Source organism: Variovorax sp. 01N429 (assembly GCF_056399425.1).
In genome coordinates this window covers 170,828-226,825 of the sequence record NZ_JBFTRG010000002.1, presented here as the reverse complement: position 1 = coordinate 226,825, position 55,998 = coordinate 170,828, and the positions used below count along the sequence as shown (strand labels likewise).

Annotated in this window: 57 protein-coding genes and 1 tRNA gene (2 of these 58 only partly in view); 27 read left to right on the top strand and 31 right to left on the bottom strand. The window is 65.1% G+C overall.

Annotated elements, in window-relative coordinates; translation table 11 throughout:
* The 3 genes in view from AC1DSF_RS04310 to AC1DSF_RS04300 are tightly spaced (at most 6 nt apart) and all read right to left on the bottom strand, a layout consistent with a single transcriptional unit that may run on beyond the window.
* Positions 1–216: the beginning of an AbiU2 domain-containing protein gene (locus tag AC1DSF_RS04310; protein ID WP_478182372.1), read on the bottom strand. The gene continues 420 nt to the left of window position 1, outside the view; the window shows 216 of its 636 coding nt (coding positions 1–216); its start codon is at positions 214–216; its stop codon lies beyond the left edge, outside the window.
* A complete protein-coding gene (locus AC1DSF_RS04305; RefSeq protein ID WP_478182371.1) occupies positions 213–797 on the bottom strand; it encodes a hypothetical protein in 585 nt (194 codons plus the stop codon). The genes AC1DSF_RS04310 and AC1DSF_RS04305 overlap by 4 nt, the downstream gene beginning before the upstream one ends.
* Before the next feature lie 6 nt (positions 798–803).
* Positions 804–1,049, bottom strand: a complete 246-nt coding sequence (locus AC1DSF_RS04300; RefSeq protein WP_478182370.1) for a hypothetical protein — start codon at positions 1,047–1,049, stop codon at positions 804–806.
* 90 nt (positions 1,050–1,139) lie between these two features.
* On the opposite strand from AC1DSF_RS04300, the gene AC1DSF_RS04295 reads away from it, so the two are divergent.
* Entirely contained in the window at positions 1,140–1,430 is a 291-nt protein-coding gene (locus AC1DSF_RS04295; RefSeq protein WP_478182369.1) for a hypothetical protein, read from the top strand.
* Here the strand turns inward: AC1DSF_RS04295 and AC1DSF_RS04290 are convergent.
* From AC1DSF_RS04290 to AC1DSF_RS04210, 17 genes are all read right to left on the bottom strand, one after another.
* Positions 1,427–1,660, bottom strand: coding sequence for a sigma factor-like helix-turn-helix DNA-binding protein (locus AC1DSF_RS04290; RefSeq protein WP_478182368.1), 234 nt, complete (start codon positions 1,658–1,660; stop codon positions 1,427–1,429). The genes AC1DSF_RS04295 and AC1DSF_RS04290 overlap by 4 nt on opposite strands.
* Positions 1,661–1,907: 247 nt before the next feature.
* Positions 1,908–2,285: a hypothetical protein gene (locus AC1DSF_RS04285; protein ID WP_478182367.1), complete on the bottom strand. Its 378-nt coding sequence runs from the start codon at positions 2,283–2,285 to the stop codon at positions 1,908–1,910.
* 2 nt (positions 2,286–2,287) lie between these two features.
* Positions 2,288–3,463 carry a hypothetical protein gene (locus AC1DSF_RS04280; RefSeq protein WP_478182366.1) on the bottom strand — a complete coding sequence of 392 codons (1,176 nt, stop codon included), beginning with the start codon at positions 3,461–3,463 and terminating at the stop codon, positions 2,288–2,290.
* Positions 3,460–3,705, bottom strand: a complete 246-nt coding sequence (locus AC1DSF_RS04275; RefSeq protein WP_478182365.1) for a hypothetical protein — start codon at positions 3,703–3,705, stop codon at positions 3,460–3,462. The genes AC1DSF_RS04280 and AC1DSF_RS04275 overlap by 4 nt, the downstream gene beginning before the upstream one ends.
* Positions 3,706–4,423: 718 nt before the next feature.
* The gene (locus AC1DSF_RS04270) at positions 4,424–4,717 is read right to left on the bottom strand and encodes a hypothetical protein (RefSeq protein ID WP_478182364.1); all 294 of its coding nucleotides are present in this window, start codon (positions 4,715–4,717) and stop codon (positions 4,424–4,426) included.
* Between the two features lie 32 nt (positions 4,718–4,749).
* Positions 4,750–5,760, bottom strand: coding sequence for a hypothetical protein (locus tag AC1DSF_RS04265; protein ID WP_478182363.1), 1,011 nt, complete (start codon positions 5,758–5,760; stop codon positions 4,750–4,752).
* A gap of 42 nt (positions 5,761–5,802) precedes the next feature.
* Positions 5,803–6,063 carry a hypothetical protein gene (locus tag AC1DSF_RS04260; protein ID WP_478182362.1) on the bottom strand — a complete coding sequence of 87 codons (261 nt, stop codon included), beginning with the start codon at positions 6,061–6,063 and terminating at the stop codon, positions 5,803–5,805.
* A gap of 362 nt (positions 6,064–6,425) precedes the next feature.
* Positions 6,426–6,752 (bottom strand): helix-turn-helix transcriptional regulator, encoded by a 327-nt coding sequence (locus AC1DSF_RS04255; RefSeq protein WP_478182361.1) that lies wholly within the window; start codon positions 6,750–6,752, stop codon positions 6,426–6,428.
* Positions 6,753–6,836: 84 nt separating this feature from the next.
* Positions 6,837–7,304 carry a hypothetical protein gene (locus AC1DSF_RS04250; protein ID WP_478182360.1) on the bottom strand — a complete coding sequence of 156 codons (468 nt, stop codon included), beginning with the start codon at positions 7,302–7,304 and terminating at the stop codon, positions 6,837–6,839.
* Positions 7,301–8,716: a tyrosine-type recombinase/integrase gene (locus AC1DSF_RS04245; RefSeq protein ID WP_478182359.1), complete on the bottom strand. Its 1,416-nt coding sequence runs from the start codon at positions 8,714–8,716 to the stop codon at positions 7,301–7,303. Before AC1DSF_RS04245 ends, AC1DSF_RS04250 begins: the two co-directional genes overlap by 4 nt.
* A gap of 76 nt (positions 8,717–8,792) precedes the next feature.
* A tRNA-Gly gene (locus AC1DSF_RS04240) sits at positions 8,793–8,866 on the bottom strand.
* 64 nt (positions 8,867–8,930) lie between these two features.
* The gene (locus AC1DSF_RS04235; protein WP_478123631.1) at positions 8,931–9,443 is read right to left on the bottom strand and encodes a 2'-5' RNA ligase family protein; all 513 of its coding nucleotides are present in this window, start codon (positions 9,441–9,443) and stop codon (positions 8,931–8,933) included.
* Positions 9,440–10,375 carry an SMP-30/gluconolactonase/LRE family protein gene (locus AC1DSF_RS04230; RefSeq protein WP_478123630.1) on the bottom strand — a complete coding sequence of 312 codons (936 nt, stop codon included), beginning with the start codon at positions 10,373–10,375 and terminating at the stop codon, positions 9,440–9,442. Before AC1DSF_RS04230 ends, AC1DSF_RS04235 begins: the two co-directional genes overlap by 4 nt.
* A 31-nt stretch (positions 10,376–10,406) precedes the next feature.
* Positions 10,407–11,375, bottom strand: coding sequence for an ABC transporter permease (locus AC1DSF_RS04225; protein ID WP_478123629.1), 969 nt, complete (start codon positions 11,373–11,375; stop codon positions 10,407–10,409).
* Positions 11,376–11,484: 109 nt separating this feature from the next.
* A complete protein-coding gene (locus tag AC1DSF_RS04220; RefSeq protein WP_478123628.1) occupies positions 11,485–12,471 on the bottom strand; it encodes an ABC transporter permease in 987 nt (328 codons plus the stop codon).
* Positions 12,468–13,988 (bottom strand): sugar ABC transporter ATP-binding protein, encoded by a 1,521-nt coding sequence (locus tag AC1DSF_RS04215; RefSeq protein WP_478123627.1) that lies wholly within the window; start codon positions 13,986–13,988, stop codon positions 12,468–12,470. Before AC1DSF_RS04215 ends, AC1DSF_RS04220 begins: the two co-directional genes overlap by 4 nt.
* A gap of 7 nt (positions 13,989–13,995) precedes the next feature.
* Positions 13,996–15,117 (bottom strand): sugar ABC transporter substrate-binding protein, encoded by a 1,122-nt coding sequence (locus AC1DSF_RS04210; protein ID WP_478123626.1) that lies wholly within the window; start codon positions 15,115–15,117, stop codon positions 13,996–13,998.
* Between the two features lie 200 nt (positions 15,118–15,317).
* On the opposite strand from AC1DSF_RS04210, the gene AC1DSF_RS04205 reads away from it, so the two are divergent.
* The 4 genes from AC1DSF_RS04205 to AC1DSF_RS04190 are packed head-to-tail and all read left to right on the top strand — an operon-like array spanning position 15,318 to position 24,182.
* On the top strand, positions 15,318–16,289 hold the full coding sequence (locus AC1DSF_RS04205; protein WP_478182358.1) for a diguanylate cyclase domain-containing protein: 972 nt from the start codon (positions 15,318–15,320) through the stop codon (positions 16,287–16,289).
* An 8-nt stretch (positions 16,290–16,297) separates the two neighbouring features.
* The gene (locus AC1DSF_RS04200) at positions 16,298–20,470 is read left to right on the top strand and encodes a CHASE domain-containing hybrid sensor histidine kinase/response regulator (protein WP_478182357.1); all 4,173 of its coding nucleotides are present in this window, start codon (positions 16,298–16,300) and stop codon (positions 20,468–20,470) included.
* A gap of 59 nt (positions 20,471–20,529) precedes the next feature.
* Entirely contained in the window at positions 20,530–23,166 is a 2,637-nt protein-coding gene (gene alaS / locus AC1DSF_RS04195; protein WP_478123623.1) for an alanine--tRNA ligase, read from the top strand.
* Positions 23,163–24,182 (top strand): 2-dehydropantoate 2-reductase, encoded by a 1,020-nt coding sequence (locus AC1DSF_RS04190; protein WP_478123622.1) that lies wholly within the window; start codon positions 23,163–23,165, stop codon positions 24,180–24,182. The genes alaS and AC1DSF_RS04190 overlap by 4 nt, the downstream gene beginning before the upstream one ends.
* Positions 24,183–24,199: 17 nt before the next feature.
* Here the strand turns inward: AC1DSF_RS04190 and AC1DSF_RS04185 are convergent, their stop codons facing one another.
* Entirely contained in the window at positions 24,200–24,949 is a 750-nt protein-coding gene (locus AC1DSF_RS04185) for a transporter substrate-binding domain-containing protein (protein ID WP_478123621.1), read from the bottom strand.
* A 116-nt stretch (positions 24,950–25,065) separates the two neighbouring features.
* Here AC1DSF_RS04185 and AC1DSF_RS04180 point away from each other — a divergent pair, with 116 nt between their 5' ends.
* The 3 genes from AC1DSF_RS04180 (at position 25,066) to AC1DSF_RS04170 (ending at position 27,116) form a co-directional block, all read left to right on the top strand.
* Positions 25,066–25,260 carry a hypothetical protein gene (locus AC1DSF_RS04180; protein ID WP_478123620.1) on the top strand — a complete coding sequence of 65 codons (195 nt, stop codon included), beginning with the start codon at positions 25,066–25,068 and terminating at the stop codon, positions 25,258–25,260.
* 88 nt (positions 25,261–25,348) lie between these two features.
* Entirely contained in the window at positions 25,349–26,113 is a 765-nt protein-coding gene (locus tag AC1DSF_RS04175; RefSeq protein WP_478123619.1) for an SDR family NAD(P)-dependent oxidoreductase, read from the top strand.
* 49 nt (positions 26,114–26,162) lie between these two features.
* Positions 26,163–27,116: a dihydrodipicolinate synthase family protein gene (locus AC1DSF_RS04170; protein WP_478123618.1), complete on the top strand. Its 954-nt coding sequence runs from the start codon at positions 26,163–26,165 to the stop codon at positions 27,114–27,116.
* 6 nt (positions 27,117–27,122) lie between these two features.
* Here AC1DSF_RS04170 and tcuC read toward each other — a convergent pair whose 3' ends face one another.
* A complete protein-coding gene (tcuC, locus tag AC1DSF_RS04165) occupies positions 27,123–28,430 on the bottom strand; it encodes a tricarballylate/proton symporter TcuC (RefSeq protein ID WP_478123617.1) in 1,308 nt (435 codons plus the stop codon).
* Positions 28,431–28,771: 341 nt separating this feature from the next.
* On the opposite strand from tcuC, the gene AC1DSF_RS04160 reads away from it, so the two are divergent.
* From AC1DSF_RS04160 to AC1DSF_RS04070, 19 genes are all read left to right on the top strand, one after another.
* A complete protein-coding gene (locus tag AC1DSF_RS04160) occupies positions 28,772–29,755 on the top strand; it encodes a Bug family tripartite tricarboxylate transporter substrate binding protein (protein WP_478123616.1) in 984 nt (327 codons plus the stop codon).
* 16 nt (positions 29,756–29,771) lie between these two features.
* The gene (locus tag AC1DSF_RS04155; protein ID WP_478123615.1) at positions 29,772–30,587 is read left to right on the top strand and encodes an SDR family oxidoreductase; all 816 of its coding nucleotides are present in this window, start codon (positions 29,772–29,774) and stop codon (positions 30,585–30,587) included.
* Positions 30,588–30,622: 35 nt separating this feature from the next.
* Positions 30,623–31,165 carry a cupin domain-containing protein gene (locus tag AC1DSF_RS04150; protein WP_478123614.1) on the top strand — a complete coding sequence of 181 codons (543 nt, stop codon included), beginning with the start codon at positions 30,623–30,625 and terminating at the stop codon, positions 31,163–31,165.
* Between the two features lie 108 nt (positions 31,166–31,273).
* Positions 31,274–32,143, top strand: a complete 870-nt coding sequence (locus AC1DSF_RS04145) for an alpha/beta fold hydrolase (protein WP_478182356.1) — start codon at positions 31,274–31,276, stop codon at positions 32,141–32,143.
* Positions 32,144–32,207: 64 nt separating this feature from the next.
* Positions 32,208–33,047, top strand: coding sequence for an IclR family transcriptional regulator (locus AC1DSF_RS04140; protein ID WP_478123612.1), 840 nt, complete (start codon positions 32,208–32,210; stop codon positions 33,045–33,047).
* Positions 33,048–33,066: 19 nt separating this feature from the next.
* The gene (locus AC1DSF_RS04135) at positions 33,067–33,906 is read left to right on the top strand and encodes an SDR family oxidoreductase (RefSeq protein ID WP_478182355.1); all 840 of its coding nucleotides are present in this window, start codon (positions 33,067–33,069) and stop codon (positions 33,904–33,906) included.
* Entirely contained in the window at positions 33,899–35,599 is a 1,701-nt protein-coding gene (locus AC1DSF_RS04130; RefSeq protein ID WP_478182354.1) for a thiamine pyrophosphate-binding protein, read from the top strand. Before AC1DSF_RS04135 ends, AC1DSF_RS04130 begins: the two co-directional genes overlap by 8 nt.
* Before the next feature lie 14 nt (positions 35,600–35,613).
* Positions 35,614–36,420, top strand: coding sequence for an aspartate dehydrogenase (locus AC1DSF_RS04125; protein ID WP_478182457.1), 807 nt, complete (start codon positions 35,614–35,616; stop codon positions 36,418–36,420).
* Between the two features lie 14 nt (positions 36,421–36,434).
* The gene (locus tag AC1DSF_RS04120) at positions 36,435–37,913 is read left to right on the top strand and encodes an aldehyde dehydrogenase (protein ID WP_478182353.1); all 1,479 of its coding nucleotides are present in this window, start codon (positions 36,435–36,437) and stop codon (positions 37,911–37,913) included.
* 205 nt (positions 37,914–38,118) lie between these two features.
* Positions 38,119–39,090, top strand: a complete 972-nt coding sequence (locus AC1DSF_RS04115; RefSeq protein WP_478182352.1) for a VOC family protein — start codon at positions 38,119–38,121, stop codon at positions 39,088–39,090.
* Positions 39,091–39,101: 11 nt separating this feature from the next.
* A complete protein-coding gene (locus tag AC1DSF_RS04110) occupies positions 39,102–40,097 on the top strand; it encodes a Bug family tripartite tricarboxylate transporter substrate binding protein (protein WP_478182456.1) in 996 nt (331 codons plus the stop codon).
* 24 nt (positions 40,098–40,121) lie between these two features.
* Positions 40,122–41,303, top strand: a complete 1,182-nt coding sequence (locus tag AC1DSF_RS04105) for an FAD-dependent monooxygenase (protein WP_478182351.1) — start codon at positions 40,122–40,124, stop codon at positions 41,301–41,303.
* A complete protein-coding gene (locus AC1DSF_RS04100; protein WP_478182350.1) occupies positions 41,300–41,635 on the top strand; it encodes a hypothetical protein in 336 nt (111 codons plus the stop codon). Before AC1DSF_RS04105 ends, AC1DSF_RS04100 begins: the two co-directional genes overlap by 4 nt.
* A 60-nt stretch (positions 41,636–41,695) precedes the next feature.
* The gene (locus AC1DSF_RS04095; RefSeq protein ID WP_478123604.1) at positions 41,696–41,914 is read left to right on the top strand and encodes a recombinase-like helix-turn-helix domain-containing protein; all 219 of its coding nucleotides are present in this window, start codon (positions 41,696–41,698) and stop codon (positions 41,912–41,914) included.
* Positions 41,915–41,955: 41 nt separating this feature from the next.
* On the top strand, positions 41,956–42,984 hold the full coding sequence (locus AC1DSF_RS04090) for a Rieske 2Fe-2S domain-containing protein (protein ID WP_478123603.1): 1,029 nt from the start codon (positions 41,956–41,958) through the stop codon (positions 42,982–42,984).
* Positions 42,981–43,430 carry a RidA family protein gene (locus tag AC1DSF_RS04085; RefSeq protein ID WP_478123602.1) on the top strand — a complete coding sequence of 150 codons (450 nt, stop codon included), beginning with the start codon at positions 42,981–42,983 and terminating at the stop codon, positions 43,428–43,430. Before AC1DSF_RS04090 ends, AC1DSF_RS04085 begins: the two co-directional genes overlap by 4 nt.
* Positions 43,431–43,457: 27 nt before the next feature.
* Positions 43,458–44,426 (top strand): PDR/VanB family oxidoreductase, encoded by a 969-nt coding sequence (locus AC1DSF_RS04080; protein WP_478123601.1) that lies wholly within the window; start codon positions 43,458–43,460, stop codon positions 44,424–44,426.
* A 38-nt stretch (positions 44,427–44,464) separates the two neighbouring features.
* Entirely contained in the window at positions 44,465–45,571 is a 1,107-nt protein-coding gene (locus AC1DSF_RS04075; RefSeq protein ID WP_478123600.1) for a porin, read from the top strand.
* 24 nt (positions 45,572–45,595) lie between these two features.
* Positions 45,596–46,891 (top strand): MFS transporter, encoded by a 1,296-nt coding sequence (locus AC1DSF_RS04070; protein ID WP_478123599.1) that lies wholly within the window; start codon positions 45,596–45,598, stop codon positions 46,889–46,891.
* A gap of 4 nt (positions 46,892–46,895) precedes the next feature.
* Here AC1DSF_RS04070 and AC1DSF_RS04065 read toward each other — a convergent pair whose 3' ends face one another.
* From AC1DSF_RS04065 to AC1DSF_RS04025, 9 genes are all read right to left on the bottom strand, one after another.
* Positions 46,896–47,627, bottom strand: a complete 732-nt coding sequence (locus AC1DSF_RS04065; protein WP_478123598.1) for an ABC transporter ATP-binding protein — start codon at positions 47,625–47,627, stop codon at positions 46,896–46,898.
* Positions 47,614–48,351 (bottom strand): ABC transporter ATP-binding protein, encoded by a 738-nt coding sequence (locus AC1DSF_RS04060; RefSeq protein WP_478123597.1) that lies wholly within the window; start codon positions 48,349–48,351, stop codon positions 47,614–47,616. Before AC1DSF_RS04060 ends, AC1DSF_RS04065 begins: the two co-directional genes overlap by 14 nt.
* Positions 48,348–49,391: a branched-chain amino acid ABC transporter permease gene (locus AC1DSF_RS04055; protein ID WP_478123596.1), complete on the bottom strand. Its 1,044-nt coding sequence runs from the start codon at positions 49,389–49,391 to the stop codon at positions 48,348–48,350. The genes AC1DSF_RS04060 and AC1DSF_RS04055 overlap by 4 nt, the downstream gene beginning before the upstream one ends.
* Positions 49,388–50,257 carry a branched-chain amino acid ABC transporter permease gene (locus AC1DSF_RS04050; RefSeq protein ID WP_478123595.1) on the bottom strand — a complete coding sequence of 290 codons (870 nt, stop codon included), beginning with the start codon at positions 50,255–50,257 and terminating at the stop codon, positions 49,388–49,390. Before AC1DSF_RS04050 ends, AC1DSF_RS04055 begins: the two co-directional genes overlap by 4 nt.
* A gap of 16 nt (positions 50,258–50,273) precedes the next feature.
* Entirely contained in the window at positions 50,274–51,497 is a 1,224-nt protein-coding gene (locus AC1DSF_RS04045; protein ID WP_478123594.1) for an ABC transporter substrate-binding protein, read from the bottom strand.
* A gap of 74 nt (positions 51,498–51,571) precedes the next feature.
* A complete protein-coding gene (locus AC1DSF_RS04040) occupies positions 51,572–52,339 on the bottom strand; it encodes a CoxG family protein (RefSeq protein ID WP_478123593.1) in 768 nt (255 codons plus the stop codon).
* On the bottom strand, positions 52,329–52,832 hold the full coding sequence (locus AC1DSF_RS04035) for a (2Fe-2S)-binding protein (protein WP_478123592.1): 504 nt from the start codon (positions 52,830–52,832) through the stop codon (positions 52,329–52,331). The genes AC1DSF_RS04040 and AC1DSF_RS04035 overlap by 11 nt, the downstream gene beginning before the upstream one ends.
* Complete coding sequence (locus AC1DSF_RS04030; RefSeq protein ID WP_478123591.1) at positions 52,829–53,710, bottom strand: FAD binding domain-containing protein; 882 nt, start codon at positions 53,708–53,710, stop codon at positions 52,829–52,831. Before AC1DSF_RS04030 ends, AC1DSF_RS04035 begins: the two co-directional genes overlap by 4 nt.
* On the bottom strand, positions 53,703–55,998 hold the 3' portion of the coding sequence (locus tag AC1DSF_RS04025; protein WP_478123590.1) for a xanthine dehydrogenase family protein molybdopterin-binding subunit. Its footprint extends 26 nt past the window's final position; 2,296 of the gene's 2,322 nt are visible here — the last part of the coding sequence; the start codon falls outside the window, past its right edge; it ends in the stop codon at positions 53,703–53,705. The genes AC1DSF_RS04030 and AC1DSF_RS04025 overlap by 8 nt, the downstream gene beginning before the upstream one ends.

Below are 55,998 nucleotides of genomic sequence, written 5' to 3'. Positions count from 1 at the left end.
CGCAGGGTCGGTGATTCGCCCGAGGTGCATCAGCATGTCGCCCCACAACGTCTCGCTGAGCATCCGAAAGAACACCCCCGCAACGGCGTTGAGAAGATCGATGCGCTCGCGAGAGGAGACGAACAGCGCGACGTATTCACCCAGTCGATAACGCAGGGCGCCGACCTCGTTCTGCAGGAGGTCGTAGTCATGCTGCAGTTCAGGGCTCATCGTCATGATTGCGTAGCCGGCAGTGACGGCGCTCGCGGCTTGTCGCGCAGCAGTTCGTCGCGCTCTTCCAAATAGGCGTGAAGCTGATCCGACGCCCCCTTGATTTCATCGCCGACTTTTCTCATCGCTTCGGGCGTCAGTTGGACGTACTCCTGCTGCATGCCTCCGCGCTTGATTTGCATCCGCGTGTACGTGTAGCCCTGCGTGTCGCTGGTGATCCAGTTGGCATGCACGACATGATTGCGCAGCGTAGCAACGTCCTTGAGCCGCGCAGCGAGGCCAGCAAAGGACGCCACGGGGCCGGGGACAGTGGCGTGCAGGTTCTCGCACAGTCGTCGGTACAACTCGACCTTCTGCACGAATCCCATGCCGTCGATCACCAGCAGGCCGACCGCGTCGGTGCGATCGTTGATCGCCGCGCAGATCGCGCTGTCGATCGAGTTCTCCAGCATGTTGAACTGCAGCACGACCATGCCGACAAGGGGGAGCGACTCAAACAGCACTGCGTCATCGTCGTCGTCCTCGCTATCGATGTCGTGACCGATGTACTGCTGAAAGTCCGCGAAGCGTTTGTTCAAGATGTCCATGATGGCTTAGCCCACCGGCGCCGCGTCTTCGTCTTCGCCCGGCGCGCGAGGTCCGAGTTGATCGTCGGACACGAACCTGAACAGTTCCATGCAGCCCTCATTGAACGCCTGCGCCCATGAGAGGAAGGGCTGCGCGCTCGATTCGATGTCCACCCAGACGCTGCCGTCCTCGCTGCTCTCGTGCAGCACCCAGAAAAAATGCCCTGGGTCAGGCTCATCGACCCAGACGGAGAGGTGGCGGAGGTGGGACATGTATTTCGGATTCTCGTTTGAATGCGTGCGAATTTCGCACATCTGAGTTCTGACTGTACTGTATGCTCATCCAGTACTATGAGGGTGCAAATGAAGCGGCGTTTTCGATACGGCGTTGAGCTGACCGAGAGCGACTTCCACGCGCAGGAGTGGGTGAAGGGGATGCTGCATTTCGAGCGCGACAGGTTGTACCTGTGCGAAAGCACGCCGGGGCACAAGCCGCTGCCCTATGGCGTGCTGTTCAGACCAACCCTCAAGTCGTGCTTCAACGACACGATCAGCTTTACAGGGATCGAGCAGGAGGGCCAGCAGTGGCTGGCACAGGTCTGGTTCTGTGAACTGGCAAGAAATGGCGAGGAGCAAGACTTACCGCAAAACTAAGTGTCATCGGGCAGCAGGTCCGTCACCTGCCATCCCTCAACGGCCATGCGCACGGCCAGCCGCTCTGAGAAGTGCTGCAGTGCCCGCTGCTCGATCTGTCGGGCACGCGGGGTGCTGACACCCAGGGCGACCCCCACTTCGACCAGAGTGCAGGCGCGGCGGTGGTCCTCCTCCTGTGGTGCCAGTCGCGCTCTAAGGCCGAGGTCGGGGGGGTCGCGATGCCGCACCATGGTTCACCCTTTGGATACGTAGGGCGCTGGAGGCTGCGCCCCGAGGCGACGTGCCAGGTGGTCTGCCAGCCTCACAAGACGGTCCTCCCGCGAGCCCTTGCCCTCCGCGGCCAGAAGGGCTGCGGTGGAGGTGGCGTCGGCTTGTAGCAGTGCGATCAGGATCGCCACGCGTGCGTCACCGCACTGGTGGACAGGCGGCCACAGCGTGCTTTGCAACATGGGGGCCTCCGATGGTGCACGCACGGGGTCAGGCCAGGACCACTGCGGCGCGGGCAAGGGCACCTTCAGCGCGTCCGAGCGCAGCGCGAACACGGGGAGACAGATGCCGCGCAGCACTGGCTGCTGGCGCCTTCGCACTTTCGAGCGCGGAGACACGCCGCGACAGCGGCACGAGGGCCTGCCCCAGGACGTCCACAAACACGTCTTCGCTGAGGACGGCGCGCACCCGTGGCGGGGGCATCGTCGCGATGCCGCTTGCGATCAGCTCGGCAATGTCCATCCGGCTTGCTGCGACCTTGTGTTGCCGCCCGGTCGGATCGCTGACGAGCAACGGGCCGCGACCGTCCGAGCGAATCATCTTGTTCAAGGAGGCGAGCGCAGCGCCATCGCGTTGAAGATAGGCCACGGTCATAGCGCGACCCCCGTGATGGTCTGCACCGCACCCTGCTGCAGCACGCTCCAATCAATTTCCCACACCCCTCGAACCGCCGTGCAGTTCGTTTGAAAAACACTGCGCGTCGGAGCTGCACTGATGGCGCCAGCACCCGAGACGCCTGAGGCGATGGGCAGCACCGACGCGCCGGTCTTGTGGTCGGTGTTCGGTGCGCCATCGTCCTCATGCAGCGTGACTTCGCTTGCCGACTCGAAGCTCGGCACATCGCTTGCGAATCCGATGCCTCTGCCATCGATCAGGAAGATGACATCGCTCGGCACCGCGAGCGAGGAGAGGACTGGCACGCCCAGGAACGTGCCACGAAGGCGCAGCTCATCAGACAGGCCCATCAACGCCGTTTCACGGTCGGCATGCATCGCCCATACGACGCTCGATTTAACGCCGCCCAGGCCGCGTGCATGGAGCTGCTTGAGGCGCGCGCTCATGTCGGTGGTGAGCGCCTCCAGCGTGGTGCCCGAGGACACGGCAGTGTCTGCGGGGTCGATGCCGTACTGGAGGCCTTCGGGGCGAATGGCATCACGCGGCACGTCATCGAAAAAGGCGGCGTCCAGCGCGAAGGCAGTGTCCGCGATCATGCCGATGCGAATCATGCGCTGCAGCATCGCGTCCGAGGCTGCCGTGATCGCCTCGGAGCTGGCAGTGGCAATGACGCCCAGGCTGCGCCCCTCCAGCACTGCACTGGTGAGACTCAGGCCGCCGATGCGTATGGGTTGGCCCTCGCCGCGGAACGTCGCTCCTAAGCCACGCGAGGTCCGCATCGGAATCTTGGCGGTGCCGTCTGCAAGATCGACACGAGTCAATGGCAGCCGCGCCACCGTCGAGCCCTCTTGGGCGGCAAGGTCCAGCACCTCGCTGATGACTTCTGGCACCAGCTCCTGCGCCCAGCCCGCGACGTTCGTCATCGCCGGGTCCTGCACGCGGGTGACAAAGCCCACCACGGCACGCAACGCCCCGTCCTGCTCGCGGCCAGCCAGTACTGAGGTGGCCTCGGCCACCGAGCGGTTGCGTGCACCTGCGCGTGCGATCACCGCGATGGCCTGCAGCAGGCTGCGGGTGGCAGCGGCAGTGGATGAACGCTCGATGAGGTGCAGCTCGTCGCGCGAAGCGAGCAGGGAAGGCAGCGCGCTCATGGCCGGACCCCATTCGTGCCAGATTGCGCGAGCTTGCGGCGGAGCTGCTCGCCGAAGCTGGAGCCCTCCTGATCGCTGCGCGGGCGGTGCTCTTGCTCCGCGAGCTTTGCGCGGAGCATCTGGCCCAAGGTGGGCACGGCTTTGCGCTTCTCGGGCTGCTCGCCGAGGTGGCTCGATGCGGTGATGGAGTGGGGGAGGTCTGCGATGCGTTGAAGCGCAGGAAGGGCGGCATGCCGGTTCATGATGAGGGTTCCTTTCGAGAGGACCCCTGAAGCCGGTTTTACATCTGGCCGGACCACCGTTGCCGCAGGTTTTCGCAGCGGTAAGCATAGGCGGTGAAGGACGAATTGCCAAGCAATTGGCCCCCTGGTGCGCCTACGCGCAGAGAAACGCAGCGGGCAGCTCCTCGCGGAGCTGGTGAGGGCAGAGGCACCGAATCCCTCGGGACGCAATCAGCACGAGGTTATGTCCAACGCTGTGACGCAACCTACTTCACCCTATGCGCAAGCTCTGGCCGACAACGGCATGACGCGGCAGACAGCCCATCGCTATCAAGCATTGGCGCAGGGACTCGAAGATCAGCGCAATTTTGCGTCGATCTTTTTGCCCGATGCCTCCGGGCGTATGTGGCCTGCCTATCGCCTCAATTTCGAGGAGATGTGTCGAATTTTCGACCGATCTTGCTTCCCGACTCCTACGATACGAGCGCATCAAGCCCGCGCCGAATCAAAGCCGGGGATTCCCGGGATTGACCCCGTGAGGCAGGACACCCGGGTCATCAGCGGCAATCAACGGAGGTCGTGGAGGCCTTCATAGGCCGGTTTTGGGCGGCGGTGCGGCCTGCCGGGGCCGGTCCTTTTTTGTCGAAAAAAAGATTCTTTAGCGAGCAATGCAAGGGGTCACCGGCTCGCGTGTGAGCTAGACACCTGCCCCCCGCCACCGAGCCCGCCCCCAGATCGGCTATCGCTCAATCAGCAGCACCGGCCCGTCTTTGACCTCGCGGGCTCTGGCCTTCAACGTGATGGGTTTCGGATCGACGATCTGCAGCAGCGCCTTCTCGGCGGCACGCAATGCGGCGCGGGCCTCAGTGACTTGTGCGGAAGTCTCCACTTCAGCGGAGAGACCGCCAAATCGGTGATCCCGAGCACGGGTGGCGGCAAACGTGCGGCGCTTGATGCTCGACGCCTCCTGTCGGGCTCGGTAGGCAGCAGCCCAAGCCTGAGCAGCAGCATGCAGGCGCTCGTCGTAGGTCATGTTCGTTGTTCCTTCTGCGTCTTTCATGCTGGTCACCGGCCTTGCCTTTTCCATAGCTGGTATGCGACGTACTCTCCATCACCAATTCCAGAGTTGGGGCCGTATTCGTCCTTGACCTTGGCGAACCTCTCTGCCTGCTCCGGTGTGAAAGGTGGAGGCTCGGGCTCGAACACCGGAAGGACATTGACGGCCTCGTCGGCGGGGCTGCTGCTTCCCCAGCCGTTGCGCGGGCGCATGCCTTTGTGGTCAGTCAGCCACTCGGCCTTCAGACCCTGCGACCCACGCATCACCCATTCGCTCAGGAACGCGTCGAACGTCATGCCAGCCTTCTCGGCTTCGGCCCTTGCGCCCTTGAGTACCGTCGTCGTGATGGGTGCCCGCTTGGCCTTGCGCAGTGCGATCCAGTCCTCCCATGTCTGCTGTTCGACGTCTTCGGGTTTCTGGACCATTGCCGTTACATCTTTCTTCGGGGGGACGTGCGCGACAGCGCGCGCTGCAATCGCGATGTTGCGCGCCGAGTTGTCCTCGCGCATGCGCGCACGCGCTCTTCCTCCTTGGTCTTCCTTGGTAATACCTTGGTCTTTATTAGAGGGTGCTGCCCGGGCAGCATGTTTACGTGGCCGAGCAGCATGTTTCTGCTGCCCGAGCAGCATGTTTGCATCTTGTTGGAACGCTAGACCTGCTGCCGCGCCAGCATGTTTGTCGTCTTTACCTGCTGCCAGGGCAGCAGGTTTAGGGTCCGCTCCGAACAGTCGGGGACACGATTGCGCAGACAGCACCGTTACATTCAAGGCGTATGTGGCGACGTTGCCCCGACCGCCGCCAGTGCCGACCACCTCGCCCGATTGCATGAGGTCGCGCAGCACCTCGCGCATACGACCATCAGACGCGCCGGTGTCTGCCATCAATGACTTACGAGTCGCCAAGGGCTTGCCGGTGCGATGCATCGTCTCATCTGCGATGAACACGAGAGTGAGCAGGTGCAGCGGCTGACCGCGAAACCGACTGCGATCGAGCACCTGCCTGACGAGGTCAAACGACATGATGCGCGTGCCTCCTGAAGCGGGCGAGCTGACGTAGCTCAGTCATGACGGACGCTCTTCGGCAATGAGCCGAGCAACAGCCTGGGCCTCGATCAACGATGCCAGCATCTGCAGCAGCTCGGGGCTCGCGACGACGATGCGCAACCCGGTGCCGAAAACAGGCGGTCCATCCTTCACGAAGGCCAGCAGACGGAGGTAATCGACTTGCGCCTCAACGGTCTGCTGCATCTGCTGCGCGATCTGCTCTTCGATCCACTTGATCCGTTGGTCCCAGGCGAGCGGCAGAGTTTCGCGGCCCGTCATCAGGAGCCCCTCCGAGGCGCTGGAGCGGCCTGCCGCACCACTGGCCTGCCCTGGGTCGTGTCACGCGCGCCTGCGCCCTCCTGGGGCCTGCCTGCAGGCTTCGCACCCAGCGCTGCCAGGTGGAACTGCTGGCGCTCCCGCTTGCCAAGCCTGCGCAGTGGAGGGCGCTTGGCGCTATATTCACGTCGCTCGGGGTTCATTGCATGGACTCCTCCAGGCCGCCCGTTTGCACCGGGCGTGAATGCTTCCCTTCGGGCCGGCTCGCGCTGGCCCGTTTCCTTTTTCCCGTGTGCGCTCTGCGTGCGCGCTATGCGAAAAGTGGGGTTTGGCTGCGCATCAACCGGGTGGGCCGGTCTCGGTGGTCATGCAGCAGCCCGTTCCGGTTGTGCGATCCCGCGGGACTCCGCTTGCCCGCGCAGATATGCACGCACTTGCCATGCGACCCAGCGGTTGTCGCGATCACCGGGCGTGATTGGCTTCGGGAAGATTCCGGCCAGCATCTTCCGCCGCAGGGTGCTCTTGCTGTCACCTGTGAGAACCAGCACGGTTGCGGTGGTCAGCAGCGCATCGTCCACGTACAGCAGTTCAAGCGGCTGCACGCGGTCACCCTTTGTCCAGCGTGGACCTCCAGCGGTCGGCGCGATGGTGCCGGTTTTGGAGGAGGGGAAAGAAGAAGCGGCGGTGGTCATGGGTGCCATTGAATGGCATGCAGAACCATGACGGAAGCCCCTCTGCTCAGCAGGAGTGAACCTCTGCTCAGCAAGAGTGAGACTTTATTTTTTCGAGCGACCCTGTCGTGCCTTCCATTTTGTGGCGTATTTGCGCATGGTGGTACGCGCCAGCGCCGCCAACCGTGCGGTCATGCAGGCGTCAGTCAAGTCCTCCAGCGTCATGCCCGGCTCGTAGTTGGCATCGAACCACTCGAACACCTCGTCACGGATCTGCCTGTCTTCCTTGTGGGCCGCGTCAGCGGCACCCCGTGCTTGCCTGAGGCGTGCGATTCGGCCCCCATAAAGCTGACTCTCGGTCAACATTCTGGGCAGCTGTTCCACTAACAGGTGCGCCTGTTGATCTGCCAGCACTTCCTCAAGATGTTGCGCGGCCACGATCTTCCGCGCCGCTTCGCAGAGGGCGGACAGAGCATCCCCGCCATGTGCATCAAGAAGTTCCACCACAAGGTCCTCGGCTAGCTCACGTTGACGCAGCGTCGTGGCAATCAATGCTTCATCGGCGGGGGTCACGCTGCGGCCCCGATGCGCACCACCTTCTGCTGCGCTTGCGCTCTCGGCTTCGGCTTCGTGAGTCCTTCGAGGTAGTTGCCCCAAGCCGTCATTGCAGCCTTGCGCTGCTTGTCCCACGTGGTGCGGTCGTAGGCGGTTCCGAGCGCGGTCTGCTTGGCATGGCCCAGCAGCTCCTCCAGCACCGCCTCGGGGATGTCGTGGTGCTCAGCAAGGACCGTGCGTGCCATTGCGCGGAACCCGTGCGCGGTCATTTCATCTTTGTAGCCAAGGCGCTGCAGGGCGGCATTCACCGTGCCGTCACTCATGGGCCGCTCACCAGTGCGTGCCGAGGGGAAGACATAGACGCCGTGGCCGGTCAGGTGCTCCAGCCTCTGCAGGCATTCCACCGCCTGGGGGCTGAGGGGGACTATGTGGGGCTTGCCCTGAACCTTTGCGCGCTTCGAACGCTTCATCTCCGCGCTCGGGATGGTGACAGTCTGAGCCTTCAGGTCCACCCATTCCCACTGCATAGCGCGGATGTTGCCGGGACGTTGAAAGAGCAGGGCGGACAGCCACAGGGCCTCGCGCGTGATGGCCGTCCCGCTATACGAGTGGATGGCACGCAACAGGCCGGGCAGCTCGGTCACCGAAGTGACGGCTGCATAGTTGCGCTGGAGCGGCGCTCTGATCGCGCCGCGCAGGTCGCCGGATATGTCCCGTTCAGCACGCCCGGTCTGCACGGCATAGCGCAGCACCTGACCGGCATACTGGCGCAGACTGGTCGCCGTCTCGTGACGACCCAGCTTGTCGATGGCCAGGAGCGGTGCGAGTAGAACCGGCGCGGTGATGTCAGCCGCCGGAAGACGCCCGATCTTCGGAAAGAGGTGCTTGGCCTGCATCGCCAGCCACTTCTCGCGGTGGGCGTCCTGCCAGTCCAACGGGTTGCGCTCATGCAACTCGCGCGCCACCAGTTCGTAGGTGGCCGCGGCACGGGTGGCCGCGGTCAAGCGATCGAGCTTGCGTTGGCGCACCGGGTCCTGCTGCTGCGCGAGCATCTTGCGGGCCTCGACGCGCTTTTCGCGCGCATCGGTCAGTGACACATCGGGATAGGCCCCGAGCGCCAGGGTGCGCTCCTTCCCGTCTGGTGACTGGTACTTGAGCCGCCAGAGCTTGCTGCCGGTCGGGTTGATTTGCAAGTACAGACCTTGACCGTCATAGACCTTGCGCACGGCTGGTTTGCGGGTGGCCGGATCAATTGCCTTCGCGTTCTTGCAGGCCGCGTCGGTCAGGGGTCGGATTAATTTCGCCATCTCACACCTTGTTTGGATTCCCTTTTCAGGAAGTTTGGGAGCCATCAGGAGGTGTGGATTGGAAAAAGCCCCCATCTGTACCCCCATTTCTGCGGATTTCCATGGATCAGCATGGATCAGCATGGACAGGTGGATTTTAGCTTTCCCCAATGAAAAAGGCCGCTTTTGGCGGCCTGTGGTCTGCAATGGATCAGCGATGTGGAGCGGGCGAAGGGAATCGAACCCTCGTATGAAGCTTGGGAAGCTGCCGTTCTGCCATTGAACTACGCCCGCAGCGGCGTGGATTCTACAGTCGGTCTGGGTCGAAATATGCCGCTTCGGGTTGTTCGCGCCAAGCTCAGGGAGTCAGCGCATAACGCCCCAGCACCTCGTGCTGCACAGGGTAGGGCGGCAACCACGATCGCACGAACAAGAACTCCCGCACGTGCCAGCGCACAGGGGCCATCGGCGGGGCCTCCGCGCCCTGAGCGCGCCGGGCGATCGTGATGTGCGGCTTCCATGCAGCGGGCCGCGCCCAAGGCGAGATGGCCTGGCCGACGGCAGCATGCAGCTGCATCAATCCCGCATGCTCGGCAGGACAAACCACGACGATGCCGCGCGACCACACGGCCGGCCTGTCGAGCGTGAGTTCAAGGCTGCTCTCCTGCAGGCCAGCCAGTGCTTTGCCGATGTCCTCGATCTCGTCGGCGGTGCGTGTGCCGAGCAAGGACAACGTGAGGTGCATGCGATGCGACTTGGGCAGGCGACTTCCCTGGGGCGACGTCCATTGATGCCGATAGGCGTCCAGCGCAGCCTGCACTGCGGCATCTGGCGCGAGCCAGACGTACAGCTCCGGCGCTTGGCGGATCACACGATGGTCGGGCGCGCCGCCGAGCGGGCGTTCAGGTAGACGGCGTAAAGCGAGGTCGTCGCGCAAATGAACAAGCGGTTGAGCTTGCGCCCGCCAAAGCAAACGTTGGCGACGGCTTCGGGCAGGTGGATTTTTCCGATCAGTTCGCCATCGGGTGTGTAGCAGTGCACGCCGGCACCCGCGCTGGTCCACAGGTTGCCGTTCGTGTCCACTCTGAAGCCGTCGAAAAGGCCGTCCTCGCATTGCGCGAACACGTCGCCTCCGGTCACGGTGCGGCCGTCGTCCCGGACGCGAAAACGCCGGATGTGACGCGGTCCGTCCGGCACGTGCGTGGCGCCTGTGTCGGCGACATACAGCCATTGTTCGTCCGGCGAGAAAGCCAATCCGTTGGGCTGCACGAAGCCATCGGCGACGCGTGTGATGGCGCTGAGGTCGGCTTCGATGCGATAGATGCAGCGGTCGCCGATCTCGCTTGGCGCGGCATCGCCTTCGTAGTCGCTGTCGATGCCGTAGCTCGGGTCGGAAAACCAGATGCTGCCGTCCGATTTGACGACCACGTCGTTGGGCGAGTTGAAGCGCTTGCCCTCGAAATGCGAAGCGAGCACGGTGCGCGTGCCGTCGTGCTCGGTGCGCGACACGCAGCGTCCGCGGTGCTCGCACGAGACGAGGCGTCCCTGCTGATCGACGGTGTGGCCGTTGGTGTTCATCGCGGGTTGGCGGAAGACCGACACGGAGCCGTCCGTTTCGTCCCAGCGCATCATGCGGTCGTTGGGGATGTCTGACCACACGAGGTAGCGGCCCGCCGCGAACCATGCCGGCCCTTCGGACCATCGGCAGCCGGTGTAGAGCTTTTCGATCTGTGCGTTGGGAAAAACGAGCTTGCGGAATCGAGGGTCGATCATCTCGACGCCGGGTGCGATTTCGATGGTCATGTGGCGCTCCTCTGTTTGATTGCGGGTCTGGTCAGTTCGATTGGCGGCGGCCGCGTCCGTACACCAGCAGCATCGCGATGATCACCACGCCATAGGTGACCTGGCGGCCCATCTCAGGAATCTGCATCACCGACAGAATGGATTGCAGCAGGGTAATGAGTATGACGCCGACGACGGTCCCGAGATACGAGCCTTGGCCGCCCAGGATGTTCGTGCCGCCGAGCACGACCGCGGCGATGGCGGGCAGCTGATAGGCATCGCCCATGGCCTGATAAGCCTTGGTCGAATAGCCGGTCAGCAGCACGCCGCACGCGGCCGAGCAGGCGCCGGCAATGACGAAGCACAGCAGGGTCACGCGGCGCGTGTCGATGCCCGACAGGTACGCGGCACGCTCGCGATTGCCGACGGCATAGATCGCCCGGCCCAGCGTCGTGCGATGCAGCATGAACATCGTGGCTGCACCAACGGCGATCCACACCAGCAGTGCGTTCGGAATGCCGAGCAGCGATCGGCCCGTGGCGATCAGGTGCATGGCAGGCGTCGCGCGGTCCTGCGGCGCGAAGCCGCCGGTCTGCACCACGATCAGGCCTTGCGCGACCGCGTTGATGCCGAGCGTGAAGATCATCGACGGCACGCGCAGGTAGGCCACGCCGATGCCGTTGAGCAACCCGAGCGCGGCACCACACAGAATGCCGAAGGGAATCGCAAGCACCTCACCCGCGCCGCCCCACCAGCCTGCCGCGGCCGCCGACATCATTCCGCCCACGGTGACCAGCCATGGCACCGAAAGATCGATACCGCCCAAGAGGATGACCAGCATGGCGCCCGTCGCGATCACGCCGAGGAACGATGCGATCTGCAACTGCAGCAGCAGGTAGTCGACCGACAGGAAGTTCTTCGAATAGAGACTCCCGATCAGCAGCAGCGCGACCGTACACAAGGCACCCGCCAGCACCGGAAGATGCCCTGAACGCCTGAGTCGAACCGCCAGCGTCGTCATAGCCTCGTCGGGAAATACCGCGGAACCGGCTTTGCCGGGCCGCTGGTATTGCCCCCTGCAAGGGGGTGTGCGGCCACACGAAGTGGGCAAGCCTGGGGGTGTTTCATGGCTATTTGAAGAGATCGAGCCGGTTGTTGATCTTGAGCAGGCGAATCGATCCGAAGCTCACGGCCGTCAGCAGGATGACACCCTGGAAGAGCGGCTGCCAGAGCGGCTCGAGGTCGAAGACGAACAGAAGATCGCCGATGGTGCGGAGCACGAAGGCGCCGAAGATCGAGCCGATGGCGCTGCCCGCACCCCCTGAAAGCACCGTGCCGCCAATGACGACGGCCGCGATCGAGTTCAGCGTATAGACGCCGCCGATGGCCGAAGACGCTTCTCCCGAATAGGTCACGAAGGTCAGCAGCAGCCCACCGATCGCCGCCAGAAGGCTCGCGAGCGTGTAGGTGACGATCTTCGTGCGGCCGATCGCCACGCCCGACATGTAGCTTGCGTTCTCCGACGATCCGATCGCCATGGCTGCGCGGCCAGTGGCCGAGTGCCGATAAGGCACCCATATCAACAACACGACACCCACGAGCACGACCAGCATGGTGGGGATACCGCCCGGCAATGCGCCGGTCAGTGCGTCGGCGAGGTCGGCTTGCACGTCGCCGCCGGGCACCGGACGCAGGCCCAGCGCAAGCCCGAAGTACACGATGCCCGTGGCCAGCGTCGTGATGATCGGCTGCAAGCGCCCGTACACGATGATGACGCCGTTGATGAAGCCGCACAGCGCGCCGCTCGCCAGCACCGCCACGATGCCCATCCCCGCCTGCAGCGGCGTCCCGATCACGAGATGCGACGCCAGGCAGTTGGCAAGAACGAACACCATTCCGACCGAGAGATCGATGCCCGCGGTGAGCACCGGCAGTGTCTGCGCCATTGCGACGATGGCGAGCAGCACGCCCTTGTTTGCCGCCGTGGTCAGGACCGCCGCATTCCAGCCGACCGGATGCTTGGTGATGTACAGCGCAAAGATCACGACGAACATCGCCATCGTCGCGAAGGTGGCGCGGTGTTCGCGCAGATGAAAGTGCCAGTCAGGACGCATCATGCCGCCGCCGTTTCGAGGTTGAGGGCGCTCGACACCAGCGCCCGTTCGGTCAGCTCGGCACCCGCCAGCCAACGCACGATGCGGCCGTCGAAGAACACGGCGACCCGATCGCAGCAGCCGATCAGCTCGGCGTAGTCGGTCGAATAGAGCACCACCGCCGCGCCCTCATCGGCGAGATTGCGAATCAGCGCGTACATCTCCTGCTTCGTGCCGACGTCGATGCCACGGGTCGGATCGCTCAGCAGCAGGATGCGCGGGGAGTTGATCAGCCATTTGCCGATCACCACCTTCTGCTGGTTGCCACCGGACAGATTGCCGACGGCGTCGCCCGTCTCGGCCACCTTGATCGACAGGCGCCGCACCATGCCCGAAACGGCCTTGTCTTCTTCCGCCGGCAGCAGCACGCCGACGCGGCTGAGCCGATCGAGCGCAGCAAGGCTCAGGTTGTCATTGACCGACATGGGCAGCATGAGCCCATCGGTCTTGCGGTCTTCCGGCACCAGCGCCAAGCCCAGCTCCCGGCTCTTGGCTTGGCGCGGGTCACGCACCCGAACCGGCTTGCCGTCGAGCAGGACTTCACCGCTCACTCCGCGAAGCACGCCGAAGAGCGCGAGAAAGAGTTCGCGCTGGCCTTGGCCGTCCAGCCCACCGAGCCCGACGATCTCGCCAGGCCAGACCTTGAGGTCGATGTCGTGCAGCTTCGAACTCCACGAAAGGCCGCGTGTTTCCAGCGCCGGGGGACCGGTCGCGGTCACTGCGCGCGGCGGCGGTTTGGGCGGGAACGCATGCTCGATGTCCCGGCCGATCATCATCTCGATCGTCTCGGCATTGCTGCGCGTGCCGGCCTCGAAGGTCGCGACGTGGCTGCCGTTGCGAAACACCGAGCAATCGTCCGCCAGCTCGGTGATCTCGTTCATGCGGTGCGAGATATAGACGATCGCCAGTCCCTCGCTGCGCAGCCGCTTGAGCAGCGTGAACACGCGCCGGACGTCGGCCGCGGTCAGCGCTGAAGTCGCTTCGTCGAGGATCAGGATCTTCGGGTCGCGAGCCAGCGCCTTCGAGATCTCCACCATCTGCCGCCGCGACAAGGTCAGGCTCTCGACCGGCGCGAGTGGATGAATGTCCTCGGCCCCGGCACGCGCCAGCGCCGCTTCGGCAATGCGCCGTTGCGCGGCGCGGTCGATGAGGCCGAGCCGCCGCGGTGGGTTGGTGATGCAGATGTTGTCGGCCACGCTCAGGTCGGGCATCAACGACAGCTCCTGGAAGATGCACGCGATGCCCGCCGAGACCGCTTCTTGCGGATGCGCGAAACGGCGCTCCACGCCCTCCAGCACGATGCGGCCTTCGTCGGGCCGCACCACGCCCGCCATCATCTTGATCAGCGTCGACTTGCCCGCGCCGTTTTCGCCGAGCACCGCATGAATGCGCCCCGGCGCGCAGGAAAAACTCGCGTGCTCCAGCGCTCGCACGCCGCCGTAGCGCTTCGAGACGTCGATCAGGCGAAGGATCGGTTCCAAGGCGGAATCAGTTGTTCTTCTCGTCCTTGGACATGATGTCGGTCGCCTTCAGGTTCACATCGCAAGGCGGGAAGTCGTTGGTGGTGAAGAAGTTGTCCGTCAGGTCGGGGAAGTAGTTCTGGCCGGCCTTGAAATTCGGGTGCGTCGCCACCGGGATCGGCACCGAGATCATCTGCGGCATCACCTTGCCTTGCAGCGCTGCCACAGCCGCCTTCATCGAAATAGCGACCAGGCCCGGGGACTGCCCGAGCGAGGCGCAGAGCAGGCCTTCCTTGGCGTGCTCCACGCACAGCTTGCGGAAGCCGTTCTCGGCCTCGCCAGCGACCGGAATCATCTTGTGCTTCGCGTCGATCAGCGCGCGCACCGCGCCGGTCGATCCGCCCTGCACGAACATCCCGTCGAAGTTCTTGTGGACTGCCACGGCATCCGCCACGGCCTTCTGGGCGGTGCCGTCGTCCCAGTTGCCGACCACCTCGACGACCTCGAACTTGTTGCCGGGCGCCTCCACCACCTTGCGGAACCCGAGGTGGCGGTCACGGTCCACCGAATTGCCCGGCACGCCGCGCACTTCAAGCAGCTTGCCGCTCTTGCTCGGGATGTTCTTTACCAGCCATTCTCCGGATTGCTGGCCGATCGCGAGCTGGTCTTCGTTGACCATCATGACCTGATCGCTGTCGAGCACGTTGTCGAAAGGCACGACCACAACGCCCGCCGCGTTGGCGCGCTTGATGACTGGCGCGAAAGCCGTTGGATTGACCGCGATCGTCACGATGGCGTCGTAGCCCGAGTTGATGAAGTTGTCGATCGCAGCGATCTGTGCGGCCACGTCCGTGCCGGTCGAGACGATCTTGAATTCCTTGATCTGCGATTTCATCTCCGGCGTCGCCGCGTAGGCCTTTGCCATCTTGATCATCTGGATGCGCCAGGTGTTGCCGACGAAGCCGTTCGCAAGAGCGATCCGATACGGCCCTTTCTTGGCGGGCCACTGGAAGTACTTCGTGTTGGCGTCCCATGGTTTGAAGCACGCCGGGTTCTCGCCAGGCCCGCTGACGACCGAAGGGCCGGCCGCGAGCGCGGAAGTTGCAACCAATGCCGCAGCCGCGGCCACCATGCCAAAGCGTAAAGTCATTGCCGTCTCCTGTTGTATCGGATCTGGGCCTGGTTGCGCGGTACCGGCCACGGGCATCACAACGCCGCGCATACCCGCGCACCGGGCGGTGCGCGAGTTGCCCGATCATCATATGAATTCGTTGCCTTTTGACCGGCTTGGGACATACCCTTGCACGCACCGAAGTAACCTCTGCTTGCAGGTTGCGGCAGAATTCAGCGATGAAGAAACTTCCTGTCGAAGCGAGCTTGCTTCTCGTCGATGACGATCCTTCCGTCATCCAGGTTTTGAGTCGGATACTTTCGGATTACACGACCGTCCGGTTCGCGACCTGCGGTACCGATGCGCTGTTGCTCAGCAAGCAGGCACGGCCCGATCTGATCCTGCTGGACGCGCAGATGGGCGACATGAGCGGCCTTCAAGTCTGCGAGGCCCTGAAGGCCGATCCTTCGCTCGCCGATGTGCCCGTGATCTTCGTGAGCAGCCACCAGGAATCGGCGCTCGAAGTCGCCGTCCTGGAAATGGGCGCCGTCGATTTCATCCGCAAGCCTTTCAACGCCCAGCAGGTGCTCGCGCGCGTGAACACGCAGCTCAAGCTGAAGCGGCTTTCAGACGACTTGCGCCGTCTTTCGCGCGTCGATGCGCTCACGGGATTGCCCAACGAGCGTGCCTTTGCGGAGACCATGGCACGCGAGATCGCCCGCGCGGAAGAGGCCGGGAAGGACATCGCGCTGGTGCTGTTCGAAGCCGATTTCTTCCAGTCCTTCGAGGCCCTGTACGACCGCAAGGCGGCGGACGCTTGTCTCGCCGCGATCGGCGACGCATTGCGACGCAGCGTGCGCCGTCCCGGCGACTTCGCGATGAAGCTCGATCGCGAACGATTCGCGCTGGTTCTTCCCGATACATCGGCCAAGGATGCGCTGCACGTCGCCAACCGCGTCCTGCGCGCGGTGGAAGTGCTGGACATCAGCCACCAGGGCTCCGCGGTGTCGCGGCATGTGACCTGCAGTGCAGGCGCGGCATGCCTCGACGCTGCTGCCCGAGGCGCGCTCTCCGCGGCAGGTGCGGCCCCCGGAGAAGCGCTGGCGGCCGCAGCCGGCGCTGCGCTCGCAGCGGCGGCAAGCGCAGGGCGCGCACAAGCCGCTTTGCAGGCGCCGGCGGCCGCGCCAGAGCCAGGCGCCGAGGCGGACTGAGCCTCGCTGTGGGCCTTCGCCACTCCGCTCGATCGCTGATCTGGCTTGTCGTCGGCCTTTGCGGGGCAGGGGGCGCCGCGCTGTGGCAGGCCAACTACAACGAAACACTGTCGCAGGAGCGCTTCGATGCGCTCTCGCGCCGTGCCGTCGAGCAGGTGAGTTCGCGCATGCATGCCTATGAGACCGGCCTGCTGGGTGTGCGCGGTGCCGTCATTGCGGCGGGCGGCGAGACCGGCATTGCCCGGCTGCGCTTTGCGCAGTCCATAGCCTCGCGCGACCTGGGGCGGGAATTTCCCGGTTCGGGCGGCTTCGGATTCATCCGCCGTGTGCCCGTCGCCCAGGAAGCTGCATTCGTCGCCGCCGCGCGCCTGGACGGCAAGCCCGATTTCCAGATCCGGCAGTTGGGCACGAACGATGGCGAGCGCTTCGTCATCCAGTATCTCGAACCTCTCGATGCATCGAGCCCCGCAATCGGACTCGACATCGCGTCCGAGCCGCACCGGCGCGCAGCGGCAGAGGGTGCCATGCGCAGCGGCGAGATGACGCTGACCGCGCCGATCACATTGGTGCAGGCGCCGAATGCGCCTCGTGTGGAGCGCTCGGTCGCACTGCTGCTGCCGGTCTATCGCGCCGATGCGCAACTTGGAAGGCTCCAGCAGCGCCAGCGCCGTTCCGCCGCCGCGCGCGGAGGACCGGATGACGTGATCGGCTGGGTCTACTCGCCGCTGCTGATCAATGAAGTGTTGAAGGGGTTCGATTACCAGGACGGCGAATTCGCGATGACCTTGGTCGACGCGACGCCCGGCGCCACGCCCGAGCGCTTCTTCATGTCGCCGGGGCGGATCGGTGCGCAGCCCGAAGCGCTCAAGCGCGCGCTCCCGCTGCAGCTTTATGGCAGAACGTGGATGGTGGAGGTGAGCGCGCAACCGCCGTTCGTCACGGCACTGAACCTGCGCAGTCCCTTGGCTGTCTTCCTGATCGGCGCGATGCTGGCGCTGCTTCTGGCGCTCGTGTCTTTCATCGAGCAGTTGAACCGGCGCCGCAGCGCGCTCGCCGGCGTGCAGCAGTCACGGCTCGCGGCCATCGTGACCAGTTCGAACGACGCTGTCATCGGGCTGCGCCTCGACGGCACGATCACCGACTGGAACGCCGCCGCCAGCAAGATCTTCGGCTACAGCATCGAGGAAGCCCTGGGCAAACCCATACAGGCGCTGCTGCTGCCGCCCGATCATGTCGGAGAAGAAGAGACGCTGCTGCGCCATATGGCGGAAGGCAAGTCGGTTGCCGCGTTCGAGACCTTCCGGCGCCACCGTGACGGCTCCCCCGTGGCGGTCTCTGTCGCGGCGGCGCCGATCCGCTCGGCGCGAGGCCACGTCGTGGGCGCGGCCGAAACGGTGCGCGACATCACGCACGAGAAGGCGAGCAAGGCGCACATCCTCGAACTCAATGCGACGCTCGAACAGCAGGTGCTCGAACGCACCGCGCAGCTGGTGGCGCTGTCGACGCGCGAGCGCGCGATCCTCGAAGGCGCGGCCAGCGCGATCATCGCAACCGACGTCAAGGGCATGGTGACGCTGTTCAACCCCGCCGCGGAGGCACTGCTGGGCTATTCGGCTGCCGAGGTGGTCGATCGCATGGAGATGAACAGCTTCCATGACGCGATCGAAATCCATGGACGCTCCGTTGCGCTCACCACCGAACTGGGCCGTCCGCTGGAAGTGTGCGAGGTGTTCGCGCCGGCAGCGGGCACGGGCCGCGCACAGCCGAGGGAGTGGACCTATGTGCGCAAGGACCGCACCCGCGTCCTTGTGCATCTGAACGTGAGCCCGCTGCGGGATGCCGCCGGCACGGTGATCGGCTTCATCGCCATCGCGACCGATCTCTCCCAGCGCAAGGCCGCCGAAGAAAGAGTGCGCAACAACGAGCGCTTCATGCGCATCGTGACCGACAACATCCCTGGTGTCGTCGCCTACTGGACGCGCGACCTGCGCTGTACCTTCGCCAACAGTGCGCATCTGCGATGGATGGGGCACACGGCGAGGCAGATGATCGGCATGACGTGGACCGAATTGCTCGGGCCGGAAATCTCCCGCATCAACGAGCCCTATGTGCGCTCGGCACTTGCCGGAAAGGACCAGCGCGTGATGCGCACGCGCACGGTGGCTGATGGCTCGCTCCTGCACTACTGGCTGCATTTCGTGCCAGACCGCGACGATCAAGGCGTCGTGCAGGGCTTCATTACCGTCGCCGTGGATGTCACTGACATGCGCGAGGCGCAGGAGCAATTGGAGCGACTGAATCTGGCGCTGAACGAGCGCAGCGCGCAGGCGGAGTCGGCGAGCAAGGCGAAGAGCGAGTTCCTGGCGAACATGAGCCATGAAATCCGCTCGCCGCTCAATACCGTCATCGGATTGGCGTACCTGCTGCGGCAGACGGAACTGGACGATCGGCAGCGCGATTTCCTGCAGAAGATCGACACCGCGGGCAATGCGCTGCTGGGCGTCATCAACGACATCCTGGACATCTCGAAGATCGAAGCCGGCGAGATGGTGCTGGACCAGTCCGACTTCGGCTTGCGCGGACTGCTCGAAGACGTGATCGCCATGACGACGATGGGCGCCGCCAGCAAGGGGATCGCGCTGCAGCTGAATGGGGAACCCGATCTGCCGGCATGCCTGCATGGCGACGTCACGCGCATCCGGCAGATTCTCGTCAACCTGCTGAGCAACGCCGTCAAGTTCACCGCCAAGGGGACGGTGCGGCTTTCCGCGAGCGTGCAAGAAGGATTGCAGGACGGAGTGCCGGACCGAGTGCGCCTGCGGCTTGCCGTCACGGACACAGGCATCGGTATCGAGCCCGAGGTTCTCGACCGGCTCTTCATGCCTTTCACGCAGGCCGACACATCGACGACACGGCGCTTCGGCGGCACGGGGCTCGGCTTGTCGATCGTCAAGCAACTCACCGAACTGATGGGCGGCGAGTTCGGCGTGGAGAGCATGCCGGGAAGTGGAAGCACGTTCTGGGTGGTCCTGCCGCTGGACGTCGTGAGTGAAGACGCCATGGCGCCAGCTGCATCGGGCGGCGGCCTGCAGGGGCAGCGGCTTTCAGGAATGCGCATCCTGATCGTGGACGACAGTCCGGTCAACCTGGAGGTATGCCAGCACATCCTCGAACGCGAAGGCGCTCGCATCGGCGTTGCATCGGACGGTCGCGAGGCGGTCGAGCGGCTGCGCATCGAGCCGCACGGATTCGATGCGGTGCTGATGGACGTCCACATGCCGATCCTCGATGGCAACGAGGCCACGCGGCTGATTCGCGGCGAACTCGGCCTGCATGCGCTGCCGGTGATTGCGCTGACGGCGAGTGCGCTCATCGCGGAGAGAGAGCGTGTGCTGGAAGCCGGCATGAATGACTTTGTGACCAAACCCTTCGATGTCGACGCCTTGGTGCGCACGGTGCGTCGTTGCGCAGGGTGGGGCAATGCCGCTTCTGCACCGGCGACGCGAGCAACGGCGGTCGCGGCCCCACTGCCCTCGGATTGGCCCGCGATCGAAGGCGTCGATGCGGCGGATGCTTTTCGCCGCCTGGGCGGTGACCGGGCGCTTTTTCTCAGCGTCTTGCGCGGCCTGCTGGGCGAGTTCCGGGACTTGGCGGGCGAGACGATCGCGCTGCCGGCCGGCCAGGCGGAGGCGTTGGCCGCGCGGCTGCACAAGCTGCAGGGCAGCGCCGGGCTGATCGGCATCGACCGCGTGCGCCAATCGGCCAGTGCGGGCGAGGCGGCGTTGAAGTCCGGTGACGCCGATCGGGCCGAGCAGGCGCTTCGCGACTTGGGAGCTGCGCTGCGGAGGGTCGATGCATCCGCGCGGCCCTATCTCGAGTCGGCAGAAGCGGACGAAGTCGACGGACCCGACGAAGCCGATGTCACGGACGCACCGCCAGTCGACCCGGAAGGACTCGCGCGGCTGACCGACACCCTGGAAAGTCAGGACTTCGCGGCCATGACCTGCTTCGAGGAGGTGGGCCCGTCGCTGCGTGCCGCGCTAGGGGCGGAACGCTTCGCGGAACTGGACGGCGCGGTCAAGACGCTCCAGTTCAAGAGAGCGGTCGAGATCCTGCGCGCACACGCTGGCGATTTCATGCCCAAACCTATAATCGAATGTTCAAGCAGATCAAGCAGTTAGGTGGGTTCGATGCAGGGGCTGCCCGCAACCGGCCGCCTTAGCAAAAAGCCAAATTCAAGATGAGCCAGCCCACCTTCAGCGTCGCCGACATCCGCAAGTCGTTCCTCGATTTCTTCGCGACCAAGGGCCACACCGTGGTGCCTTCCAGTTCGCTGGTGCCGGGCAACGATCCGACCCTGATGTTCACCAACTCCGGCATGGTGCAGTTCAAGGACGTGTTCCTCGGCAGCGACAAGCGCCCCTATGTGCGCGCCGCATCCGTCCAGGCCTGCCTCCGAGCCGGCGGCAAGCACAACGACCTCGAGAACGTCGGCTACACCGCCCGGCATCACACCTTCTTCGAGATGCTGGGCAACTGGAGCTTCGGCGACTACTTCAAGCGCGAGTCGCTCAAATGGGCATTCGAGCTGCTCACCCAGGTCTACAAGCTGCCGGCCGAGAAGCTCTGGGCCACCGTCTATATCGAAGACGACGAGGCCTACGACATCTGGACCAAGGACATCGGCCTGCCGCCCGAGCGCGTCGTGCGCATCGGCGACAACAAGGGCGGCCGCTATATGTCCGACAACTTCTGGATGATGGCGGACACCGGCCCCTGCGGCCCGTGCAGCGAGATCTTCTACGACCACGGCCCCGGAATCGCAGGCGGCCCGCCCGGCAGCCCCGATGAAGACGGCGACCGCTACATCGAGATCTGGAACAACGTGTTCATGCAGTTCGACATGCAGCCGGACGGCAGCGTCATCCCGCTGCCCGCGCCCTGCGTCGACACCGGCATGGGGCTCGAACGGCTCGCCGCGATCCTGCAGCACGTTCATAGCAACTACGAAATCGATCTGTTCGATGCGCTCATCAAGGCCGCATCGCGCGAGACCGGCGAAAAAGACCTCGGCAACAAGAGCTTGCGCGTGATTGCCGACCATATTCGCGCCACTGCTTTCCTGGTGGCGGACGGCGTGATTCCGTCGAACGAAGGGCGGGGCTACGTGCAGCGCCGCATCGTTCGCCGTGCCATTCGCCACGGCTACAAGCTCGGCCAGAAGAAGCCTTTCTTCCACAAGCTGGTGCCGGATCTGGTCGCGCTGATGGGCGATGCCTATCCCAAGCTGCGCGCGGACGAAACGCGCATCACAGACACCCTGAAGGCCGAGGAAGAGCGCTTCTTCGAGACGCTCGCCAACGGCATGGAAATCCTCGACGCGGCCTTGGCGGACAACGCCAAGGTTCTGCCGGGCGAAGTAGCGTTCAAGCTGCACGACACCTACGGCTTTCCGCTCGATCTTTCGGCCGACGTGTGCCGCGAACGCGGCGTGGCGGTCGATGAGGCGGGCTTCAATGCCGCCATGGAAAAGCAGAAGGCGGCAGGCCGCGCGGCGGGCAAGTTCAAGATGGAGCGCGCCGTCGACTACAGCGGCGCGGCCAATGCCTTCACCGGCTACGAGCATCTCGAAGAGAAGGCGACCGTCGTCGCCTTGTACTTCGAAGGCGCACCGGTCCAGCAGCTGAACGAGGGCCAGCCGGGCATCGTCGTGCTCGACACCACGCCTTTCTATTCCGAGAGCGGCGGCCAGGTGGGCGACCAGGGCGTGATCGTCGCCGAGGGCGTGCAGTTCGGGGTCGACGACACCCAGAAGATCAAGGCGGACGTCTACGGCCACCACGGCGCGCAGACGCAGGGCACGCTCAAGATCGGCGACAAGGTCACGGCGCGCGTCGACACCGAGCGCCGTGCTGCCACCATGCGCAATCACAGCGTCACCCACTTGATGCACAAGGCACTGCGTGAAGTGCTCGGCGGCCATGTGCAGCAGAAGGGCTCGCTGGTCGATGCCGACAAGACGCGCTTCGACTTTGCGCACAACGCGCCCGTGACGGCCGAGCAGATCGTCGAGATCGAACGGCGCGTGAACGCTGAAATCCTCGCCAACGAGGCCACGCAGGCGCGCGTGATGGACATGGAGTCGGCTCAGAAGACCGGCGCCGTGATGCTCTTCGGCGAGAAGTACGGCGAAACCGTTCGCGTGCTCGACATCGGCAGCAGCCGCGAGCTTTGCGGCGGCACGCACGTTTCGCGCACGGGTGACATCGGTGTCTTCAAGATCGTGAGCGAAGGCGGCGTGGCTGCCGGCGTTCGGCGCATCGAAGCGGTGACCGGTGCCAATGCGCTGGCCTACCTGCAGCAGCTCGAATCCACGGTTCACAGTGCGGCGGCGACGCTGAAGGCGCCGGCCTCGGAGCTGCAGGCGCGTCTGGCGCAGGTGCTCGAACAGGTGCGCGCGCTGGAGCGCGAAGTGGGCTCGCTCAAAGGCAAGCTGGCTTCGTCGAAGGGCGACGAGCTCCTGGCGCAGGCGGTCGATGTCAATGGCGTCAAGGTGCTTGCGGCAAAGCTCGACGGCGCCGACGCCAAGACGCTGCGCGACACCATGGACAAGCTCAAGGACAAGCTCAAGTCGGCGGCCATCGTGCTCGCAGCGGTCGACGGTTCCAAGGTGCAGATCGCTGCCGGCGTCACGGCCGACGCCATGGCCAAGGTCAAGGCCGGCGAGCTGGTCAACTTTGTCGCCCAACAGGTTGGCGGCAAGGGCGGCGGCAAACCCGACATGGCGATGGCCGGCGGCACCGATGCGGCCGGCGTGCCCGCGGCGCTCAAATCGGTGCAAGCCTGGGTCGCCGAACGCCTGCAAGCGAAGGGATGAAGGGCGACGAACTGCCCGTCGATGTCCTCGTGATGGGGGCCGGCACCATCGGGTGTTTCATCGGGGGCAGTTTGGCGGCAGCCGGCGTGCGCGTCGCATTGGTTGGGCGCCCCCGGGTGCTGGGCGCGCTGGCGTCACGCGGCATCACGCTGACGGATCTGGATGGCGCCAGCCGCCACGTCTCGCCGGACATGATCCAGCTTGCCGAGGCGGTACCGCCCGGCATTCGTCCGGGGCTGGTGCTGCTGACAGTGAAAAGCGGCGCGACCGCAGACGCCGCGGCCGAACTTGCCACGCGGCTTCCGGTGAACACCACAGTGCTTTCCCTGCAGAACGGCATCTCGAACGCGGCCGTGGCATTGGAGGCTGCGCCTTCACTCAACATCCTGCCGGCGATGGTGCCCTACAACGTCGCGCAAATCGGACCGGGCGAATTCCATCGCGGAACCGTGGGCCGGCTCGCTGCCAAGGACGACCTGGCGCTTCGACGCTGGGTTGCGGTGTTCGAGCAAGCCGGCGTTCCGATCGATCTGCACGCCAATCTCCTGCCGATCCAGTGGGGCAAGCTGCTGCTCAACCTGAACAATCCGATCAACGCCTTGTCCGGGCTCCCTCTGCGCGAAGAGTTGCTTCAGCGGGGTTATCGCCGCTGCCTCGCCGCGCTGATGGATGAAGCGCTCGCCGAACTCGCGAGGGCCGGCATTCAACCGGCGCAGTTGGCCGCTGTCCCTGCGGCCAAGCTGCCGGGCATCCTGCGGCTGCCGACACCGCTTTTTCGCATCGTCGCAGCCCGCATGTTGCGCATCGACGCGAAGGCGCGTTCGAGCATGGCGGACGATCTGGCGCTGGGCCGCCGCACGGAAATCGATGCGCTGTGCGGCGAGGTCGTGCGGCTCGCCGCTTCGAACAAGTCAAACGCGTCTCGCAACGCAAAGATGGTCGAACTGCTCGAAGCATGGCCGGAGCGCAAGGAGCGCTGGCCGGCTTCACGGCTGATGGCAGAGCTCGGGTTGTAGCCGGGCCAAACCTGTTTCTAGGCGCCTCGGCCGGCCGGCGCGACGCTCGCGCCCTGGATACGATGCCGCGCGAGCGCCTCGGCCACGAATCCGCTGGCCTTCATCTCTTCAACAAACGCCGCGAGCGCCGCGCCGGCCTCGGCGCCGCGCGAAGCGGGCGTCCCCATCGCCTGCTGGATCACCATGAACCGGCCAGGTAGCAGGCGAAGACCTCCGACACGTGCCGCTTCCGTTTCGAGCACTTGCCGGATGCCCGCGGCAACATCGGCCTGGCCTGCATGAAGACTTTCCATGACTCCCTTGGCGCCTTGCACGCGCACGATCTGCGCCTGCTTGATCTCGCGCGTCAGAAAGAGGTCGTACGCGCTGCCTGTGCCGACGGCGATGCGGTGTGTATCGCGGTCCACCTCCTCGTTGCGCGTGACGGGCGACGCCTCCGCGACCAGGTAGCTGCCTTCGATCAGCACATACGGCGCGGTGAACTGCATGCCTTCGCTGCGCAATGGGTCGATCGCGAAGAAGCCGATGTCCGCCTGTTCGTTGCGCACCGCGTCAACCGAGGCGGCGGCCTTTTCGGAGACGACGAGTTCCGCGGAAACGCCGAGCCGCCGTGCGAATTCATGGGCCAGATCGATCGACACGCCAACCGGCTCTCCGGTGGCGACATCCCGGTTCGCGAGGATGGGATTGCCGAGATTGATCGAGGCGCGCAGCGCGCCGGTGGGTGCGAAGGCCGAAACCACGGCCACGGGGAGGGTGGTGCTCATTCCGCGATTCTGCCGCGGGATGGCTTTTCAGCCGCATCCGGCAGGGTCGCCGTCTGACATCGCCAGTCCGGATCGCGCCCTAGCGTTGGATGACATCTTCCGAGCGGAGTCATCCAATGGCCACACAGAATGACACGACACCAAAGCGCCCCTTCCGACTGATGGCAGTGCTGCTGGCCATATTTATAGTCGGCGGCATTGTTCTGGTGCTGATCTGGAAAGAAAAGCCGGTCGAGCCCGCTTCGTCGTCACCGGCTGCCCAGCAGCCGATGCACAACTCGAACGCGTCTCCCACCGCTGGCAAACCTTGATGCGGCGGGCGTGCGGTGACGACATAATTCGCGCCTCATCCACTTGAGAGCTGCCGAACGGCGCCCGCTGCCGTCACTTGCTCCCGCCATGACTGCCTTTGCTCAATATCCCAGCCTTGTCGACAGAACAGTCCTCATCACCGGCGGTGCCACGGGCATCGGTGCCTGCCTCGTCGAACGCTTCGTCGCGCAAGGCGCGAAGGTCGGCTTCATCGATATCGATGCTTCCGCCGGAGCCACGCTGGCGCAAACGCTCGCCGGCGCGCGCCATCCGCCGTTGTTCGTCGCGGCGGACCTGACCGACATCGCGGCGCTCGAGGCCGCCATTGCGTCGGTACGCCAGCGCTTCGGCCCCATCACCGGGCTGCTGAACAATGCCGCCAACGATCGCCGCCACCGCATCGAGGACACCACGCCGGAGTCGTGGGACGCCGGCGTCGGCGTGAACCTCAAGCACCAGTTCTTTGCGGCACGCAACGTGATGGACGACATGCGCGCGGCTGGCGGCGGATCGATCGTGAATTTCGGCTCGATCAGCTGGAAGCTCAAGCAGGGCGGCATGCCGGTCTACACCACCTCCAAGGCAGCGGTGCAGGGGCTGACGCGCAGCCTGGCGCGGGATCTCGGTGCATTCAACATCCGCGTCAACACACTGGTGCCGGGTTGGGTCATGACCGACAAGCAACTGCGCATGTGGGTGGACGACCAGGCACGTGTGGACATCGCGCGGGGCCAGTGCATCGACAAGCCGCTCATGGCCGATCACATCGCCAGCATGGCGCTTTTTCTCGTCGCGGACGAGAGCGCAATGTGTACCGCGCAGGATTTCATCGTCGACGGAGGCTGGACGTGAGGGCAGGGCGCTCGCGATTCCTCACGACCCATTCATCTGAAAGCACGACATGACCGCAACCTCCACAACTTCCAAGACACCCACCAAGACCGCTCGTTACCAGGGCCTTTTTCCGGTGGTGCCGACCACATTCGATGAGCAAGGCAATCTCGATATCGCCAGCCAGAAGCGCTGCATCGATTTCATGATCGACGCCGGCTCCGAAGGGCTGTGCATCCTGGCCAATTTTTCAGAGCAGTTCTTGCTGTCCGACGATGAACGCGAGGTGCTCACGCGCACGATCCTCGAACACGTCGCCGGCCGCGTTCCGGTGATCGTCACCACTACGCATTTCAGCACCAAAGTCTGCGCCGAACGCAGCCGCCGCGCGCAGGACATGGGGGCCGCGATGCTGATGGTAATGCCGCCCTATCACGGTGCCACCTTCCGCGTCTCCGAGCCGCAGGCCCACGAGTTCTATGCGCAGTTGTCGGACGCGGTGGGCATCCCGATCATGATCCAGGACGCTCCCGCCGCCGGCACGCCGTTGTCGGCCGCCTTCCTCGCGCGCATGGCCAAGGAGATCGAGCATGTGGCGTACTTCAAGATCGAAACGGCGGGCGCCGCGGCCAAGCTGCGAGAACTGATCCGCCTCGGCGGCGATGCGATCGAAGGACCGTGGGACGGCGAAGAAGCCATCACGCTGCTGCCGGACCTCGAAGCGGGTGCGACCGGTTCGATGACCGGCGGCGGCTTTCCGGACGGCATTCGCCCGATCCTCGATGCCTATCGCGCGGGTCGGCGCGACGAAGCCATTGCCGCATACGAGCGGTGGCTGCCGCTCATCAACCTCGAAAACCGGCAGTGCGGCCTTCTCGCGGCCAAGTCGCTGATGAAGGAAGGCGGCGTGATCGCCTGCGAGGCGCCGCGCCATCCGTTCCCTGCGATCCATCCTGCGAGCCGGTCGCTCTTGATCGAGACTGCGCGCCGCCTCGACGCGCTGGTCCTGCGCTGGGGGCGCTGAGGCCGGCTATGCCACTGCGGGCTGGCGACCCTTGCGATAGAGCGCCAGGGTGGCGCCCAGTCCGCACACGGCTGCCACGCTCAGCCAGTAGGCCGGCGCCGCCTTGTCGCCGGTAGTCTCGATCAGCCAAGTCGAGATCGCCGGTGTGAAGCCGCCGAACACGGCGGTTGCGAGACTGTAGGCCAGCGAGAAGCCGACGACGCGCACTTCGACCGGCATCACTTCGGTCAGCGCCACGACCATGGCGCCGTTGTACATGCCGAACAGGAACGAGAACCACAGCAGCACGTCGAGCATGCGGCCGAAGCTCGGCGCCGCCGCGAGCCAGTGCATGGCCGGATAGGCGCTCACGATGGCGAGGATCGTCACGGCCAGCAGCAGGGGCTTGCGGCCGATGCGGTCCGAAATCGCACCGCCTATCGGAAGCCAGATGAAGTTGGTCATGGCCACCAGCAGTGTGACGATCAGGCTGTCTCGCGCGCTCAGGTGCAGCACGGTCTTGCCGAAAGTCGGCGTGTAGACCGTGATCAGGTAGAAGGTCGTGGTGGTCATCGCCACCAGCAGCATGCCGGCAAGGACGATGCGCCAATTGCGCGCCATCGACTGGAACACCTCGCGCGTGGTCGGATGGTGCTTGCGCGCCTGGAAGGCTTCGGTCTCCTGCAGCGAGCGACGCAGCACGAAGATGCACGGGATGATCATGCAGCCGACGAAGAACGGAATGCGCCATCCCCAGGCTGCGAGCGCGGCCGGGTCGAGCATTTCGTTGAGTGCGAAGCCGAGCGCAGCGGCGAGCACGATCGCGACTTGCTGGCTCGCCGATTGCCAAGAGGTGTAGAAGCCCTTGTGCCCGGGCGTCGCCATCTCCGACAGATAGACCGACACGCCACCCAGCTCGGCGCCCGCCGAGAAGCCCTGCAGCAGACGGCCCAGCAGCACGAGCAACGGTGCAATGACGCCGATGCTTGCGTAGCCCGGCACGAAAGCGATCAGTACGGTGCCGCTCGCCATGATTCCGAGCGTCACGATCAGGCCCTTGCGGCGACCCACTTCATCGATATAGGCACCGAGCACGATCGCGCCCAGCGGACGCATCAGGAAGCCTGCGCCGAACACCGCGAAGGTCAGCATCAACGAGGCGAAATCGCTGCTCGCGGGAAAGAAGGCCTTCGAGATGTAGGTCGCGTAGAAGCCGAAGAGAAAGAAGTCGAACTGCTCGAGGAAATTGCCACTCGTCACGCGCAGCACGGCGCCGAGCTTGGAGGTGCTTCGCGGCGGCGCCGTTTGGCTGGGGGCAAGGGTGGCAGTGGTCATGGTGCGTCTCCAGGTGATGGCCAGGGCCGCGGGTGCGGGTGTCCTCATCGTAGGGAGCGAAGCTGTCGAACGGCCGTCCGCGGCGTCGGGGTATGTCCCGGGCGTCGGAGTCAGGCGCCGTTCAGCGTGGTGGGTGTTGAGCGCCCCGGAGCCGCGCACTGAAGGAGCACTGAAGTCGTACGGCGTGTGCTTACAAAAGACTAGGGTTTGTACCTATCTTTGATGACAAGTTTGCGAATATTCTTCATAGATCGTTCCATTAATAAACCAGTGTTTAATTAGTGGAACGAACCAGCCAGAATCCGAACCTCGATTCCACCCTTGCACGGATCGCAACCACCATGACGAAGCAGACTCGCCGCCAAGCCCTCGCTCTTGCCCTGTCTCTCGCAAGCGCCGTTTGCGCAGGCCCCACGTGGGCGCAAGCCTTTCCGAGCAAGCCTGTGACGATCGTGGTGGCCTATCCGGCCGGCGGCGATACCGATGCGCTGGCCCGGCTCTTCGCTGAAAAGCTCTCCACACGCATCGGCCAGCCGGTGGTGGTCGACAACCGCCCGGGCGCAAGTGGCGTCATCGGCAGCAACTACGTCTCCAAGGCGTCTGCCGACGGCTACACCTTGCTGCTGGCGCCGAGCACCTTCTCGATCGCCCAACTGGTGCTCAAGACCAACGGTTCGGCCGGTTATGACGTGCTGAACGGCTTCACGCCGATCATCGAGACCGGCACCTTGCCGCTCGCACTCGTCGCGAGTTCCGCGTCCGGCATCAAGTCCTTCAAGGACGTTGCGGTCGCCGCCAAGGCGCAGCCGTTGACCTTCGCGAGCCCGGGCAGCGGCTCGCCCATGCACATCCTGGGCGAGATGGTCAACAAGGCGACCGGCACGGACATTCGCCACGTGCCGTATCGCGGCGTCGCGCCGGCCGTCAACGACGTGCTTGGCGGCCACGTGCCGCTGACCTACATCACGCTCGGCCCGGTCGAGCCCTACCTGCCGAACGGCAAGATGGTGGTGCTTGCGGTCGCAGACCAAAAGCGCTCGCCGCTCGCGCCCAACGTGCCGACTTTCCAGGAACTGGGCGTCAAGGGCGTTGAAGTGACGGCGTGGCACGGCCTCTTCGGACCCAAGGGCATGCAGCCGGAGACCGTGAAGATGCTCAATGCCCACTTCAACGAAATCCTGAAGATGCCGGACGTCGCGTCGCGCATGGCAACGCTGGGCGCGGTGCCGCTGGGCGGCTCGCCGGACGTGCTCGCCAAGACCAACGCCGCGGACTTCGAGCGCTTCGGCCGGATCATCAAGGAATTGGGCATTCAGGCCGACTGACACCGGAAACGACGCCATGACCTCAGTGAACACCACCGCCGACCCCGCCAGCCTGCAGGCGCTGCTTGCCGAACTGCCCGCCAATCTGCTCGCCGGCCGCCGCGTGCTCGTGACCGGCGCCGCCCGCGGACTGGGGCTGGCCTTTGCGAAGTGCATCGCGAAATCCGGCGCGAGCGTCGTGCTGGCCGACATCCTGTCGGACCTGGCCGAGACCGAGGCGCACGCCATGCGCGAGGCCGGCTTCACGGCGCACGCGCTCGCGATCGACCTGTCCGACCCGGCTTCGATCGAAAAGGGCGGCGCCGAAGCCGCCCGGCTGCTCGGCGGGCTCGATGGACTGGTCAACAACGCCGCCATTACCAACTCGGGCGGCCGCGACGCGCATGCCCTCGAAATCGACATGTGGGACCGCGTGATGAACGTCAACGTGCGCGGCACCTGGCTCGTGAGCCGCGCCTGCCAGCCTGCGCTCGCCAAGAGCGGCCGTGGCGCGATCGTCAATCTCGCGTCTGACACCGCGCTGTGGGGCGCGCCCAACCTGCTGGCCTATGCGTCCAGCAAAGGCGCGGTCATTTCGATGACGCGTTCGCTTTCGCGCGAGTGGGGCGGCGACGGCATCACGGTCAATGCCGTGGCGCCCGGCCTCACGCTCGTCGAAGCGACCGAATACGTGCCCATGGCGCGCCACCAGAAATACCTCGAAGGCCGCGCCATTCCGCGCGAACAGCAGGCGGTCGACGTCTGCGGCGCGGTGCTGTTTGCGCTCTCGGGCCTTTCGCGCTTCGTGACCGGCCAGTTGCTCGCCGTCAACGGCGGCTTCGTGATGCATTGATTTTTTCGAACCCATTTTTCGACCAAGGAGAACCCATGAGCGATCTGTCCGAACAAAAGAACATCGATGAAGCGCCAAGCTGGGCGCAGCCCGAAGGCGCGAGTCTCGAAGCGTGGATGAACACCCGCATCGCGCGCTATTCGACCCGCAAGTACGACTGGGATGCTCTCAAGTTCCAGGCCGACCTGGACCCCAAGTTCCGCCGCGCGCAGATGCGCTACGTGGGCACCGGCGGTACCGGCGTCGCCGCTGACATGAACACCGTGCCGGCCGAGAACTTCACCTTCTCGACCATGGTGATCCCGGCCGGCCATGAAGGCCCGCCGCATTTGCACACCGATGTGGAAGAAGTCTTCTTCCTCATCCGCGGCAAGCTCAAGGTGGTCATCGAGAAGGATGGCGAGCGCTTCGAAACCATCATGACCGACCGTGACCTGATCTCGGTTCCGCCTGGCGTTTATCGCGAGGAGATCAACATCGGCGATGAGGATGCGCTGATGTGCGTGATGCTGGGCGCGAAGAAGCCTGTGACGCCGACCTATCCGGCCGATCACCCCCTCGCAAAGATCAAGAGGTAGGCACTCCCCCAGGCTTGCCCACTTCGTGTGGCCGCCTACCCCCTCGCCGGGGGCAATACCGGCGGCCCGGCAGAGCCGGTTCCGCGGTATTTCTGGAACAAGACCCCTATGAACAACGATTCCGCCACTGATATGCAGAGCTTGCCGTCCTCCGAAGTCGCCCGGTTGAACGCGCGGTTTCCGGCGCGGAATGTGTCGGTGAATGGCGGCGTCATTTCTGTGCGGGAGTGCGGCCGGGGGCCTGCGCTGGTTTGTCTGCACGGCATTGGCTCGGGTGCGGCGTCCTGGCTCGATACGGCGCTGCTGTTGGCGCCGCATGCGCGCTTGGTTGCGTGGGACGCACCGGGGTACGGGGAATCGACGCCGGTGGATGCTCTCGTTCCGACTGCGGCCGACTACGCGCAGCGCCTGCATGCATTGCTGGATGCGCTGGAGATCGATTCCTGCGTGCTGGTGGGGCATTCGCTGGGTGCGCTGACGGCTGCTTCGGCAGCGCGTGCGGATTCGCCGATGGCGTCTCGCATCGATCGGCTCGTTCTCATCAGCCCGGCTGCCGGATATGGAGCGCCGGCGCGCGCCGATGCCCGTCAGCGCGTTCACACGGAGCGACTCGACACGCTCGCAAAGCTCGGCATCGCCGGCATGGCGGCGCAGCGTTCGGGGCGCCTCGTTTCTGAAAACGCCAGCGAACTCGCGCGGCAGTGGGTCCGCTGGAACATGGCGCGTCTCAATGACCACGGCTACCGGCAAGCGGTCGAGCTGCTGTGCGGCGGCGACTTGCTGGCCGATCTGCCACCCGCGATGCCGGTGCGCGTGGCTTGCGGCGCGCTCGACGTCGTCACCACGCCCGCTGCATGCGAAGACGTTGCGCGCCAGTGCGGGGTTGCGCTCGAACTGATCGCAGGTGCCGGACACGCAAGCTATGTCGAACAGCCCGCGACCGTCGCCGCAATGCTGCGCGACGTGCTGTCGGTCTGAATCGACGTCGATCCACAAGCAATCAACAACAAGCAACAAGCAACAAACAACGGGAAGCAGACACATGACCACCCCTGGCAATGAAGTGATCGAAGAGGGCGCGGACCGCTACAACGTTCCGGCACTGGAGCGTGGGCTGCGCGTGCTGTGCGAATTCAGCCGCGAGAACCGCACGCTGTCAGCGCCCGAACTGGCGCGCCGCTTCGAGCTGCCGCGCTCGACGGTGTTTCGTCTGCTGACGACCCTGGAGAGCATGGGCTTCCTGGAGCGTACCGAAGGCGGCCGTGACTACCGCCTCGGCCTCGCCGTGCTGCGCCTGGGCTTCGAATACCTGGCTTCACTGGAGCTGACGCAACTCGGCACGCCGCTGTTGCAGCGCCTGTGCGAAGAGCTGCGCACGCCTTGCAACCTGGTGGTGCGCGACGGCCGCTCCATCGTCTATGTCGCGAAGGTCGCGCCGCCCACGCCTTTTGCCAGCTCGGTCACCGTCGGCACACGCCTGCCAGCGCATGCGACGGTGCTCGGCCGCATCCTGCTCGAAGACCTGAGCCTCGTGCAGTTGCGCGCGCTGTACCCGGAAGGCAAGCTCGAAACCTTCTCGCCGAGCACGCCCAAGACCGTCGACGAGTTGTTCGAGATGGTCCAGAGCGACCGCGAGCGCGGCTACGTGCTGAGCGAAGGCTTCTTCGAATCGAACATCTCCACCATCGCAGCGCCGGTGCGCGACCACAGCGGCCATATCGTGGCTGCGCTGGGTGCCACCATCACCTCGGGCCACATCGAGGAAGTCCGCATGGAAGAGATGGTGCGGCGGGTGCGCGAGACGGCGGACGGCATCTCCAGCTTGCTGAACTACTCGCCCGCCTCCAAGGTGGTTCCGCTGCACGGCGGCAAGCGTGCCTGAAGCGCAGGGGATGACGGTCATGACGACGCCCGCGATTTCCACCTCGTTCTTCTCGTCCGACGCACTGGCGGGCCGCGTGGCCGTGGTCACGGGCGGCTCCTCGGGCATTGGCCTCGCGACGGTCGAGCTGTTGCTGGACTGCGGCGCAGCCGTGGCGCTATGCGGCCGCAATGCCGAACGGCTCGATGCCGCCGTGGCTGGCTTGCAAGCCATGCGTCCGCATGCCAAGCTCTTCGCGCGCGTCTGCGACGTGCTCGACCCTGCCGCCGTGAAGAGCTTCGCCGCCGAGAGCGAAGCTGCGCTCGGGCCGGCCTCGATGCTCATCAACAACGCCGGCCAAGGTCGCGTGTCGACCTTTGCCGACACCGAAGACAAGGCCTGGACCGAAGAGCTGAACTTGAAGTTCTTCTCGGTCATCCATCCCACGCGCGCCTTCCTGCCGCAGCTTGCGGCGCAGCGCGTGGTGCTCGGAGACGCGGCCATCGTCTGTGCCAATTCGCTGCTCGCGCGCCAACCCGAGCCGCACATGGTGGCGACGTCGGCCGCACGGGCCGGCCTGCTCAACCTCGTGCGCTCCATGGCCACGGAGTTCGCACCGCAAGGTGTGCGCGTCAACGGCATCCTCATCGGGCTGGTCGAGTCCGGCCAATGGCGCCGCCGCTTCGAGGCGCGCGAAGACAAATCGCTCGACTGGTCCGCCTGGAGCAGCCAGCTCGCGCAGAGCAAACACATTCCCCTCGGCCGTCTCGGACTTCCCGTCGAAGCCGCGCGCGCCATTCTCTTCCTCGCTTCGCCACTCGCTTCGTACACGACGGGTGCCCACATCGACATCTCCGGAGGCCATTCCCGCCATGCATAACCCCACCAACACCGTGACCGTCGGCGCTGTCGTCGCGGCCTTTCTCGAACAGTGCGGCGTGAAGGCTGCATTCGGTGTGATCTCGATCCACAACATGCCGATCCTGGACGCGTTCGCGCAGCGCGGTGCCATCCGCTTCATTTCGGCGCGCGGCGAGGCGGGTGCGGGCAACATGGCCGATGCCTATGCACGCTCCACCGCCAGCCTGGGGGTGTGTGTGACCAGCACCGGGCCGGCAGCGGGCAATATCGCGGGCAGCATGGTCGAGGCGCTGACGGCGGGTGCGCCGCTGTTGCACATCACGGGCCAGATCGAGACGCCCTACATCGACAAGGGCATGTCGTACATCCACGAGGCGCCCGACCAGCTCACGATGCTGAAAGCCATCTCCAAGGCCGCCTTTCGCGTGCGCAGCGTCGAGACCGTGCTCGGCACGCTCAAGCGCGCGGTGCAGGTCGCGATGACCGCGCCGACAGGTCCGGTGAGCATCGAGATCCCGATCGACATCCAGTCGGCGCTCATCACGATGCCTGCGGATCTGTCGCCGCTGCCCATCGATGCCGCCGTGCCTTCGAAGGCAGGTCTCGATGCGCTGGCCGCCAGCCTTGCCAAGGCCAAGCGCCCGATGCTGTGGGTCGGCGGCGGCGCACGCAATGCCGGTGCGGCGATCAAGCGCCTGCAGAAGCTCGGCTTCGGCGTCGTCACCACCACGCAAGGCCGCGGCATCGTGCCCGAGGACGATGCCGGCTCGCTCGGCGCCTACAACATCCAGAAGCCGGTCGAGGAGCTCTACCAGACCTGCGACGCGATGCTTGTGGTGGGCTCGCGCCTGCGCGGCAACGAGACGCTCAAGTACGAACTGAAGCTGCCGCGCCCGCTTTACCGCATCGACGCCGACGCCGCAGTCGAAGGTCGCTGCTACGCCACCGACGCGTTCGTTTGCGGCGACTCGGCGTTGGCGCTCGATGGCTTGGCCGACCGCCTCGAAGCGATCGAGTACAAGGCCGATCCGAAGCTGCTGAGCGATCTGCGCGCCGCCCATGACCTGGCGGTGGCCACTCTGCGCGATGGCCTCGGCCCTTACGCCGAACTCGTGCGCCAGCTGCAAGCGGTGGCCGGCCGCAACTTCAACTGGGTGCGCGACGTGACTGTGTCCAACAGCACCTGGGGAAATCGCGAACTGCGTGTGTTCGAACCCAGCGCCGGCGTGCACGCCACGGGCGGCGGCATCGGGCAGGGCATGCCGATGGCGATCGGTGCGGCCATCGGCGCTGCCGTGACAGGCTCGGGCCGCAAGACCTTCTGCCTGGCCGGCGACGGCGGCTTCATCCTCAACCTGGGCGAACTCGCCTGCATGGTGCAGGAGAAGGCTCCGATGGTGATCGTGCTCATGAACGACAAGAGCTACGGCGTCATCAAGAACATTCAGGACGTGCAGTACGGCGGGCGCCGCTGCTACGCCGAACTGCACACGCCTGACTACGACCTGCTGTGCAAGTCGCTCGCGCTGCCGCACGCTCGCGTGCAGAGCCTGGACGACCTCCCCGCGCGATTGGACGAAGCGCTTTCGACCGACGGACCCTTCCTGCTGGAGATCGACATGCTGTCCATCGGCGGCTTCAAGAGCGCGTTCGCGGGCCCGCCGACCAACAAGATCACTCAGATCCCCGCGCTCGGCGTGCTGGGCAAGTGAGAGAGGGCATGAGCATGTCCGTGCTTCGTATCGCACTCATCGGCTGTGGCGCCATCGGCACTGCCGCGCTCGAATTGCTGCGCGGCGATGGCGACATCTCGGTCGCGGCGATCGTCGTGCCGGCGGATGGGCTGGAGGCAGCGCGTGCCGTCGCAGAGCGCCTCGCGCCGGGCGCGCAGGTCGTGTCTTCGGTGCCTGCGGTTGGCATCGACCTCGTGATCGAAGCCGCAGGCCATGCGGCGATCGAAGCGCATGTTCTCCCGGCGCTGCAACGCGGCACGCCATGCATCGTGGCCTCGGTGGGCGCTTTGTCGGCGCCGGGGTTGGCGGAGCAACTCGAAGCCGCGGCAACCGCCGGCAAGACGCAGGTGCAGCTGATCGCAGGCGCGATTGGTGCCATCGACGCGCTTGCAGCGGCTCGCATCGGCGGACTCGACAACGTGCGCTACACCGGCCGCAAGCCGCCCCATGCGTGGAAGGGAACGCCCGCAGAGCAGGGCCGCGACCTCGCCGCGCTGAAGGGCGAAGCGGTGATCTTCGAAGGCAGCGCCCGCGAGGCTGCGACGCTTTATCCGAAGAACGCCAATGTGGCCGCGACGGTGTCACTGGCGGGCCTCGGTCTTGACCGCACGCATGTACGCCTCATCGCCGATCCATCGATCGTCGAAAACGTGCACACGGTCGAGGCGACCGGCGCGTTCGGCAGCTTCGAGCTGACGATGCGCAACAAGGCGCTCGCGGCCAATCCCAAGACATCCGCATTGACGGTGTACAGCGCGGTGCGCGCGCTGCGCAACCGCGTCGCGGCCCTGTCGATCTGAACGAGACACCTCTCATGATTTCTTCTGAACTGCTCCCTCTCAATGTCGCTGGCGAATGGCGCCTGGGCAGCGGCGAGACCTACGAGAGCCTCTATCCGGCGACCGGCGAGCCGATCGCACGCCTGCGGGCCGCAAGCCTCGCCGATGTCGAGGAAGCGATCCAGCGCGCCGACCATGCCTTCCGCACCAGCGGGTGGGCGCAGAAGCTCCCGCACGAACGGGCCGCAGTGCTGCATCGCGTGGCCCATCTGATCCGGGAACAAGCCGAGACCTTGGCGCAGAAGCAGCGCCTGGACAACGGCAAGCCCATCAGCGAGACGCGCGCGCTGGTGGCGAGCGCCGCGGGCACCTTCCAGTTTTTCGCCGCCGCGCTGGAGACGCTCGAAGAAGTCATCACGCCTTCGCGCGGCGCCTTCGTGACGATGAGCGTGCACGAGCCGATGGGCGTCGTTGCAGCCATCACGCCGTGGAATTCGCCCATCGCGAGCGAAGCGCAGAAGCTCGCGCCTGCTCTGGCGGCAGGCAATGCAGTGGTCGTCAAGCCCGCGGAAGTCACGCCGCTGATGGCGCTCGAACTCGCACGCATTTGCGAAGAAGCCGGCGTGCCGAAGGGCATCGTCAGCGTCCTGCCGGGCAAAGGTTCGGTCATCGGCGATGCGATCACCAAGCATCCGCTGGTCAAGCGCGTGTCGTTCACTGGCGGCACGACGACGGGCAAGCACATCGCGCACATTGCTGCGGACAAGATGATGCCGGTGTCGCTCGAACTCGGCGGCAAGTCGCCGACGATGGTGCTGGAAGATGCCGACCTCGACCATGCGGTCAACGGCGTGCTCTACGGCATCTTCAGTTCGTCGGGCGAATCGTGCATCGCGGGCTCGCGTCTGTTTGTTGCGCGCTCGATCTATGACGAGTTCTTGACGCGGCTGGCAGAAGGCGCCAACGCATTGCGTGTCGGCGATCCGGCTTCGGAGCGCACACAGATGGGCCCACTGATCACGGCGCGTCATCGCGAAGGCATCGAGCGCTACGTGGAACTCGGCGTACACGAAGGCGGCCGCATTCGCACCGGCGGCGTGCGTCCGCATGGCGATGGGCTGGACAAGGGCTACTTCTACACGCCGACCATCCTCGAAGGGCTCACCAACAGCGCGCGAATCAGCCAGGAAGAAATCTTCGGGCCGGTGCTCGTCGCGATGCCCTTCGACAACGAAGAAGAGCTGATCGCGCAGGCCAACGACAGCGTCTACGCGCTGGCCGCAGGGGTGTGGAGCCGCGACTTCAAGCGCGCATGGCGCCTGGGGCGCGCGGTGCAGGCCGGGACGGTATGGGTCAACACCTACAAGCAGTTCTCCGTGTCGACACCTTTTGGCGGTTGGCGCGACAGCGGCCTGGGCCGCGAAAAGGGCCGCGAAGGCATCTTCCAGTACATGGAGCAGAAGAGCATGTACTGGGGCACGAACGAACAACCCCTGCCATGGAGTGACCTATGAACACCCCCAGGCTTGCCCACTTCGTGTGGCCGCCCACCCCCTCAAGGGGGCAATACCAGCGGCCCGGCAGAGCCGGTTCCGCGGGGTCTATGAACACCCCCAGGCTTGCCCACTTCGTGTGGCCGCCCACCCCCTCAAGGGGGCAATACCAGCGGCCCGGCAGAGCCGGTTCCGCGGTATTTCTGGAATTCGAATGGAGACTGAGATGAGCGTTTTGGGTATTGATCAGATTACTTATGGGGCGGATGACCTCGCTACTTGCCGCACGTTCTTTCTGGACTGGGGGCTGAGGCTCAAGTCGGAGGCGGCGGATGAGCTTGTCTTTGAATGTCTCAATGGGTGCCGCGTTATCGTCGCGGCGTCGGATAAGGCCGGGCTGCCACCTGCGATTGAAGAGGGGCCGACGGTGCGTGAAGTGGTCTGGGGTGTCGAGAGCGATGCCGATCTCGACCGCTACGCTGCAGCGATCGCAAAGGATGCGGGATTTGTCGACGGTATGGTCGAAGGCGCGCGGCGCATTGGCTGCACCGATCCGAACGGGCTCGCGGTGCGCCTGCAGGTCAGCCGCAAGCACGCGGTCGATATCGACTGCGGCGCGATGAACACCTGGAATGCGAAGCCACGTGTGAATCAGGCTGCGCCGGTGTATGAGCGCGGCATGCCGATTGAAGTTGGACACGTGGTGTTCTTCGTCAGCGACGTGCAGGCGACGAGCGCGTTCTATGGCGATCGCTTCGGCTTCGTCGCTTCCGACAGCTATCCCAATCGTGGGTCGTTCATGCGCTGCGCACCAAGCGGCGGTCATCACGATCTCTTCCTGCTGCAGCTGCCGTCGGGCAAGCGCGGGATCAATCACGTGGCTTTCACCGTGCGCGACATCCACGAAGTGTTCGGCGGCGGTCTGCACTTCTCGCGCAAAGGGTGGGAAACGCAGTTGGGGCCGGGGCGGCATCCGGTGTCATCCGCGTACTTCTGGTACTTCAAGAATCCGGCCGGCGGCCTGATCGAGTACTACGCCGATGAAGACCAGCTCACCGCCGAATGGCAGCCGCGTGAGTTCGAACCGGGCCCGACGGTGTTCGCCGAATGGGCCGTCGACGGCGGACTTGACGGCAATACGCGCCGCCAGAAAAACGTAGAAGGCCCGCAGGGCAAATTCCTCACCGAAAAGAAATGAACAGGCTCAACATGAATCGCCGCGACTCCCTTGTCCGTGTTTTCGGCACGGCACTCCTTTCCATCGCCGCTGTGACGTCGGCCCATGCACAGACCGATGCGCAGAAGCAGCTTGCGAGCAATCGCTTCACCATCGTTTCGCCGTTTCCGCCCGGCGGGCCGGTCGACACGTTGGCGCGGATGCTTTCCGAAGGGCTCGGCAAGCGCTACGGGCAGGCAGCGGTGGTGGAGAACGATGCGGGCGCTGCCGGCAACATCGGCATGGACAAGGTCAAGCGCGCCAAGGCCGATGGGCACACGCTGCTGGTGGTGCCTGCGGGCAATCTCACGATCAACCCGACGCTGATGCCGAACTTCCCGTTCAACATCGAGAAGGACTTTGCGCCCATCACGATGCTCGCGAAGGCGCCGAACGTGCTGGTGGCTTCGCCGGCCTCGGGCATCAAGAGCGCGAAGGATCTCGTCGCGATGGCGAAGGCCAAGCCGAACACGCTGTCGTACGCGTCTCCCGGTGTGGGCAGCGGCCTGCATCTCGCGGGCGAGCTATTCAAGCAGCAAGCGGGTGTCGATCTGCTGCACGTGCCATACAAAGGTACGGGGCCTGCGCTCAATGACGTGCTCGGTGGCGTGGTACCGCTGATGTTCAGCAACCTGCCCGCGACGCTGCCCTTCATCAAGAGCGGAAAGCTGATCGCGCTCGGCGTGACCGAAGCCAAGCGCACGCCTGTCGCGCCGGAGATCCCGACGCTGGCGGAGCAGGGCATCCAGGGCGTGAACGTGACTTCGTGGTACGGCTTGCTGGCGCCTGCCGGCACGCCGCAGGCGGTCATCGACCAACTCGCGAAGGACGCGGCCGAAATCCTGGCCGAGCCGCAAGCGCGCGAACGCCTGCAGACGCAGGGCATGACCACCGCGGCGATGAAGCCCGCCGAGTTTGCTGCCGCGATGCGTGATGAGACGGCCGTGTGGGCCAAGATCATCAAGGCTCGCAACATCGTCGCCGAATAACGAGAACAAGAAGAGGAGACGCGCATGTCAACGAAGCAATCCACCGGCGGCACCGTCGACACCATCGGCATCGTGGGTGCCGGCATCGGCGGCCTGGTCGCCGCCATCGCGCTGCGCCGTGCAGGCCACGACGTCATCGTCTTCGAGCAGGCGAAGGAATTTGCCCGTGTCGGCGCCGACATCAATCTGACGCCCAACGCCGTGCGGGCGCTCGACGGCCTCGGCGTGGGCGAAGCCGCCCGCGTGACGGCGGCGCGCCCTTCGCACCGCATCAGCCGGACCTACGACACGGGCGAGGAAACGTCGCGCCTCGAGATGGCCGACTCGGCCGAGCAACGCTATGGCGCGCCACAGCTCACCATCCACCGCGCCGACTTGCTGGCGGCTCTGGCAGAGATGGTGCCTGCCGAATGCGTTGCGCTCGGCAAGCGCGCCAAGTCGATCGCGCCCGATGAGAACGGTGTGAGCCTGAGCTTCGAAGACGGCACCATCGCGCGCGTCGGTGTGCTGATCGGCGCCGACGGAATCCACTCGGCGGTGCGCACTGCGATGTTCGGTGCCGAGAGTCCGCGCTTCACCGGCATCGTTGCCTACCGGGCTGTCGTGCCGGCCGAACGTGTGGCCGCCGTGCCGAACCTGGGCGCCTTCACGAAGTGGTGGGGCCCGAATCCGCAGAGCCAGATCGTGACTTTCCCGCTGAACCGCGGCAAGGACATCTTCATCTTCGCGACCACGCCCCAAGACACCTGGCACCTCGAATCGTGGACCGCACCGGGCAGCGTCGATGAGCTGCGCGAGCAATACGTGGCTTATCACCCCGAAGCGCGCGCCTTGCTTGATGCTTGCGACACGGTGCTCAAGACCGCCTTGTATGAACGCGATCCGATGCAAGCCTGGGCCTCCGGCCGCATGGTGCTGCTCGGCGACGCAGCGCATCCCATGCTGCCCTTCATGGCGCAGGGCGCCGGCATGGCGATCGAAGATGCGGTGGTGCTGGCGCGCCATCTCGAAGGCGTGCTCGCCAGCGAGGCTCCCGAAGCGCTCAAGCGCTATGAGCAGGCCCGAATCGAGCGCGCCAGCAAGATCCAGCTCGGCTCGCGCGGCAACAACTGGTTGCGCGAAGGCGGCAACGCCGACTGGGTGTATGCCTACGACGCCTGGGCCGTTCCTGTGGCTGTCGACGTCACGAGCGCGAGCGTGCAATGAACACCACGCCCGTCGCTTCGCCGAACATGCTTCTCACGATCGTGATGAAGCACCACCCCGGCCTCACGCTGGACGACGTGCAGTCGCGCATGAAGGCGAGCGACTGGTGGGAATCGTTCCCGCCCGAGGGCACGCGGGTGGTTTCATGGACCGTGGCGATGGGCCTGGGTCAGATCCTCACCCTGGAGCTTCCGCCCGAGAAGCTGCCGTTGGTGAACCTCGAACTCGAACGTCGTGCGTGGGGCGTGTTCAGCACCGAGTGCTATGCGACCTACGACTTCGTTCCGGTGCGCGAACGCATCCGCGAGCGCGTACGCAACGGCGGCCAGTGAGGCCGCGACAACCGACCTCTGTTTTTTCCGCACGTCCAACCTACCTCGATGGAGCGAACCATGACTGACCGAAACCTCGACCCGCACCAGGCGCGCACGCGTACCCCCACCACTTATGAAGACCTGCTCGGCGACGCGATCGAGCGCGCCTTCGCGGCAGGCATCCATGACCTTCCGGGCCTCGTGGAGGCGCTGAACGGCAGCGGCCTGAGCAGCCCCAGCGGCAAGCTCTGGACCGAGGCCATCTACCGCGAAGAGATCGCCGCCCTGGGCGCCTGATTTCGCCCCGACCCCATTTCTTCCTTTCAAGAGGAACCATCATGACAACCACCCACGGTGACCCGGTCGATCAAGTGCTCGAAGCCGGTCTCAAGGATCTCTGGTATCCGATCTGCCCGTCGAGCTACATCAAGGAATCGCCTGTTTCGCTTCGCCGCCTCGGCCGCAAGTTCGCCTTCTGGCGCGATCACGCCGGCAAGCTGCATGCGCTCGAAGACCGCTGCCCGCACCGCGGCGCTCCGCTGTCGCAGGGCGTGATCCTCGGCGATCGCCTGTCGTGTCCCTATCACGGCGTCGAAGTACGCTGCGACGGCGTCGTGACCAAGGTGCCCGGCAGCCCCGGCTGCAAGCTCGAAGGCTCGCAGGCCACGCGCTTCTTCCATGTGGAAGAGAAGGCCGGCGCAGTCTGGCTCTACAACGGCAAGGAATCGGTCGATACGCCGCCGCCGCTGGTGCTGCCCGAGCAGCTGACCAATGACGATGAATACTCTTCCTTCCTCTGCTATGCGGAGTGGAAGGGCGACTACCGCTACGTGCTCGACAACGTGATGGACCCGATGCACGGCACCTTCCTGCACAAGCAGTCGCACTCGATGGCCGAAGGCGATTCGACCGCCAAGTTCGGCATCCGCCAGACCGACACCGGCTTCGTGTTCGAAAAGGAAGGCCAGCGCAACGTCAACTTCGACTGGACCGAATGGGCGGACACCGGCGTGCACTGGATGCGCCTGGAAATTCCCTATCCGAAGACTGGCGGCCCTGGCGGCAACTTCATCATCATCGGCAGCTACACGCCGGTTTCGCCGACGCTGTCGTGCGCCTTCCATTGGCGCGTGCGCAAGCTGCCGAAGGGCTGGGAACGCGACACCTGGCGCTTCCTCTACAAGAACCGCCTCGAAGCGCGCCACTGGCACGTGCTCGAACAGGACCGCGTGCTGATCGAGAACATGGAGCCCGATGCCAACCAGCACGAGCAGCTCTATCAGCACGACCTGGGCATCGTCCGCCTGCGCCGCCACATGCGCGGCCTGGCGACGCAGCAGCTCGAAGCCAGCGCGCAAGCCGCATGACCTCGCAAGCCGCCATGCCGGTCCGTCGCGTCGCTTGCGAAGCGGTGCCCGATCTGCCACACGCCACCTGGTCCAACGCGCTGGTCGTCGGGCAAGAGGTGGTGCTGTCCGGCCAGACCGCGCATCCCGCGACTCGCGATGCTGCGCAGGCTGGCGCGCCGCTCGGCGCCTATGAGCAGACGCTCGTGGTGCTTCGGAAGATCCAGCAGTTGCTGCAAGCGGCAGGCGGGGGCGTGCACAACATCGTCAAGCTCGTCGTGTACGTGACCGACATCGCGGACAAGGACGAAGTCGGGCGCGCGCGGCGCGAGTTCTTCGCGCAGGCGCCCGGATCGCCTTACCCGGCCTCCACGCTGCTGGCGGTGCAGGCGCTGGTCTTTCCTGAACTCCGCGTCGAGATCGACGCATTCGCGCGGCTCGACGTCGACCTGCGCGCCGCCCAATGAATTGAATCGCTTTTCCGAGGTTCCGCCATGTCATCCCCCACGCTGAACGCCCTGGTGCACACCATGCGCTATGAAGCCGACGGCATCGTCAGCGTCGAATTCCGCCCGGCCTCACCGGACGTGGATTTCCCCGCCTTCGAGGCCGGCTCGCACATCGATCTTCATCTGCCGAACGGGCTGGTTCGCAGCTATTCGCTGTGCAACCCGTCGACCGACCGGCAGCGCTATGTAGTCGGCGTGCTCAATGATCGCAAGAGCCGTGGCGGTTCGCGCTACGTGCACCAGCAGTTGCGCGTCGGCATGACGCTGCCGATCTCGGCGCCGCGCAACAACTTCAAGCTGGAAGAGGGCGCGGAGCGTTCCGTGCTGGTGGCCGGTGGCATCGGCGTGACGCCCATCTGGTGCATGCTGCAGCGCCTCGTGGCGATCGGCAAGCCGGTCGAAATGCTCTATTGCGCGCGCAATCGCAAGGAAGCCGCCTTCTGCGAAGCGATCGGCGCCTTGGCCGCCGAGAAGGGCGTGCCGCTGACCTGGCATTTCGATGAAGAGAAGGGCGGCCCGCCAGACCTGGCGGGGCTGCTGGCGGACAAGGGCGCCGACAGCCACTACTACTGCTGCGGCCCCACACCGATGCTCGACGGCTTCGAGAAGACTTGCGAGAAGCTCGGCTATCCGCACGCGCACATCGAGCGCTTTGCGGCTGTGCACGTCGAAGCGCCGAGCGCAACCCAGACCTACATGGTCGAGTGCGTAAAGAGCGGCAAGACCGTCGAAGTGCCGCCGGGCAAGTCCATCCTCGACAGCCTGATCGATGCCGGCCTGAACCCCGACCACAGCTGCAAGGAAGGCGTTTGCGGCGCCTGTGAAACAAGGGTCATCTCGGGAGAGATCGACCACCACGACGGCATCCTCAGCAAGCAGGAACGCGCGTCGAACAAGACCATGATGATTTGTGTCTCGGCATGCAAGCGCGGTCCGCTTGTGCTGGACATCTGAGTCCACTCGCCAGCTTTCCTCAACTCCCTGCAAACTCCATGAAGAAGAAAATTGTGGCCGTGGCCGCATGCACGGTCGCGTCCCTGGCCTGCGCGCAATCGAGCGTGACCCTCTTCGGCGTCGTCGACGCCGCGGTGACCTACACGACGGGTTCGGGACCGGTTTCGACCAGCAAATGGCAGCTGACCAACAGCGCCAACACCTTCAGCCGGCTGGGCTTTCGCGGCACGGAAGACCTGGGCGGCGGATATGCCGCCGGCTTCTGGCTCGAAGCCGGCCTGCAGAACGACACCGGCAGTGGCTTTTCGACCAACACCAACAACCAGGCGAGCGGCAACACACAGCCCGGCGGCCTGACTTTCAACCGCCGCTCGACGGTCAGCTTCCTGGGCCCCTTCGGCGAAGTGCGTCTGGGCCGTGACTACACGCCCACCTTCTGGAACACCGCGCTGTTCGATCCCTTCGGCACCGGCGGCGGCATCGGAGCGAACCAGATCTACTTCTCGGCCCTTGGCGGCCTCGTTTCGCCGACCGGCACGCGCGCATCGAACAGCGTCGGCTATTTCCTGCCGCCTGTGCTCGGTGGCTTCTATGGGCAGCTGATGTACGCGATGGGCGAGAACGACTCGAACGCGGTGCTGCCGGGCCCCGTGCCGCTTTCCACGAAGAACGACGGCGACTACGCCGGCGCGCGCGTGGGCTACCTCAACGGCCCGTTCAACATCGCACTGTCGACGGGCAAGACCCGCTACGCAATTGGCGACCTGCGCGTGACGAACCTCGGCGCCTACTACATCTTCGAGCCGCTGATGAGCCTGAAGCTAATGGCCGAGTACTACGAGGAGTCGCAAGGCTCCGTGGACGGCAAGGGGGCGCTCGTGGGCTTCATCCTGCCGATCGGTGCGAGCGAGATCAAGGTCTCGTACGCACGCTACAAGCGCGAGCCCGCGGGCAATCTGCCGGAGCCCACTTCTTCGAAGATCGCGCTGGGCTACATCTACAACCTGTCGAAGCGAAGCGCGGTCTACGCGACCGTCGCACGACTGACGAACAGCAACGGTGCATCGCAGGCGCTCGGCGGAGTGATGACTTCGCCGAACCACGCGTCGACCGGGACCGAATTCGGAATCCGCCACGCGTTCTAGCGCGGCTACCCAAGGAGCAATGCAATGCAAGCGAAACAGTTTCGTTGGTACGGCGTCATCACGTTGTTCGTGATCGTCGCGATCTCCTACATCGACCGGATCAACATCGCCGTGCTGATCACCGACGCCGGTTTCCTCGATCACGTCGGGATCGCCAGGAGCGATCGCGTCAGCCAGGGACTCCTCGCGACGGCGTTCATGGTCGGCTACGGTGTTTCGGCATTCGTGCTGACGCCGTTCTGCGCGGCGCTCTTCGGGGTACGCAAAAGCCTGATCTTCGGCTTGCTGCTTTGGGGGGTGGTCACCTTCATCACGCCCTGGTTCAGCGGCTACGGAATGTTGTTGGCGTCGCGCGTGCTGCTGGGTGTGTCCGAAGGGCCGTTGTTCTCGCTGGCTTCGTCCTACATCAAGGCGCATTTCGAGTCGCACGAGAACGGAAAGCCCAACTCCTTCGTCAACATGGGCACGGGGCTCGGCCTGGCGCTCGGCTATCCGATGATCGGCCTGCTGCTCGCCAGCTTCCATTGGGAAATGTCGTTCTATGCGCTGGGCTTGCTCAACATCGCCCTCGGGATTCCGCTGGTGATCGCCTTCGTTCGCATGCCCGCTTCATACGCCGACATGCGCAAGCCGGCTTCTTTCGGCGAGGCCATGTCGAAGGTGGGCGACATCGTGAAAGGTGCGCTGCACACGCGTTACCTGGTGCTGATCACCGTGCTGACTTCGGCCACGCTCGCCTATCTCTGGGGCAGCAGCAACTGGCTGCCGACCTACCTGAAGGAGGCGCGCGGTTTCTCGCTGCGCGAGATGGGCTGGCTCGCCTCGTTGCCGCAGTACGCCACGGTGGTTGCGGTGATGGTGGGCGGCATGCTCATCGACAAAATCGAGCGGCGGCGCGTGCCGTTCATCTTCATGGGGGCGAGCCTGGGCGTTGCATTGGCGGTGCTGTGGGCGATCAATGCGCAGGACCGCTACACGGCCGCCTACGCACTCATTGCGGCCAACTTCTGCTGGGGTCTTGCGAGCCCGGCGATTCCGAGCACGGTGCAGTATTGCTCGCGCCCCGAACACGTGGCCAGCGCATTCGGCGTTGTCAACGGAACCGGCAGCCTGGTTGCCGGCTTCATGCCGGCGGTGATGGGCGGCGTGATCAGCGCGGTCACTGCCGGCCAAGGCACTTCCGGCGGAGCGGCTTCGGGCTTCTTCGCGGGGTTCTCGCTGCTGATCGGCACGCAGGCGATCGTGTTCATCTGCGGCTTCATCCTTTGGCTCAGGGAGCGCCACGTGCCGATGTCCAGGGTGAGCGCCACGCCCGCCTGAGAGCCTAGAGACCGAGATAGGCACGGCGCACTCGATCGTCTTCGAGCAGCTCCGCGCCGGTCCCTTCGAGCGTCATCGATCCGTTTTCCAGGACGTACGCCCGCTGGCAGAGTTCGAGCGATTCGACGACGTTCTGCTCGACCAGCACCACGCTCAGGCCGCTTTGGTGCAGCGATGCGACGACATCGAACATCTGCCCCGTGAGCGCCGGTGAGAGTCCGAGCGAGGGCTCGTCGAACATGATCAGCGAGGGGTTCGCCATCAATGCGCGGCCGATGGCGAGCATCTGCTGCTCGCCGCCCGACAGCGTCCCCGCACTCTGGGTGCGACGTTCGGCAAGCTTTGGAAAACTGGCGTAGACACGCTCGAAATTGCGTGCCTTGTCCGCGCGCGCACGATTCAGCACGGCGCCGAGCCGCAGGTTCTCTTCGACCGAGAGGCTGGGGAAGATCTGCCGTCCTTCAGGCACCTGCGCAATGCCCAGCTCACAGACTGCCGGGCTCGATGAGCCGGCGATCTCCCGTCCATTGAATCGGATGCTGCCCGAGCGCACCGGCGTCATGGCGGCAATGGCGCGGATCAACGTCGTCTTGCCCGCGCCGTTGGCGCCGACGATGGAGACGATCTCGCCGGGCAGAATGTGGAAGCTGACGCCGCTGAGCGCCTGGGCCTCGCCATAGAAGGCTTGCAGGTCGGTGACTTCGAGCAGGGGTGCGGGACTGCTAGTGGTGCTCACGCTGAGCCTTTCGTCCGAGATAGCTTTCGATGACACGCGGGTCCTGCGTGACTTCGTCGGGTTTGCCTTGCGTGACCAGTTCGCCGTGATGCAGCACCACGACATGGCTCGCCACCGACATGAGGATGCGCATGACGTGCTCGACCAGCATGATCGTGAGCCCGCCTGCATTGAGTTCGCGCAGTACGTCGATGATGGCGTTGGCTTCGCTGGGACGCAGCCCCGCCATCACTTCGTCGAGCAGCAGAAGCTTGGGTTTCGTCGCCAGCGCCTTCGCGAGTTCGAGCATCTTGCGATCCGGCAGCGTGAGGTGAACCGCCAGCACGTCGAGCTTGCGGCCGAGTCCGACGCGCCGCAGTGTCTGCGCGGCGACTTCGCGCGCTTCGTTCAAGGTCGGCGCGTGCAGAAGTGCGCCCACGGTGGCGTTCTCCAGCACAGTCATCTCCAAAAGCGGGCGCACGACCTGGAAGGTGCGCGCCACGCCGCGTTTGCAGACCTGCTCCGGCACGAGCCCGGTGAGGCCCTGGCCTTCGAATAGGACCGAACCTGCAGTGGGAGCCTGTGCGCCCGCGATCATGCTGAAGCAGGTCGTCTTGCCGGCGCCGTTCGGACCGATGAGGCCGACGATAGAGCCGGGCTGGACGTCGAAGCTGACGTCGTTGACCGCAGTCAGCCCCGTGAAGCGCTTGGTGAGCCCGCGCACGCTCAGGAGTGCGTCGCTCATTGCGTGGCCTCCGCGGCTGCGGCAGGCGCTGCCGGCGCTGCCGGAATCTTGGCGCTCTGCGCATCGCGCCCGCTCAGGCGCCGCGCCAGCGATGCAATGGCCGGCGACATGCCGTTGGGCAAAAGCCCGATGACCACCAGCACCAGCACGCCATAGATCAGCGTGTTGAAGCCGAAGATGTTCATGTTCTGCGCCAGCTGGTTCGAGAATTCGGTGACCGGGATCACGAAAATCGCTCCAAGGATCGGACCCAGCAAAGTGCCGAGCCCGCCGAGGATCGGCCCGACGATCATTTCGATCGAGAAGTGCATGCCCATGATGGTTTCCGGGAACAGGCTGCCGTTGAAGAGGGCATAGAAGGAACCCCCGACGCTGGTCATTGCCGCGCTGATCATCACCGCGACGATCTTCAGGCGAAGCGCCGGCACGCCGATGGCACGCGCGGCATCCTCGTCTTCGCGGATGGCACGCCAGAGGTAACCCAGTCGCGAGCGCGTCAGGGCGGTGCACAGCGCCAGCGCGAGGGCGCACAGCGCCAGGAAGGCGAAGTAGTAGAAGGTCGTGCCGCCGCGCAGCGTCAGCAGCGGATGGCCATCACCCACGGTCTTCAGAAAGTACCCGCCGTTGCCGCCGACGAAGCTCCAGTTCTCGAACACCATGCGGCCCATTTCCGCAAAGGCGATCGTCAGCAGCGTGAAGTAGATGCCGCGCACCGCGAATCTGAAGCCGAGCCAGGCGACGATGGCGCCGGCTGCCGAGCTCAGCACGATGCCCACTGCAATGCCCAGCCAGGGCGATACGCCGAAGGTGCCGATGGCGACGGCTGCCGAATATGCGCCAATGCCCGCGTAGAGCGCATGGCCGAGTGATAGCTGGCCGACGAAGCCCATCATGAGATTCCATGCCTGTCCGAAGAATGCGCACATCAGCACGAGGGTCAGGAGCGACAGGTGCGAGTCGCCCACCACCAGCGGCAGCAGCGCGAGCGCGACAAAGCACAGCGCCACGGGCAGCAATGCGCGAAGGTGCCAGCGATTCATCGACGCCTCCCGCCGAAAAGGCCTTCAGGACGGACGAGCAGCATGACGATCAGCAGTCCATAGGAGATCATGGATTTCATGGCCGGGTTGATGAGCAATGCGGCCAGGCTTTCCGACACGCCGATGAGAATGCCGCCGACCAGCGCCCCGACCAGGCTACCGAGGCCGCCGATGATCACGGTGATGAAGGCCACCATCGTGAAGCCCTGTGCCAACGTGGGTTGCACGTCGAAGATGGGCGCCACGAGCGCGCCCGCTGCACCGGCGCAGGCGAGCCCGATGCCCGCGGTGACCGCGTAGACATGCTTGACCCGAAGACCGATCGCCTGCGCGCCCACCTGGTTGTCGGCCGCGGCGCGGATCGATGCGCCCGTGAGCGAGAAGCGCAGGTAGGCCAGCAGCAGCGCGATCAGCAACAGCGCCGCGGCGCCGCCCTGCAGCCGCACCATGTCCAGCCGCAGCGCACCGAGCTTGACCACTTCGAAGTTGGCCGGCGAACTGATGCTGCGTGTATCCGGACCGAAGACCATCAGGTGAATGCCCGTGATGACGAACGCCAGGCCGATGAAGAGGATGAACTGCACATGGTGCGGCCTGCGGATGAAGCGATTCACGAAGGTCGCCTGGAGCAGGTAGCCCAGTCCGAACATCGCCACCGCCGCGATGGGCATCGCGACCCACGGCGGCAGCGCGAACGCAGTCCACAGCGCATAGCCGAGGTACATGCCGATGACGACCATTTCGCCGTGCGCGAAATTCACGATCTTCATCACGCCGAACATGATGGTCAGCCCCAGCGCGACGAGCGCGTAGATGAGGCCGATGAGCACGCCGCCGGCCACGACGTTTGCATAGAGGTCGAACATGGGGCTTGCCGCGGGATCAGCGCTGGTCGAAAGGCCGCATCGGGAAGTTCGGCGCTGCGACGGCGATCTCCTTCGGGCCGACGACGATCGGCGCGCCATTGCGGTTCTGCAGCATCACGACGCCGATGTTCGGGTTCTGCCCCTTTTCGTTGAAAACGATCGGGCCGCCGAACATCACGTGATCGGTGATGTTCGTCGTCTTGAGTGCCGCATGCAGGGCGGCCGGCTCCGAGGACTTCGCGCGCTTGACTGCATCGGCGACGATCTCGACCGCTTCGAAGGAGAAGCCCACGTTGAGTTCGAAGCGCTGGCCCTTCTCGGTACGCTCGTAGCGCTCGACCAGCGCCTTGGCGCGCGGGTTCTGCGGGTTGTACCAGGGGACACAGATCATGTAGTCGTCGCCGTACTTGCCCACTGCATCCGTGAAGGCGCGCTCATAGGGGCCGGCGCTGCCCGGGCCGATGATCGCCATCGGATTGAAGCTCTGCTTGACGGCTTCGCGCACGATCATGATGGCGTCGTTCACGCGAGTGAGCGGCAGCAGCAGGTCCGCGCCGGTTGCCTTCGCCTTGGCGACTTCGACGGACAGGTCCTTGGCTTTGACGTCGTAGCCGATCTTGGCAACGATCTGGATCGGCACGCTCTGCTTTTCCCAGAGCGCGGAGACGCCTGCCAGCGCGGCCTGGCCGTAGGTGTCGTTCACATAGAGCAGCACGGCTGTCTTCGGCGGCTTGGCCGAGGAAGCGGCGAGTTCCTTGATGCGCACCACCGCGTTCTCGATCAGCGAGGTCACCGGGGTGAAGTTGCGAAAGACTTGCGTGAAGCCCTGCTCGGTGATCTGCGGCGCCGATCCGATGTTGATCACCAGCGGCACCTTTGCGGCTTCGGCGGCCTGAGCGGCGGAGATCGTAGCGCCGGTGTCCCATGCGCCGATGAGCACCGAGCAGCCGGCACGGATCAGCTTTTCAGCCGCGACCCGGCCGTTCTCCGGCTTGGATTCGGTGTCGGCGAACATCAGTTCGAGCTCCGGCCCGCCTTGCTCCTTGTTGATGAGCGCGCCGAACTCGATCCCCTTGCGCGCAGCCTGGCCTGAGGACGCGTAGACACCGCTGGTCGGGAGCAGTACGCCGACCTTCGTGGGGGTCGCGGCGCGTGCCGAAAGAATGGGCAGCGCGCCCGCGGCGGCCGTGGCGGCCGTCAACTGGACGACTTTTCTGCGGGTGAAGAGGGGAGCAGTCATTGGGGCTTTCTTGGGGCTGGGGGTTGAGGGGAGGGGGAAGGGGAGGGGCGTTGCGGCAGTGGCTTGCCGCCGTTTCACTTGAGGAGGTCGCGCAGCCAGGCCTGGCACTGGTCTGCACCTTCGAGGGGCCAGTCGACGCTGATCGTCCTGTCGGGCTGGCGCACCTCGATGCGGATGAAGCGGCCGGGGCCCGCGAGGGGGGCCGAACGATTTGGTTTGTTGCCAGTCAGGCGTGACCACCATGTCGATTCGTTGCGGGGCTGTGATTCGGCTGCTGCTACTGGCTCGCTGGCGAAACCGGGAGCCGGCTTTGCGGCCGACGTGACGGCTGCCGGTGCTGGTGTTGCAACCGATGCTGCTGTGGGTGCCTTTGCCACTACAGGCGCCGGCGAAACCCCGCCGTCGATTCGCGCGGCGAGATTGGCGCCGAACTCTTCCCACATGCGGTCGGCCTTGGTCTTCATCACGCTCAGGCCGAACGTGCCCAGACGGCCAAGCACGTCGACCTGCACCTTGGTGCGCAACTCCGTGCCGCCCTCGGCCGTCGGTGTCAGGAATATCTCGCTCTGCTGCTTCAGCGAACTCGCGACCGATGCGTCTTCGCCAGTGCCCTCGGCGCGCAGATAGGTCGGCGCGCGCTGTTCGACGATGGTGGTGCGCAGCTTGAACTTGGCGTTGATGAACGCGATCTTCACGTGCATCAGCGCCACGTATTCGACGTCGCTCACGACATCGATGGACTTCATGCCCGGCACGCAGCCGCCCATGACTTGCGGATCGAGCAGCAGCGCCCATACGCGCTGCGGCGATGCCGCAACGGTCAGTGTCTTTTCAATTTCCACGCATCTTCTCCGCGGCGGTCAGGATGGATTCGACGATCTGCGTGTAGCCCGTGCAGCGGCAGAGATTGCCGTTGAGGCCATGCCGCACTTCGTCGGAAGTTGGGTCGGGGTTGTTCTTCAGCATGGCGCACGAGGTCATGAGAAAGCCCGGCGTGCAGTAGCCGCACTGCAGGCCGCCGCATTGCATGAAGCTCTCCTGCAGCGGGTGCAATGGCGCGTCCTTGCCGTTCCCTCCGATATCTCCGGTGCCTCCGAGGCCCTCGACCGTGCTGATCTCGCGCCCCCGGACTTGCACCGCAAGCATCAGGCAGGACTTGACGACTTCGCCATCGACCAGAACGGAGCAGGCACCGCAGATACCGGTCTCGCAACCGCGCTTGGTGCCGGTCAGGTGGAGGTCGTCGCGCAGAAAGTCAGAGAGCAGCCGGCGTGCGGGAACGTCGACGCTGCAGGCCTCGCCATTGACGGTGCATTCGATGCGGTGCTGGCTCATTGCATGGCCCCTTCATGAAGATCGATGCCGAAGAGTTCGGCGACGGTGCGGCGCGCGACGACCCGCACCATGTCGCGGCGGAATTCCGCCGAGCCGCGCGCGTCGGACACGGGTTCGATGTCGCTGGCCACGATGTCCGCGACTTCGGCCGCGATGTCGGACGTGACCGTGCGGCCTTCCAGGAAAGCCTCCGCGCGACGCAACCGCGTCGGGATGGGCGTCGATGCACCCACGGCGATTCGCGCTTCGCGGCACAGAGCACCATCGCGCTGCGCTACGAAGGCGACGCTGGCAAGCGGCCGATGCTCGGCTGCCGTGCGAAGGAAGCGCGAGTACACGCCGGAGCTGTCCGCCACGAGCGGCGGCACACGAATTTCGACGACCATTTCGTCGGGCTCCAGTGCGGTCACGTAATAGTCGACAAGGAATTCCTCGATGCTGAGAACGCGCTCGCCGCGCGCGCTGCCCAGCACCACCTTGGCGTCGAGCGCCATCAGGCAGCCGGGCGGATCGGTCGAAGGATCGGCATAGCAGAGGTTGCCGCCGATGGTTCCCTGGTTGCGCACCTGCGGATTCGCGACGCGCGACGCCATGCTCGCGAGCATCGGAAAGTGCGCGCGCACGAGGGCCGAGTTGGCGACATCCGTGTGCCGCGAGAGGGCGCCGATGCGCAGGCCGTTCCGCTCATCGAAGGCGATGCCGCGGAGCTGCTCGATGCCGGCGAGCGAGACCAGGTGCGTAGGCGTCAGCATGCGCTGGCGCATGCCGAGCATCAGCGCGGTGCCGCCCGCAATCGCGCGGCAGTCGTCGCCGAGGTCGGCGAGCATGCGGCTGGCCTCCTCGACGGAGGCCGGTTCGAGGTAATCGAAATCACGCATGGCTGATTTCCTCCCTTGGGGTTTGTGCGCGCAGTGCGGCCAGGATCTTCTGGGGGGTGATGGGCAGATCGGTGATACGCACGCCGACAGCGTCGAAGACAGCGTTCGCAATGGCCGGTGCGCCGGGGAGGATGGCGGTCTCGCTCGCACCCTTGGCGCCGTAGGGCCCGTTCGGGTCGTTCGATTCGACGAAGCCGCCTCGCAGCAGCGGCACCGCGTCGGCCGTCGCCATCGTGTAGTCGGCGAAGTTGCCGTTCATCAAACGGCCGCCATCGAGCTGCATCTGTTCGTACAGCGTCCAGCCGATGGCCTGCGCCGTCGCTCCGTTGGTCTGGCCGTGGACGGCGATCGGGTTGAGCGCCTTGCCGCAGTCGTCGGCGACATAGCTGTCGACCACGGTGACCTGACCCGTCTCGGTGTCGACTTCGACTTCGACGGCTTGGGCAGCGAACGAATAGGCGGGGGCGATGTTGCCGTACACCTTGTCGTCGTGCATGACGGTCTTGGCGTCCCAGGTGCCGCTGACCTGGATGCCTTCGCCACCATGCGTCCAGACGTGGAGCTTGGCGAGTTCGGCAATGGTCGCGCGGCGCTCGGGTGCATCCGCGACGAACACGGCGCCGCCGGCGATCTTCAGTTGTTCAATGGGCACGCCCCATTTCTTCGATGCCAGCGCGAAGAGCTTGTCGCGTGCCATGCGGGCGGCGACGATGGCCGCGTTGCCCGCCGCAATGGTCACGCGTGAAGCGAGCGATCCGATGGCGATGGGCGATGTGTCGGTGTCCGGCGGCACCACGTACATATGGGCCAGCGGCAAATCCAGTTCGTGCGCGACCACCTGGCTCAACATGGTCATCGCGCCTTGGCCCATGTCGCACTCGCCGCTCATGATGAAGACGCGACCGTCCTCGTTGACTTTGACGATGACCGTCGAGCCGTCCCAGTTGCCGATGGTGCGGTTGCCGCTGACGTGCATCGCCGCCGCCATGCCGACGCCTCGGCGTTTCGGTCCGTTCGGTTTCGGTGCCGCACGCTTGGCTTCCCAGCCGATCGCCTGCGTCGCCTGGTCGATGCACTCCACGAGCCCGGTGCTGCCGATGTGCCAACCATGGACGGACACTTCGCCCGCGCCGATGGCGTTGCGCTTGTGAATGGCCACCGGGTCGAGACCCAGCATGCCGGCCATGGTGTGGATGTGGCTGTTGAGCGCGAACTGCATCTGCGTGCCGCCGAATCCGCGGAAGGCTCCGTGCGGCGGGTTGTTGGTGTAAACCAGCGTGGCATGCGAGCGCACATTGGGGTTGCGGTGCATGTTGTCGCTGCGCATGGCGCTCACGTGCATCACTTCGCCGGAGAGCCCGCTGTAGGCGCCGCATTCCGCGACGATGCGCACGTCCTTGGCCACGATCAGGCCGTCGCGGTCCATGCCCAGCTTGAGCGTGATGCGCTCCGGCACGCTCGAACAGGCCGCGAGGAAATCTTCGAGACGGTTGTTGACCACCCGCACCGGTTTGCCCGTCTTCACGGCCAGCAGTCCGGCGATGAGGTTGTTGGCGTCTTCGACCATCTTTCCGCCGAAGCCACCGCCCGTGGTCGCCTGGATCACGCGGATGCTGGAAATCGGGCGCTCCAGCGCGGCGGCCAATCGAAGACGCGCCTGCGTGATCGATTGCGTGGAAGTCAACACCACGAGGCGTCCGTCAGGATCGACGCTGGCGACGGTGCCCATCGGCTCCAGGTAGCCGGGGTACTGCGCGTGCGTGTCGTAGGTGGCTTCGTGGGTCACATGCGCTGCCGCGAAGCCGGCTTCGATGTCGCCGCGCTCGAAGCGGATCTCGTGGGCGATGTTGTCGCGGCCCGGATGCACGCCAGGGGCTTCTTCGTCCATCGCCTCTTCGGGCGTGAGGATCGCGGGCAGCTCTTCGTATTCGACGCGGATCAAGTCCAGCGCATCGCGAGCGATCTCCTCGCTCGTTGCCGCGACTGCAGCCACTTCCTCTCCCGCAAAGCGCACGATGCCTTCGGCCAGAATGCGTCGCTCCTTGTGATGGACGCCCCACATGGCGCGTGGCGCGTCGGCGCCGGTCAGTACAGCCTTTACGCCCGGCAACGCAAGCGCTGGGGAGGCGTCGACCGAGACGATGCGCGCATGGGGGTAGGGACTTCGAAGCACCGCACCGTGCAGCATGCCGGCCAGCTTGATGTCGCCCGCGTACATCGCCCGGCCCAGCACCTTGGAGCGCGCCGTCACCTGCGGAATATCGGTTCCGAGTGTCGATGCGCCGGAG

Bases quoted from the DNA above. Each gene is read 5' to 3' on its own strand.
- AC1DSF_RS04150 (WP_478123614.1), top strand. From the start codon at position 30,623: ATGAGCGATCTGTCCGAACAAAAGAACATCGATGAAGCGCCAAGCTGG.
- AC1DSF_RS04170 (WP_478123618.1), top strand. From the start codon at position 26,163: ATGACCGCAACCTCCACAACTTCCAAGACACCCACCAAGACCGCTCGT.
- AC1DSF_RS04115 (WP_478182352.1), top strand. From the start codon at position 38,119: ATGAGCGTTTTGGGTATTGATCAGATTACTTATGGGGCGGATGACCTC.
- AC1DSF_RS04035 (WP_478123592.1), bottom strand. From the start codon at position 52,832: ATGAGCCAGCACCGCATCGAATGCACCGTCAATGGCGAGGCCTGCAGC.
- AC1DSF_RS04175 (WP_478123619.1), top strand. From the start codon at position 25,349: ATGACTGCCTTTGCTCAATATCCCAGCCTTGTCGACAGAACAGTCCTC.
- AC1DSF_RS04265 (WP_478182363.1), bottom strand. From the start codon at position 5,760: ATGTCGTTTGACCTCGTCAGGCAGGTGCTCGATCGCAGTCGGTTTCGC.
- AC1DSF_RS04230 (WP_478123630.1), bottom strand. From the start codon at position 10,375: ATGACCATCGAAATCGCACCCGGCGTCGAGATGATCGACCCTCGATTC.
- AC1DSF_RS04260 (WP_478182362.1), bottom strand. From the start codon at position 6,063: ATGACGGGCCGCGAAACTCTGCCGCTCGCCTGGGACCAACGGATCAAG.
- AC1DSF_RS04140 (WP_478123612.1), top strand. From the start codon at position 32,208: ATGACCACCCCTGGCAATGAAGTGATCGAAGAGGGCGCGGACCGCTAC.
- AC1DSF_RS04210 (WP_478123626.1), bottom strand. From the start codon at position 15,117: ATGACTTTACGCTTTGGCATGGTGGCCGCGGCTGCGGCATTGGTTGCA.
- AC1DSF_RS04155 (WP_478123615.1), top strand. From the start codon at position 29,772: ATGACCTCAGTGAACACCACCGCCGACCCCGCCAGCCTGCAGGCGCTG.
- AC1DSF_RS04105 (WP_478182351.1), top strand. From the start codon at position 40,122: ATGTCAACGAAGCAATCCACCGGCGGCACCGTCGACACCATCGGCATC.
- AC1DSF_RS04130 (WP_478182354.1), top strand. From the start codon at position 33,899: ATGCATAACCCCACCAACACCGTGACCGTCGGCGCTGTCGTCGCGGCC.
- AC1DSF_RS04205 (WP_478182358.1), top strand. From the start codon at position 15,318: ATGAAGAAACTTCCTGTCGAAGCGAGCTTGCTTCTCGTCGATGACGAT.
- AC1DSF_RS04245 (WP_478182359.1), bottom strand. From the start codon at position 8,716: ATGCTGATCCATGCTGATCCATGGAAATCCGCAGAAATGGGGGTACAG.
- AC1DSF_RS04185 (WP_478123621.1), bottom strand. From the start codon at position 24,949: ATGAGCACCACCCTCCCCGTGGCCGTGGTTTCGGCCTTCGCACCCACC.
- AC1DSF_RS04090 (WP_478123603.1), top strand. From the start codon at position 41,956: ATGACAACCACCCACGGTGACCCGGTCGATCAAGTGCTCGAAGCCGGT.
- AC1DSF_RS04305 (WP_478182371.1), bottom strand. From the start codon at position 797: ATGGACATCTTGAACAAACGCTTCGCGGACTTTCAGCAGTACATCGGT.
- AC1DSF_RS04085 (WP_478123602.1), top strand. From the start codon at position 42,981: ATGACCTCGCAAGCCGCCATGCCGGTCCGTCGCGTCGCTTGCGAAGCG.
- AC1DSF_RS04030 (WP_478123591.1), bottom strand. From the start codon at position 53,710: ATGCGTGATTTCGATTACCTCGAACCGGCCTCCGTCGAGGAGGCCAGC.
- AC1DSF_RS04275 (WP_478182365.1), bottom strand. From the start codon at position 3,705: ATGAACCGGCATGCCGCCCTTCCTGCGCTTCAACGCATCGCAGACCTC.
- AC1DSF_RS04220 (WP_478123628.1), bottom strand. From the start codon at position 12,471: ATGATGCGTCCTGACTGGCACTTTCATCTGCGCGAACACCGCGCCACC.
- AC1DSF_RS04075 (WP_478123600.1), top strand. From the start codon at position 44,465: ATGAAGAAGAAAATTGTGGCCGTGGCCGCATGCACGGTCGCGTCCCTG.
- AC1DSF_RS04055 (WP_478123596.1), bottom strand. From the start codon at position 49,391: ATGAATCGCTGGCACCTTCGCGCATTGCTGCCCGTGGCGCTGTGCTTT.
- alaS (WP_478123623.1), top strand. From the start codon at position 20,530: ATGAGCCAGCCCACCTTCAGCGTCGCCGACATCCGCAAGTCGTTCCTC.
- AC1DSF_RS04120 (WP_478182353.1), top strand. From the start codon at position 36,435: ATGATTTCTTCTGAACTGCTCCCTCTCAATGTCGCTGGCGAATGGCGC.
- AC1DSF_RS04110 (WP_478182456.1), top strand. From the start codon at position 39,102: ATGAATCGCCGCGACTCCCTTGTCCGTGTTTTCGGCACGGCACTCCTT.
- AC1DSF_RS04180 (WP_478123620.1), top strand. From the start codon at position 25,066: ATGGCCACACAGAATGACACGACACCAAAGCGCCCCTTCCGACTGATG.
- AC1DSF_RS04295 (WP_478182369.1), top strand. From the start codon at position 1,140: ATGAAGCGGCGTTTTCGATACGGCGTTGAGCTGACCGAGAGCGACTTC.
- AC1DSF_RS04190 (WP_478123622.1), top strand. From the start codon at position 23,163: ATGAAGGGCGACGAACTGCCCGTCGATGTCCTCGTGATGGGGGCCGGC.
- AC1DSF_RS04270 (WP_478182364.1), bottom strand. From the start codon at position 4,717: ATGACCTACGACGAGCGCCTGCATGCTGCTGCTCAGGCTTGGGCTGCT.
- tcuC (WP_478123617.1), bottom strand. From the start codon at position 28,430: ATGACCACTGCCACCCTTGCCCCCAGCCAAACGGCGCCGCCGCGAAGC.
- AC1DSF_RS04060 (WP_478123597.1), bottom strand. From the start codon at position 48,351: ATGAGCGACGCACTCCTGAGCGTGCGCGGGCTCACCAAGCGCTTCACG.
- AC1DSF_RS04125 (WP_478182457.1), top strand. From the start codon at position 35,614: ATGTCCGTGCTTCGTATCGCACTCATCGGCTGTGGCGCCATCGGCACT.
- AC1DSF_RS04255 (WP_478182361.1), bottom strand. From the start codon at position 6,752: ATGACCACCGCCGCTTCTTCTTTCCCCTCCTCCAAAACCGGCACCATC.
- AC1DSF_RS04050 (WP_478123595.1), bottom strand. From the start codon at position 50,257: ATGTTCGACCTCTATGCAAACGTCGTGGCCGGCGGCGTGCTCATCGGC.
- AC1DSF_RS04290 (WP_478182368.1), bottom strand. From the start codon at position 1,660: ATGGTGCGGCATCGCGACCCCCCCGACCTCGGCCTTAGAGCGCGACTG.
- AC1DSF_RS04070 (WP_478123599.1), top strand. From the start codon at position 45,596: ATGCAAGCGAAACAGTTTCGTTGGTACGGCGTCATCACGTTGTTCGTG.
- AC1DSF_RS04135 (WP_478182355.1), top strand. From the start codon at position 33,067: ATGACGACGCCCGCGATTTCCACCTCGTTCTTCTCGTCCGACGCACTG.
- AC1DSF_RS04160 (WP_478123616.1), top strand. From the start codon at position 28,772: ATGACGAAGCAGACTCGCCGCCAAGCCCTCGCTCTTGCCCTGTCTCTC.
- AC1DSF_RS04145 (WP_478182356.1), top strand. From the start codon at position 31,274: ATGAACAACGATTCCGCCACTGATATGCAGAGCTTGCCGTCCTCCGAA.
- AC1DSF_RS04095 (WP_478123604.1), top strand. From the start codon at position 41,696: ATGACTGACCGAAACCTCGACCCGCACCAGGCGCGCACGCGTACCCCC.
- AC1DSF_RS04080 (WP_478123601.1), top strand. From the start codon at position 43,458: ATGTCATCCCCCACGCTGAACGCCCTGGTGCACACCATGCGCTATGAA.
- AC1DSF_RS04225 (WP_478123629.1), bottom strand. From the start codon at position 11,375: ATGACGACGCTGGCGGTTCGACTCAGGCGTTCAGGGCATCTTCCGGTG.
- AC1DSF_RS04280 (WP_478182366.1), bottom strand. From the start codon at position 3,463: ATGAGCGCGCTGCCTTCCCTGCTCGCTTCGCGCGACGAGCTGCACCTC.
- AC1DSF_RS04045 (WP_478123594.1), bottom strand. From the start codon at position 51,497: ATGACTGCTCCCCTCTTCACCCGCAGAAAAGTCGTCCAGTTGACGGCC.
- AC1DSF_RS04300 (WP_478182370.1), bottom strand. From the start codon at position 1,049: ATGTCCCACCTCCGCCACCTCTCCGTCTGGGTCGATGAGCCTGACCCA.
- AC1DSF_RS04100 (WP_478182350.1), top strand. From the start codon at position 41,300: ATGAACACCACGCCCGTCGCTTCGCCGAACATGCTTCTCACGATCGTG.